This window comes from Leifsonia virtsii, assembly GCF_030433675.1.
GTDB classification, from domain to species: domain Bacteria; phylum Actinomycetota; class Actinomycetes; order Actinomycetales; family Microbacteriaceae; genus Leifsonia; species Leifsonia virtsii.
Map to the genome: position 1 here is coordinate 536993 of NZ_JAROCB010000001.1, position 57671 is coordinate 594663.

Genomic DNA, 57671 nt, shown 5'->3' on the forward strand with positions numbered 1-57671 from the left:
GCCGACTGGCTCGCCGCCTCCGATCGCACGGGCCTCGACCGCGTCTTCCTCGCCGCCCCGAGCTCGACCGACGCACGCCTGAAGCAGGCCGTCGACGCGAGCCGCGGCTTCGTCTACGCCGTGTCGACGATGGGCATCACCGGCGCCCGGAGCGACGTGGATGCCGCAGCCCGCACACTCGTCGGCCGCCTCCGCGAGGCGGGCGCGACCAGCACCTGCGTCGGCCTCGGCATCTCCTCGGCCGCGCAGGTCGCCGAGGTGCTGGAGTACGCCGACGGCGCCATCGTCGGCTCCGCGCTCGTGAAGGCGCTCGGCGACGGCGGCGTGGCCGAGGCCGGCCGTGTGGCCGCCGAACTCGCCGGCGGCACCGCGGCCTGACCGCGCAGCTTAGAATATGCAGGCCGAGCGCGCTCCCGCGCGGCGGTCGTCCCACGAAGAACGAAAGGTAGTCATCGGGTGTTCGCGACGATGAGCGGCTGGATGACCAGCATCCCCAGCCCCAGCCCCGAGTGGGCGCAGATCCCGCTGCCCTTCTGGCCGTACCGCATCCAGACCTACGCGCTCGTCATCCTGGTGGGCATCATCATCGCCGCGATGTGGACGTCCCGACGGCTGACCAAGCGCGGCGCGGAGCCGGGCGTCGTCCTCGATATCCTGCTGTGCGCCGTCCCGCTCGGCATCGTCGGAGCACGGCTCTACCACGTGGTCACGCACCCGCAGGACTTCTTCTACCCGGGCGCCAACATCTGGAACCCGTTCCAGCCCGGCAGCATCTGGGCGATCTGGGAGGGCGGTGGCGCCATCTTCGGCGCGATGATCGGCGGTGCGTTCGGCGTCTGGCTGGGCTGCCGCTGGACCGGCCTGCGCTTCTGGACCTTCGCCGACGCCGTCGCGCCCGCACTGCTGCTCGCGCAGGCCATCGGTCGCTTCGGCAACTACTTCAACCAGGAGCTGTTCGGCCTGCCGACCAACCTCCCGTGGGGCCTGCAGATCGACCCGGGCAACAAAGCCATCCCCGTGGGGCTCCCGGACGACACGCTGTTCCAGCCGCTGTTCCTCTACGAGATGATCTGGAACGTCATCGGCGTGATCGTCATTGTCTTCCTGCAGCGCAAGTTCACGCTGCAGTGGGGCAAGGTGCTCGCCGTGTACCTCATCTGGTACGGCCTCGGCCGCTCCTACCTGGAGTCGATCCGCATCGACCCGAGCGAGTTCAGCTTCCTCGGCATCCCGAGCAACGTGTGGGCCGCCTTCGGCGCCGTCGTGCTCGGTCTGATCATCTTCCTGGTGCAGTCGCGCCGGCACCCCGGACTCGAGCCGAGCCCGTACCAGCCGGGTCGTGAATGGGTTCGCCCGGATGCTGAGGTAGACTCGGACGACACGGACCTGGAGGACGAGGACACCGCCGACGCTGACGGTGTGCCTGCCGGGTCCGCTTCGGCCAAGGCCACAAGCCCCACGAACGGATGATCCCGACGGCTCGAAGTAAGCAACTCGTCGAGGCGATCCCACGCACCTGACCCTCCCGACCGGGCCGCACACAGCCCAGCCGCAGACGGCAGAACCTCCCCGCATCGGGCCGATGGCGTCCCCGCACCCAACATCCCCACATCCACGACACTGTGAGGACGGTCGACAGATGGCGCTTACGCCTCCCCATTACCGCTTCGGGACCGTGCCAGGCCCCCAGGGCCTGTACGACCCTGCCCACGAGAAGGACGCCTGCGGCCTGGCCATGGTCGCCACCCTTCGCGGCACGGCCGGGCACGACATCATCGACGCCGCGCTCGAGGCGCTCCGGCACCTGGAGCACCGCGGCGCGGTCGGCTCCGACGCCGGCACCGGCGACGGCGCGGGCATCATCACGCAGGTGCCCGACACGTTCCTGCGCGCCGTCGCGGGCTTCGAGCTGCCGGCCGCTGGCCGCTACGCCGTCGGCAACGCGTTCCTGCCGAACGACGAGTCCGAGCGCGCCGAGATCAAGGCTGCGCTCGAGGCGATCGCGGTCGAGCATGAGCTGACCGTGCTCGGCTGGCGTGCCGTGCCGGTGCGGCCGGAGGAGCTGGGCACGCTCGCACGCCAGGCGATGCCCGTCATCGAGCAGCTGTACGTCACCTCGACCCGCCTCGACGAGAAGGGCGAGCCGGTCGCCGGCATCGCGCTCGACCGTCTGACGTTCTTCCTGCGCAAGCGCGCGGAGCGGGAGCTCGACCTCTACTTCTCGTCCCTGTCCAGCCGCACGCTGGTCTACAAGGGCATGGTCACCACGCTGCAGCTGGAGCCGTTCTACCCCGACCTCTCCGACGAGCGCTTCGCCTCGAAGCTCGCCCTGGTGCACTCGCGCTACTCGACGAACACGTTCCCGTCGTGGCCGCTCGCCCAGCCGTTCCGGATGATCGCCCACAACGGCGAGATCAACACCGTGCAGGGCAATCGCAACTGGATGCGCGCGCGCCAGTCGCAGCTGGAGAGCGAGCTGCTCGGCGACCTCCGCCCGATCTTCCCGGTCGTGACGCCCGGTGCCTCCGACTCCGCCTCGTTCGACGAGGTCGTGGAGCTCATCTCGCTGAGCGGCCGCCCGCTGCCGCACGCGGTGATGATGATGGTGCCGGAGGCCTGGGAGAACCAGACCGAGATCGACCCGGTCCGCCGTGCCTTCTACGAGTACCACTCGATGCTCATGGAGCCGTGGGATGGCCCGGCCGCCATCGTCTTCACCGACGGCTCGCTGGTCGGCGCGACCCTCGACCGCAACGGCCTGCGTCCCGGGCGCTACGTCGTCACGAACGACGGCCTGGTGGTGCTCGCCTCCGAGATCGGCGTGCTCGACATCGAGCCGAGCCGGATCGTGCGCAAGGGCCGACTGCGCCCGGGCCGCATGTTCCTGGTCGACACGGTCGCCGGCCGCCTGATCGAGGACGAGGAGATCAAGTCCGATCTCGCCGCGGGCGCCCCCTACGGGGAGTGGCTCGACGAGGGCCGGATCAACCTCAAGGACCTGCCGGAGCGCGAGCACATCGTCCACACCCCTGCGTCGATCGTGCGCAGGCAGCGGACGTTCGGCTACACCGAGGAGGAGGTCCGCATCCTCCTGAAGCCGATGGCGACGACCGGCGCGGAGCCGCTCGGCGCGATGGGCTCCGACACGCCCGTGGCGGTGCTCTCCGAGCGCCCGCGACTGCTGTTCGACTACTTCACGCAGCAGTTCGCGCAGGTCACCAACCCGCCGCTCGACTCCATCCGCGAGGAGGTCGTCACCTCGCTGAAGCTGGGCCTCGGCCCCGAGCGCAACCTGCTCACCGCGGGACCGGAGCACGCCAAGCAGGTCGTGCTCGACTTCCCGGTGATCGACAACGACGAGCTGGCGAAGATCCAGCACATCGACCCGCGCCCCGGCAGCACGCTCACGACCACCGTGCGCGGCCTGTACCGCTCCGACGCGGGCCCCGACGCCCTGGAGCGGCGCCTGGCCGAGATGTGCGACGAGGTGGACGAGGCGATCGCGCAGGGCGCGCAGTTCATCGTGCTCAGCGACCGCGACTCCACCAAGGACCTCGCGCCCATCCCGTCGCTGCTCATGCTCGCGGCCGTGCACCACCACCTCATCCGCTCCGAGACCCGCATGAAGGCGGGCCTCATCGTGGAGGCGGGCGACGTGCGCGAGGTGCACCACGTCGCGCTGCTCATCGGCTACGGCGCCTCGGCGATCAACCCGTACCTGGCGATGGAGACCTGCGAGGAGCTGGTCCGCAGCGGCATGATCACCGGCGTCACCCCGGAGAAGGCCGTCAAGAACGTGATCAAGGCGCTCGGCAAGGGCGTGCTCAAGATCATGTCGAAGATGGGCATCTCGACCGTGTCGTCGTACGCCGGCGCGCAGGCGTTCGAGGCCGTCGGCCTCAGCCAGGAGTTCGTCGACCAGTACTTCACCGGCACCACGAGCAAGCTCGGCGGCGTCGGGATCGACGTCATCGCGGCCGAGAACCTGGCCCGTCACGAGAGCGCCTACCCGTCGGAGGGCGCCGCCCTCGCGCACGAGCGGCTGGCGACCGGCGGCGAGTACCAGTGGCGCCGCGACGGCTCGCCGCACCTCTTCAACCCGGAGACGGTGTTCCGCCTGCAGCACTCGACGCGCACGCGCCGCTACGACGTGTTCCGCGAGTACACGGAGCTGGTCGACGACCAGTCGGCGTCGCTGATGACCCTGCGCGGGATGTTCTCCCTCAAGGAGGGCGAGCGCCCGCCGGTGCCGCTGGAGGAGGTCGAGCCCGTCTCGTCCATCGTCAAGCGGTTCTCCACCGGTGCGATGAGCTACGGCTCCATCTCGAAGGAGGCGCACGAGACGCTCGCGATCGCCATGAACCGGCTCGGCGCCAAGTCGAACACCGGTGAAGGCGGCGAGGACCTCGACCGCCTGCTCGACCCGGAGCGCCGCAGCGCGATCAAGCAGGTCGCGTCGGGCCGCTTCGGCGTCACGTCGATGTACCTGACGCACGCCGACGACATCCAGATCAAGCTCGCCCAGGGCGCGAAGCCCGGTGAGGGCGGCCAGCTGCCGCCGACCAAGGTGTACCCGTGGGTCGCGCGCACGCGGCATGCGACCGCCGGCGTCGGCCTCATCTCGCCGCCGCCGCACCACGACATCTACTCGATCGAAGACCTCAAGCAGCTGATCTTCGACCTGAAGCGCGCGAACCCGGGCGCCCGCATCCACGTCAAGCTCGTCTCCGAGTCGGGCATCGGCGCGGTCGCGGCGGGAACGGCGAAGGCGCTGGCCGACGTCATCCTGGTCTCCGGCCACGACGGCGGCACCGGCGCGTCGCCGGTCAACTCGCTCAAGCATGCGGGCACGCCGTGGGAGCTGGGCCTGGCCGAGACGCAGCAGACCCTGATGCTGAACGGGATGCGCGAGCGCGTGGTCGTACAGGTGGACGGTCAGCTGAAGACCGGCCGCGACGTCATCGTCGGCGCCCTGCTCGGCGCGGAGGAGTTCGGCTTCGCGACCGCCCCGCTCGTGGTCTCCGGCTGCGTGATGATGCGCGTCTGCCACCTGGACACCTGCCCGGTCGGCGTCGCCACCCAGAACCCGGAGCTCCGTGCCCGGTTCTCCGGCAAGCCGGAGTTCGTGGTCAACTTCTTCGAGTTCATCGCGGAGGAGGTGCGCGAGTACCTCGCGGCGCTCGGCTTCCGCACGCTCGACGAGGCGATCGGCCACGCCGAGCTCCTGGACGTCGACCGCGCGATCGAGCACTGGAAGGCCTCCGGCCTCGACCTGACGCCGATCCTGCGCGGCCCCGCCTTCGGGCCGGAGGCGCCGCGCAAGAACGGCCGTGCGCAGGACCACGAGCTGGACCAGCACTTCGACGTGCAGCTGATCGAGGCTGCCGAGGACGTTCTGGCGAACGGTGGACGGATCGAGCTGAACCTCCCCATCCGCAACACCGAGCGCGCCGTCGGCACGATGCTCGGCCACGAGGTGACCGTCCGCCATGGCGAGAACGGGCTGCCGGCCGGGTCGATCGACATCACCCTCACCGGCTCCGCCGGCCAGTCGTTCGGCGCCTTCCTGCCCGCGGGCATCACGCTGCGGCTCGTCGGCGACTCGAACGACTACGTCGGCAAGGGCCTCTCCGGCGGCCAGATCGTCGTGCGCCCGCCGCAGGGAACCGTCTTCGCGGCCGAGCGGAACGTGATCGCCGGCAACGTGATCGGCTACGGCGCGACGCAGGGCAGCATGTTCATCCGCGGCATCGTGGGCGAGCGGTTCCTGGTGCGCAACTCCGGGGCGACCGCGGTGGTCGAGGGCGTGGGCGACCACGCGCTCGAGTACATGACCGGCGGCCTCGCCGTGATCCTCGGCGGCACCGGCCGGAACCTCGGCGCGGGCATGTCGGGCGGTACGGCCTACGTGTACGACCTGAAGCGCGAACGCGTGAACCGGGACTCGCTGGCGAGCGGGGAGCTGGAGCTCCTTCCGCTCGGCAGCGCCGACATCGAGATCGTGCGTGACCTGCTGGAGCGGCACGCGGCCGAGACCGGCTCGACGCTCGCCACCCGGATGCTGGAGGACTTCGACGAGACCGTCGCGAAGTTCGTCAAGGTGCTGCCGCGGGACTACGCCGCGGTGCTGCAGATGCGCCAGGAGGCCGTCGACGAGGGTCTCGACCCCGACGGCGACGTCGTTTGGAACCGAATCTTGGAGGTGACCGGTGGCTGATCCCAAAGGCTTTCTGAAGACGACCGAGCGGGAGCTGCCGAAGCGCCGCCCCGTCTCGGTGCGACTCATGGACTGGAAAGAGGTCTACGAGGCGCAGGACCCGGCGCAGCTGCGCCGGCAGGCCGGCCGCTGCATGGACTGCGGCGTCCCGTTCTGCCACTCCGGCTGCCCGCTGGGCAACCTGATCCCCGAGTGGAACGACCTGATGTGGCGCGGGGAGGGCCGCCAGGCGATCGACCGCCTGCACGCGACCAACAACTTCCCGGAGTTCACCGGACGCCTGTGCCCGGCCCCGTGCGAGTCGTCGTGCGTGCTCGGCATCAACCAGCCCGCCGTGACGATCAAGCAGGTCGAGGTCTCGATCATCGACCAGGCCTGGCAGAACGGCTGGGTGCAGCCGCACCCGCCGGAGCGTCTGACCGGCAAGACCGTCGCGGTCGTCGGCTCCGGCCCCGCCGGCCTCGCCGCCGCGCAGCAGCTGACCCGCGCCGGCCACACCGTCGCGGTGTACGAGCGCGACGACCGGATCGGCGGCCTGCTGCGGTACGGCATCCCGGACTTCAAGATGGAGAAGAAGCACCTGGAGGCGCGCCTCAACCAGATGATGGCCGAGGGCACCCGCTTCCGTGCGGGCGTCAACATCGGCGTGGACATCACCTGGGACGACCTGCGCGCCCGCTACGACGCCGTCGTGGTGGCGACCGGGGCGATGGTCCCGCGCGACCTGCCCATCCCGGGCCGTGAGCTCTCCGGCGTGCACTTCGCCATGGAGTACCTGGTGCAGCAGAACAAGGCGGGCGCCGGCGACCAGATCGCCGACCAGATCACCGCGGACGGCAAGCACGTCGTCGTCCTCGGCGGCGGCGACACCGGCGCGGACTGCATCGGCACCGCGCACCGCCAGGGTGCGGCGAGCGTCACCAACCTGGCGATCGGCAAGCAGCCGCCCGCGGAGCGCCCCGAGCACCAGCCGTGGCCGATGACCCCGACCCTGTTCGAGGTCCAGTCGGCGCACGAGGAGGGCGGACGGCGCGAGTACCTCGCGTCGACCGTCGAGTTCCTGGCGAACGAGTTCGGCGAGGTGCGTGCACTGCGCGTTGCCGAGACCGAGTTCCTCGACGGACGCCGCGTGCCGAAGGCCGGCACGGAGCGCGAGATCCCCGCAGACCTGGTGCTGCTGGCCCTCGGATTCACCGGCCCGGAGCAGCAGGACCTCTCCTCGCAGCTGGGCCTGCCTTTCGACGGGCGCGGCAACGTCGCGCGCGACGGCGAGTACCAGACCGAGCAGGAGGGCGTGTTCGTGGCGGGCGACGCCGGCCGCGGACAGTCGCTCATCGTGTGGGCGATCGCCGAGGGCCGTGCAGCGGCCGCCGCCGTCGACCGGTATCTTGAAGGGGAGACGCAGTTGCCGTCTCCGATCCGTCCCACCGACCGCGGCATCCTCGTCTGAGCGAGGAGATGCCCGAAAGACCGGGCGTCAGCTTGAAATCCAGCGCCCACGGCGCAGAAAAACGGAGCGAACAAGAAGCATGAGAAGGGCCAAAATCGTCGCGACCCTCGGGCCGGCGACCTCCAGCTACGACAACATCCGCGCGATCATCGACGCGGGCGTGGACGTGGCGCGCATGAACCTCAGCCACGGGAGCTACGAGGTGCACGAGGGGGTCTACGCGAACGTGCGGAAGGCCGCCGAGGACGCCGGGAAGCCGGTCGCCGTGCTCGTCGACCTGCAGGGCCCGAAGATCCGTCTCGGCAAGTTCGAGGCCGGCCCCTACGAGCTCGCCGAGGGCGACATCTTCAAGATCACCACCGAGGACATCATCGGTACCAAGGAGATCTCGTCGACGACGTTCAAGGGCCTCCCGCACGACGTCAAGCCGGGCGACTACCTGCTCATCGACGACGGCAAGGTGCGCGTGCGCGTCGTCTCCGTCGACGGCCAGGTCGTCACGACCGAGGTCGTCGTCGCGGGCCCGGTGTCGAACAACAAGGGCATCAATCTCCCGGGCGTCGCGGTCAACGTGCCGGCGCTCTCCGAGAAGGACGAGGCCGACCTGCGCTGGGGCCTCAAGCTCGGCGCCGACCTGATCGCGCTGTCGTTCGTGCGCAACGCCATCGACATCCGCCGCGTGCACGAGATCATGGCGGAGGAGGGCCGCAAGGTCCCGGTCGTCGCGAAGATCGAGAAGCCGCAGGCCGTCGAGGCGCTGGAGGAGATCATCGAGGCGTTCGACGCCATCATGGTCGCCCGCGGCGACCTGGGCGTGGAGCTGCCGCTGGAGGCGGTTCCGATCGTGCAGAAGCGCGCGGTCGAGCTGGCCCGCCGCGCCGCGAAGCCGGTCATCGTCGCCACCCAGATGCTGGAGTCGATGATCTCGAGCCCGGTCCCGACCCGCGCCGAGACCTCCGATGTCGCCAACGCGGTGCTCGACGGTGCGGACGCGGTCATGCTCTCGGGCGAGACCAGCGTCGGCGAGTACCCGGCGATCACGGTACAGACCATGTCCCGGATCGTCACCTCGACCGAGGAGCACGGCCTGGAACGCATCCAGCCGCTCGGCACCCGTCCGCGCACCCAGTCGGGTGCGATCACGCTCGCGGCCGTCGAGGTCGCCGACTTCGTCGAGGCCAAGTTCCTCTGCGTGTTCACGGAGTCGGGCGAGTCGGCCCGCCGCATGGCGCGACTGCGCAACAAGATCCCGATCCTGGCGTTCACGCCGGAGGAGTCGGTGCGCCGCCGCATGTCCCTGTTCTGGGGCGTGGAGTCCTTCGTCGTCGGCCGGGTCACCCACACCGACCAGATGGTCGCGCAGGTGGACGAGGCGCTCAAGTCGACCGGCCGTGCCGTCGACGGCGACAAGGTGATCATCATCTCCGGTTCCCCTCCCGGGATCCCCGGAACCACCAACGACATCCGCGTGCACCGGGTCGGCGACGTCCTGTAGCACCGGTCACGGAGGGCCCCGCTCGACGAGCGGGGCCCTCCGTGCGTCCGGCGGGAGTGCGGTGTCATCCTGGGGGACGACACGGCGTCAGACCGGGGGATGAAGTCCCGGTTTCCCATGCAATCCGCAGGGTCGGATGGGGTGGGGCGCGCGTACCCTGAGGTCATGGAACACCGTTGGATGCGCTGGGCGCCCGCCGTCGTCGTACCGGCCGCGATCGCCGCCGCCGCTATCGTCGCGCCGCTCGCCGCCGGCGCATCGGACCTCCCCGTGAAGTCGCCGGCCGACGTCCTGCGACTGGTCGCCGCGAGCGATACCCGGTCGTTCTCCGGCACCGTCGAGCAGAGCTCCGACCTCGGCCTCCCCGACCTGCCCGTGACCGCGTCGAAAGGCACTGATGGCGGCGCCGCCGACCTGCTCGAGCTCGCTCTCGTCGACCACACCGCCAAGGTGTGGGTGGACGGCCCGAGCAAGGTGCGCGTGCAGGTGCTCGACCGCCTGGCCGAGCGCGACGCGATCCGCAACGGCTCCGATCTCTGGCTCTACCAGTCGAGTGGCGAGAAGGTTGTGCACGCGACGGTCCCCGCTCACAGCGAGAAGACCCCGGCACCGGACGCGACCGCGCTGACCCCGTCGCAGCTCGCGCAGCGCTTCCTCGACGCCGTCGACCCCTCGACCTCGGTCACCCTCGGCTCCGACACCTCGGTGGCCGGCCGTGACGCCTACGACCTCGTGCTGAAGCCCAAGGCGACCGCCACCCTCATCGGCAGCGTGTCGATCGCCGTGGACGGCAAGACTGGCATCCCGCTGAAGGTGGCCGTGACCGCGCGCGGCGCGAGCTCGCCGGCGTTCGAGGCCGGGTTCACCGCGTTCAGCGACCAGCGGCCCGACGCCTCCGTGTTCTCGTTCACGCCGCCGAAGGGCGCCTCTGTCACCGAGCAGGCGCTGCCGAAGGGCGGCGCGGCCGACAAGGGCGCGCACGAGCACCCGAAGCCGACCGTGACGGGCACGGGATGGGCGACCATCGTCGCGCTGCCCGCCGGCTCCGCGCCGTCGTCGGTCGCCGACGATCCGCTGTTCGCGCAGCTCACCCAGCCGGTGGACGGCGGCCGGGCCCTCAGCTCGTCGGTGGTCTCGGTGCTCGTCACCGCGGACGGCCGGGTGCTCGCCGGCTCCGTGCCGGTCTCCGCACTGCAGGCCGCGGCCGCCCAGCCCGCCACGCAGGCCCCGGCCAAGTGACCGACGCGGCGATCGCGACCAGCGGGCTCACCAAGCGCTTCCGGTCGCGTGCCGTCGTCGACGGCCTCGACCTGAACGTGCCGCGCGGGTCGGTGTTCGGCTTCCTCGGCCCCAACGGATCGGGCAAGACGACCACGATCCGGATGCTGCTGGGCCTCGTCTCGCCGTCGGCCGGCTCCATCCGGCTGCTGGGCGAGGCGATGCCCGACCGCGGCTCCCGGGTGCTGCCGCGGGTCGGCGCGCTGGTCGAGGGCCCGGCCTTCGCGCCGTACCTCTCGGGCACGGCGAACCTGCTCCGGCGGGACACCGCCGACCGCTACGCGCCGGGGTCCACCCGCACGGCGCGGGTCTCGGCGGCGCTCGACCGGGTCGGCCTGTCCCACGCGGCGGGCAAGCACGTGCGCGCGTACTCGCTCGGGATGAAGCAGCGGCTGGGCATCGCCGGCGCGCTCCTCACCGACCGCGACCTGCTGGTGCTCGACGAGCCCACCAACGGTCTGGACCCGCAGGGGACGCGCGAGGTGCGCGCCCTGGTCCGCTCGCTCGCCGACGAGGGCACCACCGTGTTCGTCTCCAGTCACCTGCTGGCCGAGATCGAGCAGGTGTGCACGCACGCCGCGATCATGCGCGCGGGCCGCCTGGTCGCGCAGGGGTCGCTCGACGAGCTGCGGAGCGCGTCCGGGCCGCGGGTGGCGGTCGAGTCGCCGGACACCGCCCTGGCCGTCGCCACTCTCCGCCGCTTCGGGCTGGAGCCCGTCGCCACCGGCTCCGGGGTGGAGGCCGCGCTCGGCGACTCCGCGCCGGCCGCCGAGGAGCTCTCCGCCGCACTCGTCGGCGACGGCGTGCGCCTGCGCGGCTTCGCCGTGCGGTCGTCGAGCCTGGAGGAGCGGTTCGTCGAGCTCACCGGGGAGGGCTTCGATGTCGAGCAGTGAGCTGACGGCGGTACCGGATGGGGAGGCGCCGAGCGCGTCGAGCGAGACCGGTACGACCTCCGCCGCCCGGCGCGAGCGTCCCGCCGTCGGCTGGGCGCTGCTCGGGTCGGAGCTGTCGGTGATGTTCCGCCGCTGGCGCACCTGGGCGATGCTGGCGGCCCTTGCGGCCATCCCGCTGCTCATCGCGGTCGCCGTCCGGATCACCGGCGGCAGCTCACGCGGTCCGGCGTTCCTCGGCGACATCACCTCGAACGGCGTCTTCGTGGCGTTCACCGCGCTCGTGGTGTGCGTCCCGCTGTTCCTGCCGCTGACCATCGGCGTGGTCGCGGGCGACACGATCGCGGGGGAGGCGAGCCACGGCACGCTCCGCTACCTCGTGATCGCGCCGGCCGGGCGCCTCCGGCTGCTCGCCGTGAAGTACGTCGGCAGCGCCGTGTTCTCCCTGGCTGCGGCCCTGGCGGTCGCGGTGGCGGGTGCGCTGATCGGGATGCTGCTGTTCCCGATCGGACCGGTCACGCTGCTCTCCGGCGTGCAGGTGAGCCTGGGGGAGGCGTACATCCGGCTGCTGCTGATCTCGCTGTACATCGTCGTGTCGCTGCTGGGGCTGTGCGCGATCGGGCTGTTCCTCTCGACGCTCACCGACGTCCCCGTCGGGGCGATGGCGGCGACCGCGGTGCTGGCGGTGGTCTCGCAGGTGCTCGACCAGCTCCCGCAGCTGGACGCCCTGCACCCCTGGCTGTTCAGCCACTACTGGCTGGGCTTTGGCGACCTCCTGCGCGACCCGATCTCGTGGGACTCGTTCGGCTCCAACGCTCTGCTGCAGCTCGGCTACATCGCCGTCTTCGGCGCCCTGGCCGTCGGCCGCTTCACCACCAAGGACATCCTCAGCTGATCGAGTTGCACGTCGTGGCGGCTATTCGGCACCAATAGCCGCCACAACGTGCAACTCGGCCGGGGTCAGGGGATGGATTCGGCCGTCTGCTCCAGCTCGGAGCGCGGCTGCTCCCGCTGCGTCGCGATGGTGATGCCCGCCGCGGCGCAGACGATCAGGATGCCGACCAGCTGCACGAGCGAGAACCGCTCGTGCAGCACGATGACTCCGAACACGGTCGCGACGACCGGCCCGAAGCTCGTGATGACGGCGTACAGCCGCGGGGTGATCCGACGCAGGATGAACGTGTCCAGGCTGTACGGCACCGCCGACGACAGCACCCCGAGCGCGAGCAGCAGCAGGAGCACCTGCGCGTCCAGCCGGCTGTAGTCGATCACGATGAGGGCGAGCGGAACGGTCAGCACGGTGGAGACGACGCTCGCGACGCTCAGGCCCTCGAGCCCCGGGAGCCGTGTCGCGACCTGCCGCGTGAGCAGGATGTACGCCGCCCAGGACGCCGCGGCGGTGAGGGCGAGCACGACCCCGAGCGGGTCGACGCTGCCCTCGGTCGCGGTCAGGAGCAGGACGCCCGCGGCCGCGGCCACCGCGCATCCCGCGTCCAGCCAGCGCCGGGATCCGGCCAGGGCGAGCGCGAACGGCCCGAGGAACTCGATCGTCGCCGCCATCCCGAGCCCGAGCCGGCCGACCGACTCGTAGAAGCTGAGGTTCATCGCCGCGAGCACGACACCGAGCGCGAGCGCCGGCCACAGCCGCCGCCAGGTCAGTTCGGCGCGGCGCGGCCGGTAGAACGGGAGCACCACGACAGCGGTGACCACCTGGCGCGCGGCGACGACGACGAGCGATCCGACCACGGGGATGAGGAGGCCCGCGAGCGACGAGCCGTAGTTGATGCTGATCTCGGTCGCGACCTGGGTGCCCGCGCCGACGAGACGGTCACGACGGCTGGAGCTCACCCGATCGAGCTTACCGGCGCGGCCGACCGCGAAGAGTCAGAGCGCGAGCCGCATGATCGCCCTGGTCGCGCTCGGCCGGCGGACCACCTCGAACCCGCCGTCGCGGAACAGAGACACCGTGCCGTGGTACCGCTCGGCGCTCGAGAGCGACGGCCTCGCCTCCGTGTCGACCGGATAGCCTTCGACGAGCTCGGCGCCCTGGTTCCTCGCGTGCTCCACCGCGCCGTCCAGCAGGGCACGGGCGAGGCCCTGCCGCCGGAAGTCGAGGCGCACGACGAAGCACGTCACCGCCCACGGGTCGGCCGGGTCGCCCTCCACCCGCTTCGTGATCGGCGAGCGCGCGAGGTTCGGGTAGGCCGAGTACTGCTCGACCGCAGCCCAGCCCGCCGGTTCGCCGTCGACCCACGCCAGCACGCCCGGCGATCCGCTGCGCACCTGGTCGTGCAGCCGCTCGCGACGGTCGCCCACCGAAAGCTCGTCGCGTTGCGTGCCAGGCACCTTGAACCACTGGCACCAGCATCCCGACGGGTCGCCGCGGGTGCCGAACACCGTCTCCAGGTCGCCCCACACGTCGTCGTCGACCGGCCGGACCACTGTGTCGCTCATGCCTCGACGCTAGCGCCCACCGCCGACAGCGGCCAGGGGCCGCCACGCCGTGGCCCACCTGACGCGGTCACCCGGGCCGCGTAGGATGCGCGTGAACCGGCCAGCGACCAGGGGAGCCCCGATGAGCGACACGACCACCGCGTCTACGCAGCACGACCTCTCCGAGCAGACGCTCGACGCCCTCGACGCCTGGTGGCGCGCGGCGAACTACCTCTCCGTCGGGCAGATCTACCTGCTCGACAACCCGCTGCTGCGGCGGCCGCTCAGCCGCGACGACATCAAGCCGCGGCTGCTCGGGCACTGGGGAACGACGCCGGGGCTGAACTTCGTCTACGCGCACCTGAACCGCGCGATCCGGGAGCGCGACCTGGACACCCTGTTCGTCGCGGGGCCGGGCCACGGCGGTCCCGGTGTCGTCGCCAGCGCCTACCTCGACGGCACGTACAGCGAGCTGTACAGCGCCATCGACCGGAGTGAGGACGGCCTGCGCCGGCTGTTCCGGCAGTTCTCGTTCCCGGGCGGCATCCCGAGTCACGCGGCGCCGCAGACACCGGGCTCCATCCACGAGGGCGGCGAGCTCGGCTACGCGCTGTCGCACGCGTACGGCGCGGCGTTCGACAACCCTGACCTGCTGGTCGCGGCGGTCGTCGGCGACGGCGAGGCCGAGACCGGCCCGCTGGCGACGGCCTGGCACTCCAACAAGTTCTTGAACCCGGCGCAGGACGGGGTGGTGCTGCCGATCCTGCACCTCAACGGCTACAAGATCGCCAACCCGACGGTGCTCGCCCGCATCCCGGAGTCGGAGCTCCTGGACCTGATGCGCGGCTACGGCTACGCGCCCTACGTCGTCTCCGGAGGCTTCGACGGGGAGGACCCGCGCGAGGTGCACAAGCGGATGGCCGCGACGCTCGACGAGATCCTCGACCGCATCGCGGAGATCAAGCGCGCGGCGGCCGACGGCTCCCTCGACGGACGGCCCGCCTGGCCGATGCTCATCCTGCGCACCCCGAAGGGCTGGACCTGCCCGCCCGAGATCGACGGGCACCCGACCGAGAACAACTGGCGCTCCCACCAGGTGCCGCTCGCGAACGCGCGCGACACCGAAGAGCACACCCGCCTGCTCGAGAGCTGGTTGAAGTCGTACCGCCCGGAGGAGCTGTTCGACGACGAGGGCCGCCCGGTCGAGCTGGTCACCTCGCTGGCGCCTGCGGGTGACCGGCGGATGAGCGCCAACCCGGTCGCGAACGGCGGTCTGCTGCGGCGCGATCTGCGGCTGCCCGACTTCCGCGACTACGCCGTCGACGTGCCGAGCCCGGGGGAGACCGTGGCGGAGGCGACGCGCGTGCTCGGCGAGTGGTTCCGGGATGTGATGGCCGGCAACCCGCACGACTTCCGCCTGTTCGCGCCCGACGAGCTGGCGTCCAACCGGCTGCAGGCGGTGTACGACACGACCAGCAAGCAGTGGGACGCGGAGTACCTCCCCATCGACGACGACAACCACCTCGCGCCGGCCGGCCGGGCGATGGAGGTGCTCAGCGAGCACCAGTGCCAGGGCTGGCTGGAGGGGTACCTGCTCACCGGGCGGCACGGCGTCTTCACCTCGTACGAGGCGTTCATCCACATCGTCGACTCGATGTTCAACCAGCACGCGAAGTGGCTGAAGTCGGCCGGCGAGGTCGCCTGGCGGCGCCCGGTCGCCTCCCTCAACTACCTGCTGAGCTCGCACGTCTGGCGGCAGGACCACAACGGCGCCTCGCACCAGGACCCCGGCTTCATCGACCACGTCGTCAACAAGAAGGCCGACGTGGTCCGGGTCTACCTGCCCTTCGACGCGAACACCCTGCTCTCCACCTACGACCACTGCCTGCGCTCGGTCGACTACGTCAACGTGGTCGTCGCGGGCAAGCAGCCGTCGCCGCAGTGGCTGACCATGGACGAGGCGATCGCGCACTGCACGCGCGGCATCGGCATCTTCCCCTGGGCCGGCAGCGAGGTGGAGGGCGAGGAGCCGGATGTGGTGCTCGGCTGCGCCGGCGACATCCCGACCCTGGAGACGCTGGCCGCGGCGAGCATCCTGCGCGACCGGCTGCCCGACCTGAAGGTTCGCGTGGTCAATGTCGTCGACCTGATGCGGCTGCAGGACGAACGCGAGCACCCGCACGGCCTCTCGGACCGCGAGTACGACGCCCTGTTCACCACCGACAAGCCGGTGATCTTCGCCTACCACGGCTACCCGTGGCTGATCCACCGCCTCACCTACCGCCGTCGCGGCCACGACAACCTTCACGTGCGCGGCTACAAGGAGGAGGGCACGACGACCACGCCGTTCGACATGGTGATGCTCAACGACCTCGACCGCTACCACCTGGTCATCGACGTGATCGACCGCGTGCCCGGGCTTGCCGCGCGCGAGGCCGAGCTGCGCCAGGAGATGCAGGACGCCCGCCTGCGCGCGCGGCAGTACACGCGCGAGCACGGCGAGGACATCCCCGAGGTGGCCGAGTGGACGTGGGCGGGCGGCCAGCGCACCACCCGCATCGACACCACGGGCGGCGACAACGACTGAGGCGTCCCGGCGCGGCCTCGCGCGACTGCGGTGCTGCGGAACGTCTGCGGCTGCGCGACCGGCCGCAGACGTTCCGAACGGTCGCAGTCGCGCGCGCGTCGCCGGTCAGAGCGGGCGGAGGGTCTCCGGGTCGACCACGGTCAGCTCGGCGATCTTCGCCGCGCGGCCGTCGCCGGAGGAGCGGCCTGTGAGCCGGCGCCCGATCCACGGCAGCACGTGACGGCGGTAGTAATCGGCCGTGCGGCGGGTGCGCTCGCCCGGGGGCGCCGCCGCGACCTCCTCGACACCCCACTCGACGGGCACCGGGACTCCGAACGCGGTGAGCACGTTGCTCGCGACCCTGGCGTGGCCGAGCGGACCGAGGTGGAGGCGGTCCTCCGACCAGTAGCGGATGTCCTCCAGCCCCTCGTCGGCCCAGTTGTCGACGAAGGTGATCCCGTCGCGCGGCAGCATCTCCCGCACCGCCACCGCGAGTTCTTCGCCACGGCGGCGGATGACGCCGCCGAGGGGTAGGTGCCGGCTCGGGTTCGCGCCGCTCAGGAGCAGCATGTGGCTGCCGGACGCGACCACCCGGTCCGCTGCCTCCACCAGCGTCTTCGCGACGCCCTCGATGGAGACGCGCGGGCGCATGATGTCGTTGCCGCCGCCGTTCAGGCTCACCAGGTCGGGGTGCTGGGCGATCGCCGGCTCGACCTGCTCGGCGACGATCGGCCCGAGCTTCCGGCCGCGCACCGCGAGGTTCGCGTACCGGAACGGCGCCGGGGAGGCAGCCGCCATCCCGAGCGCCACGAAGTCGGCCCAACCGCGCACGCGGCCGTCGGGCAGCTCGTCGCCGACGCCCTCCGTGAAGCTGTCCCCGATGGCGATATAGCTGCTGAATGCGGTGCCGGTCACAGGGCAACGCTACTCCGCCCCGCGGGCCGCCCGGGTCGCTACCATGGGCGCCAGGCGACGACGCCGGAGGGGGGCACCATGCAGAAGGTCACGACGTTCCTGTGGTTCGAGAGCGGGGTGGAGGAGGCGGTGCAGCGGTACACCTCGCTGCTGCCGGACTCCGAGGTGCTGGAGGTGCAGCGGTTCGGCGGCGAGATGCCGGGCGGCCTGGTGGTGGTGCGGTTCCGGCTCGCCGGCGTCGAGTACCAGGCGATGAACAGCAACACCGTCGCCGGTTTCACCGAGGCGTTCTCGCTGTCCGTGCTGTGCGACGATCAGGCCGAGGTCGACCGGCTGTGGGAGGCGCTCACGGCCGACGGGGGCGAGGAGAGCATGTGCGGCTGGCTGCGCGACCGTTGGGGCGTCAGCTGGCAGATCGTGCCGCGCCGCCTGCTCGAGCTCCAGTCCGACCCGGACCGGGAGCGCGCGGCGCGCGCGAACCAGGCGATGCTGTCCATGCGCAAGCTCGACATCGCCGCGCTGGAGGCCGCCGCCGACGGTCGCTGACCCCGCGAGGCGCCCGGTCAGCGGGCGAGGAGGTCCTGCCAGGAGAGCAGGTGCTCGACGGTGACGCCGCCGTAGCCGCGGATCGACGAGAGCGCGGTGCGCACCTTGGCCGTCTCCGACTCCAGCAGCGCGGCCGAGTCGTCGCCGAACGTCGCACCGGGGCCGCCGGCGACCTCCGGGGTGTCGGTCTCCACGCCGATGGTGAACGGGATGCGCTTCGCGGCGGCCGCGGTGGCCGCGGGCTTCGCGAAGGCGACGATCCCGTCGGAGCCTGCGGCGTGGTCGCTGAAGGCCACGATCGCGACCGAGCGCAGGTGGGGGAGCAGGGCGTCGAACGCGGTGCCTCCGGTCGGCTGCGGCTTCGCGGCAAGCCACCACGGCAGGTCGGCGCCGATCGGGACGCTGCCCGCGACGGCCTTCGCGCGGTCGTACATGGTCTGGAGCTTCGCGACGACCGCCGGGAGCTCGGAGTCGGAGGAGACGACCCACGGCTCGACGTCGAACTGGATGGCGTCGAACGGCGCTGCGCGGAGCGCGGCCGAGGTCCAGGTCGCGGCCAGGTCGGGGTCGTCGGCCCAGCCGCCGTCGCCGCCGAGCGCGGCCACGGTCGTGACGCCGGCTCCGTGCAGGGCGCTCACGGCCTCCGTCAGCCACGCCGAGAAGGGGCCTTCGTCGGCGGCCCACGGCACCGAGAGGTAGACCGTGCGCAGGCGGTGCGCGGCGGCGAAGGAGGCGAGCGCCTGCGGCTCGAACTGGGGCATCCCCTGCCCGCGCGCGTCCACCGCCGGGTCGATCGGGTTGCCCCACGCCCACATGGAGGTGATCGCGGACGCCGGCGAGGTCCCGTCGGTCCGGGTGCTCACGGCCGCCGCCGGCGAGGTTGCGGCGAGGGTGGCTCCGGAGAGGGCGACCGTGAGGACGGACGCGGCGATCGCGGCCTTGAGACGTCGAACCCGCATGGCACACCCTTCCTGGACAGGACACTTTCGGCACTGCGGTTTCGGGTGTGCAGTACGTCCATCATGTCAGGATCCACGGCGGAGTCTATGCCGCATTCGGGGTACACGAAACGGGGCACAGGTGTGCCCCACTTCGTTGTCCCCTCGACCAGGTGCTAGTGGCGCCAGCCGAGCGCGGGGGCGATCTGGGTGACGATCGTCTCCAGCAGGTGGGCGTTGTAGTCGACGCCCAGCTGGTTCGGGACGGTGACGAGCAGCGTGTCGGCGTCGGCCACCGCGGCGTCCTCCCGCAGCTCCTCGACGATCCGCTCGGGCTCGCCGACGTAGCTCTTGCCGAACCGCGCGAGACCCCCGTCGAGGTGCCCGACCTGGTCGTGCCGGTCGGCGAGCGCCGAGGCGCCGAAGTACCGGCGGTCGAGGTCGGTCGTGATCGGCAGGATGCTGCGGCTGACCGACACGCGCGGCTCCCGCTCCCAGCCGGCGGCCTTCCAGGCGTCCCGGTACTGCTGCAGCTGCTCGGCGTGGAGGTCGGAGAACGGCACGCCGGTGTCCTCGGTGAGGAGGGTCGAGCTCATGAGATTCATGCCCTGCTCGGCCGCCCAGGCCGCGGTCGCTCGTGTACCGGCGCCCCACCAGATCCGGTCGCCGAGGCTGGGGGACTGCGGCTCGATCGCGAGCGCGCCGCGCTGGCCGCCGGTCATGGACGGGTTCGCCTCCGCCACGCCTGCCCCGGCGATCGCCGCGCGGAACAGCTCGGTGTGCCGGCGGGCCATGTCCGCATCCGTCTCGCCCTCGGCGGGCACGTAGCCGAACGACTCCGACCCGCGCAGCGCCGTCTCGGGTGATCCGCGGCTGACGCCGAGCTGGAGCCGGCCGCCGCTGATCAGGTCGGCCGCCGCCGCGTCCTCGGCCATGTAGAGCGGGTTCTCGTAGCGCATGTCGATCACGGCCGTCCCGATCTCGATGCTCGAGGTGCGCGCGCCGATCGCGGCGAGCAGGGGGAAGGGCGACGCCAGCTGCGGCGCGAAGTGGTGGACGCGGACGAACGCGCCGTCCGCTCCGAGTTCCTCGGCCGCGACGGCCAGCTCGATGGTCTGCGTGAGGGCGTCGGCCGCGGTGCGCGACACGGAGCCCGGGATGGGCTGGTAGTGCCCGAAGCTGAGGAACCCGATGCGTTTCACATCCACTCCAATCGGTCCTGCGTGCAGCGTATTCCGTCGGACCCCTCTCCGGGGCGGCGGCACCGCGGCTAGGCTCGCGGACATGGCGGAGTGGCTGTGCGCGACCTGCGCGGTGGAGACGACCCCGATCGTGGACGAGACGGGCGAGCGTCCGCCCGCGGCCTGCCCGATCTGCGAGGACGAGCGGCAGTACGTGCCGCCCACCGGTCAGGAGTGGACGACGCTGCAACGCCTCCAGCGCGACGGCGAGCGCGTGGTGGTCACCGAGCTCGAGCCCGACCTGTACGGCCTGCGCAGTGAGCCGCGGGTCGGCATCGGGCAGCAGAGCATCCTGCTGCGCACCCCGGAGGGGAACCTGCTGTGGGACCCCACCGGCTACGTCGACGAGGCCGCAGCCGCCGCCGTGCAGGACCTCGGCGGCGCCGCCGTGATCGCGACCAGCCACCCGCACATGTTCGGCGCGCAGGTGAGCTGGTCGCGCATGCTGGGCGACCCTCCCGTGCTCGTCAACGCGGCCGATCGGCACTGGGTGCAGCGGGAGGACGCGGCCATCCGGTCGTGGACGGGCGAGATCGAGGTGCTGCCCGGCGTCACCCTGCGCACGGTCGGCGGGCACTTCCCCGGGAGCGCGGTGGTGCACTGGGATCGCGGCGTCGTGCTCAGCGGGGACACCGTGTTTCCCGGGCCGTCGCAGAAGTGGGTGACGTTCCAGCGCAGCTACCCGAACGACATCCCGCTGTCGGCCGCCGTGGTGCGACGGGTGGCCGACACCGTGTGCGATCGGCCCTTCGACCGGATGTACGGCAACCTGGGCAACGTCGTCCCGCAGGACGCGCGCGAGGCCGTGCTGCGCTCCGCCGAGCGCTACATCGGCTGGGTGAGCGGCGCGTTCGACCACCTCACGTGAGCTGCGGCCGGGCGCGTCCCGGTCAGAGGAACGCGGCGAGCTCCAGCTCCATGGCGGGCTTCGGCTTGGCGCCGATGATCGTCTTGACGACCTCCCCGTCCTGGAACACCTGCATCACCGGCAGGGCGAGCGCCTTGTAGGCGACCGTCGTCTCCATGTTCTCGTCGGCGTTGATCTTGACGATGCGGATGCGGTCGGCGTGCTCCTCCTGCAGCTGCTGCAGGATGGGCGACAGCGCGCGGCACGGACCGCACCACTCCGCCCAGAACTCTACGACCGTGGTGCCGGGGGCCGCGAGCACCTCATCTCGGAAGCTGGCGTCCGTGACGCTCTCGATCGTGGTCATGCGGCCACGTTAAGGTCTGACCCCGGGGGCAGAGTCAAGCGGTGCCGCGCGGAACCTGTGCGAGCATGGACGTGGAGGTGCGCATGGAGATCCTGAGCCCGCAGCAGATCCGCGAGTCGTTCGTCAACTGCTCCCGCAGCGAAGCCGAGGAGCTGCCCCTGCCGCCGGGGCTGCACGAGGTGGACTGGGCCCGGCGCGAGTACCTCGGCTGGCGCGACCCGAAGCTCCCGCAGCGTGGCTACGTCGTCATCCCGACGACCGACGGCCCGGTGGGGATCGTGCTGCGCGCCTCGGAGGCGAGCATGCGGTCGCACGCGCCGTCGATGTGCGGCTGGTGCCAGGACGTGCACCTCACCAACGACGTCTGGTTCTGGTCCGCGCGCCGAGCGGGCCAGTCCGGCCGCAACGGGCACACGGTCGGGACGCTGGTGTGCGGCGCGTTCGAGTGCAGCGCCAACGTGCGCAGGACTCCGCCGCCGTCGTACGTCGGGTTCGACGCCGACCGGGTGGTGGAGGAGAGGATCACCGGCCTCGCCGAGCGGGCCAGGCGCTTCGCCGCGACGGTGGTCGGAGCCCGCATCTAGTCGTGCCGCTGGTGGGACTCGAACCCACACGCCCTTTCGGACAAAGCATTTTGAGTGCTCCGCGTCTGCCATTCCGCCACAGCGGCGCACAACATCACCTGAACAATACCGTAGGCTTTTCCTCGTGACTGACCAGGAAACGACTCCCACCGCACCCCGCCGCGTCGTCGTGGCGGAGGACGAATCGCTCATCCGCCTCGACATCGTCGAGATCCTGCGCGACAACGGTTTCGAGGTCGTCGGGGAGGCCGGCGACGGCGAGACGGCCGTCGCGCTGGCGACCGAACTGCGGCCCGACCTGGTGATCATGGACGTCAAGATGCCCCAGCTCGACGGCATCTCGGCGGCCGAGCGCCTCTCGAAGGACCACATCGCGCCCGTCGTGCTGCTGACCGCGTTCAGCCAGAAGGAGCTCGTGGAGCGCGCGACCGAGGCCGGTGCCCTGGCCTACGTCGTGAAGCCGTTCACGCCGAACGACCTGCTGCCCGCGATCGAGATCGCGCTCGCCCGCTACCAGCAGATCATCGCGCTCGAGGCCGAGGTCTCCGACATGGTGCAGCGGTTCGAGACCCGCAAGCTGGTCGACCGCGCGAAGGGCCTGCTCAACGAGAAGATGGGCCTCAGCGAGCCGGAGGCGTTCCGCTGGATCCAGAAGGCCTCCATGGACCGTCGACTCACCATGCACGACGTCGCCCAGGCGATCATCGACCAGCTCGCCCCCAAGAAGTAAGGGCCTCCCAAGCCGACAGCTCCTGAGTTCTTCGAGCGGATCGCGGCGATCCGCTCGAAGAAGTCAGGAGCTGTTCGCGTGTCAGAGCTCCTTGATCAGGTTCGTGATGCGGATCGTGGAGCAGCGGCGGCCCTGGTCGTCCGTGACGGCGATCTCGTGCGTGGTCAGCGTCCGGCCCAGGTGGATGGGCGTGCACACCCCGGTGACGTAGCCGGTCGTCGCCGAGCGCGTGTGCGACGCGTTGATCTCGATCCCGACCGCGAGGCGGCCCTCGCCGGCGTAGAGGTTGGCCGACATCGAGCCGAGCGACTCGCCCAGCACGACGTAGGCGCCGCCGTGGAGCAGGTCGGCGGGCTGCGTGTTGCCCTCGACCGGCATGCGCGCCACAGCGCGCTCCACGGTGAACTCGAGCATCTCGATGCCCATCTTCTCGGCCAGTGCGCCGAGCCCTCTCTGCTGCACGTACGCGAGCGCGTCCTCGGTCATCCTCGGCCTCTCCTGACGGTCGTCTGGACTGTCACCGGCCCCTTGTAGGCTGGCCTGGTGTCAGACTCCGAAAAGCCTACCCTCCTCGTCATAGACGGCCATTCGCTCGCGTTCCGGGCCTTCTACGCACTCCCGGTGGACAGCTTCGTGAACCGCGAGGGTCAGCACACGAACGCGATCCACGGCTTCATCGCGATGTTCATCAACCTGCTGCAGCAGCAGAAGCCGACCCACCTCGCGGTCGCGTTCGACATCTCCCGCTACTCGTTCCGCACGCGCGAGTACCCGGAGTACAAGGGCACCCGCGGCGAGACGCCGTCGGAGTTCGCCGGACAGGTCCCGCTGCTCGAAGAAGCCCTGCACGCGATGAACGTGACGACCATCGCGAAGGAGGACTACGAGGCCGACGACATCCTCGCCACCCTCGCGCGACAGGGCGTCGAGCAGGGCTTCCGGGTGCTGCTGGTGTCGGGCGACCGCGACACCATCCAGCTCGTCAACGACGACGTGACGCTGTTGTACCCGAACGTCCGGGGCGTCTCCGAGCTCAAGATCTACGACCCGGCGGCGGTGCGCGAGAAGTACGGCATCGATCCGCACCAGTATCCCGAGATCGCGGCCCTCGTCGGCGAGACCAGCGACAACCTGATCGGCATCGACAAGGTCGGCGAGAAGACCGCCGTCAAGTGGGTGCAGCAGTACGGCACGGTCGAGAACATCGTCGCGCACGCCGACGAGATCAAGGGAGTGGTCGGCCAGAACCTGCGCGACCAGAAGGAGAACGCGCTGCGCAACCGCCGGCTGAACCAGCTGCGCGACGACGTGGAGCTGCCGATCGGCCCGGCCGACCTGGAGCGGAAGCCGCTCAACGAGAGCGCGGTGCGCGACATCTTCGCGCGGCTGCAGTTCAAGACGCTGCTCGAGCGACTGATGAAGACGGCGGCAGAAGAGGGCATGCTCGACGGCGCGGCGGGTGCCCTCGAGGTCGGCGACGCGGGTGCGGTGAGCGCGCCCGCGGTGCGCACGATGATCGACGAGGAGCTCGCGAACTGGCTGGCCAAAGCCTCGGCAGACGGCAACGCGGTCGCCGTGCAGCTGGAGACCGGCCCCGCAGGGCTGGGTGGTCCGAGATTGGCGGGCTTCGGCCTCGCCACCGCCGACGACTCCGTCTACGTGCCGTGGGTCGCCGGCCGGCCCGACTACACCGCGCTGGAGGAGTGGCTCGCGAGCAGCGCTCCGAAGTACTTCTTCCACGCCAAGCCGCAGTTCAAGGCTCTGAGCCGCGCCGGCTTCGTCGTCGACGGGCTCGCCTTCGATACGCGCATCGCCTCCTGGCTCGTGAAGCCGGGCGCCGCCGCGCAGTCCCTCGCCGAGCAGGTCTACGAGGTGCTCGGCGAGACGCTGCCCGTCTCCGACCCGAACCAGCTCGTCCCGATCAACGATGCGGTCAGCCCGGCCACCGAGGCGTGGTTCATCCGCCGTGTCGCCGAGGGGCAGATGATCGCGCTCGACGAGGGCACCCGCGGGGTGCTCGACGACATCGAGCTGCCGCTGGTCGCCGTGCTCGCCGAGATGGAGCTGAACGGCGTCACCATCGACAGCGCCGTGCTCGCCCGGCTGCGCGGCCAGCTCACCGACAAGGCCAACGACTTCGCGGCGCAGGCGTACGCGCAGATCGGGCACGAGATCAACCTCGGCTCGCCGAAGCAGCTCCAGCAGGTCCTCTTCGAGGAGCTCGGGATGCCGAAGACGCGCGCCACGAAGACCGGCTACTCGACCGACGCCGGATCGCTGGCCGACCTGCAGGAGAAGAACCCGCATCCGTTCCTCGGCCTGCTGCTGCAGCACCGCGACGCGACCAAGCTCAAGCAGATCGTCGAGACCCTCGAGCGGTCGGTCGAGGGCGACGGCCGCATCCACACCACCTACGACCAGACCGGCACGAGCACGGGCCGCATCTCGTCGAACGACCCGAACCTGCAGAACATCCCGATCCGCACGGAGGAGGGGCGGGAGATCCGCGCCGCGTTCCGGCACGGCGAGGGCTTCGAGACGCTCCTGACCGCCGATTACTCGCAGATCGAGATGCGGATCATGGCGCACCTCTCCGAAGACCCGGGCCTCATCGAGGCGTTCAACGCGGGGGAGGACCTGCACCGGTTCGTCGGCTCCCGCGTCTTCGGGGTCTCGCCGGCCGAGGTCACCCCTGCCATGCGCACCAAGGTCAAGGCGATGTCGTACGGCCTCGCCTACGGCCTGAGCGCGTTCGGCCTCTCGAAGCAGCTGCGCATCGAGACCTCCGAGGCGCGCCAGCTGATGAGCGACTACTTCGAGAGGTTCGGCTCGGTGCGCGACTACCTGCGCAACGTGGTCGAGCAGGCGCGCGTCGACGGCTTCACCGAGACGATCTTCGGCCGCCGCCGGCCGTTCGCCGACCTCACCTCGACCAACCGCGTCCTGCGCGAGAACGCCGAACGCCAGGCGCTGAACGCGCCCATCCAGGGCTCGGCCGCCGACATCATGAAGGTCGCGATGCTCGGCATCGCGGGCGACATGATCGACCAGCGCCTGGAATCCCGGATGCTGCTGCAGGTGCACGACGAGCTCATCTTCGAGGTGGCGACGGGCGAGTGGGACGCGCTGGAGTCGATCGTGCGCACCCGCATGGCGGGCGCCGCCGACCTCCGGGTTCCGCTCGAGGTGCAGGTCGGCCGCGGCGCGAACTGGGACGCCGCCGCGCACTGAGCCGGGGCCGGGTCGTCGTCCACAGGGCGGAGCGTCCGACGACTTGTCCACACCTTCGGCCTTTCCGTGCCGCCGGGACGCGGTCGTCGGTAGTGTCGAAGCATGACCAACGATCAGAAGCGCGAACCCACCCCGGTCGACACGATCGCCGAGGAGTGGGTCGACACCCAGCTCGAGCTGTACCCGGAGTACCACGTCTGGCTCGGCCGTCCCGGCCGTGAGGGCGAGTACGCGGACTACTCGCCGGCCGGCGCGGAGCACGCCACGGCCAAGGTGAAGGAGGCGCTCGCGCGCATCCAGGCGGCGGAGCCGGTCGACGAGATCGACCGCATCACCAAGATGGACCTCGCTCGCGAGCTGCAGCTCACCGTCGAGAAGCACGAGGCCGGCTTCGGCCAGCGCGACCTCAACGTCATCGCCTCGCCCGCGCAGGAGCTGCGCGAGGTCTTCGACCTGGTCCCGACCGACACGGAGGACGACTGGGCCAACGTCGCCAAGCGGCTGCACAACCTCCCCGCGGCCATGCAGGGCTACATCGAGACGCTGCGCAGCGGCATCGCGGCGGGCAACGTCCCGGCGGTGCGGCAGGTGCGCGAGGTGCTCGCCCAGGCCCGCAAGCAGGTCGCCGACACCGGGTTCTTCTTCGAGTTCACGGCGGCGGCCCGTCCTCTGAACGGTGTGCTGCCCGAGTCGCTGAAGGCCGACCTGGCGGCGGGTGCGGGCGAGTCGGCACAGGCGTACGCCGCGCTGGTTGACTTCCTGGAGAACGAGCTCGCGCCGCACGCCCCGGAGAAGGACGCGGTCGGCCGCGAGCACTACGCCCTCGCCTCTCGCGGCTTCCTCGGGGCGACGGTCGACCTCGACGAGACCTACGAGTGGGGCATCGAAGAGCTCGCCCGCATGCGCGCCGAGCAGGAGTCGATCGCGAACGAGATCAAGCCGGGCGCGAGCGTGCTCGAGGCGATCGCGTTCCTCGACGGCGACGCCAGCCGGAAGCTGCACGGCACCGACGCGCTGCAGCGCTGGATGCAGGAGACCAGCGATCGCGCGATCGAGGAGCTCGGCAAGTCCCACTTCGACATCCCGGCCGAGATCCGCCGTCTGGAGTGCATGATCGCGCCGACGCAGGAAGGCGGCATCTACTACACCGGGCCGAGCGACGACTTCGCGCGCGCCGGCCGGATGTGGTGGAGCGTGCCCGAGGGCGTGACCGAGTTCGACACCTGGCGTGAGCTCACCACGGTCTACCACGAGGGCGTTCCGGGTCACCACCTGCAGATCGCCCAGGCCACCTACAACAAGGCGCAGCTCAACTCGTGGCGGCGCATCGCAGGTACCTCCGGCCACGCCGAGGGCTGGGCGCTGTACGCGGAGCGTCTCATGGAGCAGCTGGGCTACCTCGACGACCCGGCCGACCGCCTGGGCATGCTCGACGGGCAGCGCATGCGCGCGGCGCGTGTCGTGCTCGACATCGGCGTGCACCTCGAGAAGCCGCTGCCCGACGGATCGCGGGCGTGGACCGGGGAGGACGCCTTCCCGTTCCTCCGCGAGAACGTCAACATGAACGACGGGTTCGTGCGGTTCGAGGTGAACCGCTACCTCGGCTGGCCGGGGCAGGCGCCGTCGTACAAGATCGGGCAGCGCATCTGGGAGCAGCTGCGCGACGAGTACGCCCGCCGCGAGGGCGACGCGTTCGACATCAAGGCCTTCCACAAGAAGGCGCTCGACATCGGCGGCGTCGGCCTCGACACGCTGAAGGCGGCGCTGCTCGACTGAGCGGCGGCCTGCGCATCGTCCCTCCGGTGGCCTCTCCCTACCGCGCCGTGCTCGGGCCGGCGTTCGCTGAGCTGCATCCGCGGCTGCAGACGTACTTCGACGCCATCCCGGCCGGCTCGGTGGGGCGGGGCTCCGGAGAGTTCGACACCGTGGGAACCCCGCGGCACTGGCTGTGGCCGGTGCTCGCGCTGTTCGCGCCGGCGCATGTGCTGTTCCCGGTCTGGGAGCGGCGTGTCCCGTTCACCGTAGAGAACCGGCCTGTCGTGGGTGGCAAGGGCTCACCGGCCGTGGCGGCCGAGCGGATGTTCGCCCTGCGCGGCCGCACGGTCACGATGATCGACGAGATCGGGGTGGAGGATGGTGCTCTGGTCGACCGGCTCGGAAGCCCGGTGCGCACGGTCGCCCGGTTCGCCGCGTCCGTCCGCGACGGAGGGCTCCGGCTCCGGTCGACCGCGGTCTGGATCGTCGTCGCCGGGCGGAAGGTGCGCATCCCGCGGCCGCTCGCCCCGGTCGTGGTGCTGACCGAGCGGTGGGACGACGAGGCGGAGCGCCAGCGGGTGTCGATCACCGTCACGGCGCCGGTGATCGGGCGGATGTACCAGTACGGCGGCCGGTTCCACTACGGCGTCGAGGCAGCAGGCAATCAGAGCAACGAAGAGAAGGGGGAGCGGTCGCCGTGAGCGAACGCATCGTGATCGCCGGAGCGTCCGGTTTCGTCGGACGCTATCTGGAGCAGCACTACCGGAGCGCGGGAGCGGAGGTCGTCCTGGTCGGGCGCGCGGGTCCCGACGTCCGATGGGACGATTCCGACGGGCTGCGTGCGGCCGTCACGGGCGCGTCCGCGGTGATCAATCTCGCCGGGAAGAGCGTCAACTGCCGCTACAACGACGCCAACCGGGCCGAGATCTTCCGGTCGCGGCTGGAGACCACGCGCGCCGTGGGCGACGCGATCGCCGCGAGCGACGCGCCCCCGCCGAACTGGTTCAACGCCTCGACCGCGACGATCTACCGGCACGCCGAGGACCGGCCGATGACCGAATCGACGGGCGAGCTCGGCACCGGCTTCTCGGTCGAGGTCGCGAAAGCCTGGGAGCGCGAGCTGTTCGCCGGCGACCTGCCCGCCACACGCCGGATCGCACTGCGCATGGCGATCGTCCTCGGCGACGGCAGTGCCCTGACACCGCTGGTGAACCTGGTGCGCGCGGGCCTCGGCGGGCCGCAGGTCGACGGGCCCTGGTTCGCCACGCCGGCGCGGCGGAGCGCCGGCACGTTCCACGAGTTCCGGGCGCGCGGGGGAGCGCAGCGGTTCAGCTGGGTGCACATCGCCGACGTCCTCGGCGTCATCGAGTTCCTCCCCGACAGGCCCGACCTGAGCGGCGCGGTGAACGTGTCGTCGCCGAACCCGACCGACGACCGCACGCTCATGGCCACGCTGCGCCGCCTGCTCGGCCGGCGGATCGGCCTTCCGGCGTACCGCTGGATGCTCGAGATCGGCTCCGCGGCGATCCGCACCGAGACCGAACTCGTGCTGAAGAGCCGGTGGGTGGTGCCCGAGCGACTGCTCGACGCCGGCTACTCGTTCGCCTACCCCGAACTGGAGCCGGCGCTGCGCGACATCCTCACCGACCGCGGCTTGCTGCACGGTGTCGGAGCCCGGTAGACTAGAACGTCACTTGTGTGACATCCCTATCCGCCTGCCCTTCGCGGAACACAACGAAAACCATCGCGATCGGCCTGATTCCTGTCCATTACGGAGCACCCACTACATGACAACCGCAACGACCGACAAGGCACCCAAGCAGGTCGCCGTCAACGACATCGGATCTGCTGAGGACTTTCTTGCCGCGGTCGAAAAGACGCTGAAGTTCTTCAACGACGGAGACCTGATCGAGGGCACTGTCGTCAAGATCGACCGCGACGAGGTCCTCCTCGACGTCGGTTACAAGACGGAGGGCGTCATCCCCTCCCGCGAACTTTCCATCAAGCACGACGTCGACCCCAGCGAGGTCGTCGAGGTCGGCGACACCGTCGAGGCTCTCGTTCTCCAGAAGGAGGACAAGGAGGGTCGCCTCATCCTGTCCAAGAAGCGTGCGCAGTACGAGCGCGCCTGGGGCGATGTGGAGAAGATCAAGGAGGCCGACGGCGTCGTCACCGGTACGGTGATCGAGGTCGTCAAGGGCGGCCTGATCGTCGACATCGGCCTGCGCGGCTTCCTGCCGGCGTCGCTCATCGAGCTGCGCCGCGTCCGCGACCTGACGCCGTACCTGGGCCAGGAGATCGAGGCCAAGATCCTCGAGCTCGACAAGAACCGCAACAACGTGGTGCTCTCGCGCCGCGCGCTGCTGGAGCAGACCCAGTCGGAGTCCCGCACGACCTTCCTCAACAACCTGCACAAGGGCCAGGTCCGCAAGGGCGTCGTCTCGTCGATCGTCAACTTCGGTGCGTTCGTCGACCTCGGCGGCGTCGACGGCCTCGTCCACGTGTCGGAGCTCTCCTGGAAGCACATCGAGCACGCCTCCGAGGTCGTCGAGGTGGGCCAGGAGGTCACCGTCGAGATCCTCGAGGTCGACCTCGACCGCGAGCGCGTCTCGCTGTCGCTCAAGGCGACGCAGGAGGACCCGTGGCAGGTCTTCGCCCGCACCCACGCGATCGGTCAGGTCGCACCGGGCAAGGTCACCAAGCTGGTCCCGTTCGGTGCGTTCGTCCGCGTCGCCGACGGCATCGAGGGCCTCGTGCACATCTCGGAGCTGTCCGGCAAGCACGTCGAGCTGGCCGAGCAGGTCGTCTCGGTGGGCGACGAGGTGTTCGTCAAGGTCATCGACATCGACCTGGAGCGCCGCCGCATCTCGCTGTCGCTCAAGCAGGCGAACGAGGGCGTCGACCCGGAGGGCACGGAGTTCGACCCGGCGCTCTACGGCATGGTCACCGAGTACGACGAGCAGGGCAACTACAAGTACCCGGAGGGCTTCGACCCGGAGACCAACGAGTGGAAGGAAGGCTTCGAGGCGCAGCGCGACGAGTGGGAGCAGCAGTACGCTGCGGCCCAGGCGCGCTGGGAGGCGCACAAGCGCCAGGTCGCCAAGGGCCTCGAGGAGGCGGCTGCCGACAGCGGCACCTCGTCCTACTCCTCCGAGACGGGTTCGGGCGGAACGCTCGCCGACGACGAGTCCCTCGCGGCTCTGCGCGAGAAGCTCAGCTCCAACAACTGAGCATCCTCTCCCGGGAGCGGCCGGTCCTTCGGGGCCGGCCGCTTCGTCGTTCCCCGGACACGCGACTGCGGTGGTTCGGAACATCTGCGGCGGGGCGCGCGGGCGCAGACGTTCCAAACCACCGCAGTCGGAGAGGCGCGGCTAGGCTGGACCGGTGCAGCTGATCGGACTCACCGGCGGGATCGCCTCCGGAAAATCGACCATCGCGTCCCGGCTGGCCGAGCACGGCGCGGTCGTGGTGGACGCGGACCGCATCGCCCGCGAGGTCGTGGAGCCCGGCACCGCGGCGCTCGCCCGGATCGCCGAGCGCTTCGGCGACGGCGTGATCGCGCCGGACGGCAGTCTCGACCGGCCGGCTCTCGGCGCGATCGTCTTCGGCGACCCCGTGGCGCTGAAGGACCTGAACGGGATCACGCACCCGGCCGTGCTCGCCGCGTCGACGGCCCGCTTCGAGGCGGCCGCGGCGGCGGATCCGGACGCGATCGTCGTCTACGACGTCCCGCTGCTGGTCGAGTCGGCCAACGAGTACCCGTTCGACCGCATCGTCGTGGCGCACGCCGACGAGGCGACCCGCATCCACCGCCTGGTGGAGCTGCGCGGGATGGACGCCGCCGAGGCCGAGCGCCGCATCCGCTCCCAGGCCTCCGACGAGGAGCGGCTGGCCGTCGCCGACGTCGTCATCGACACCGGCGGCACGCTGCAGCACACCCGCGACCAGGTGGATGCGCTCTGGAGCGAGCTGCGCTCCGGCGCCTGACCGCGCGACAGGGCGGCGGCGTTCCGCTCTGAGCGAGGGCAGGCCCCAGTGTCGGTGGTCCTTCCTAGACTGGAGGCATGCTTCCCACGCGCTCCGTCCGTCCCTTCGAGGTCGTCAGCGAGTACAGCCCGAGCGGCGACCAGCCGCAGGCGATCGCCGAGCTCGCCGGGCGCATCAACGCGGGCGAGACCGACGTGGTGCTGCTGGGCGCGACCGGTACGGGCAAGTCCGCGACGACCGCGTGGCTGATCGAGCAGGTGCAGCGGCCGACGCTGGTGCTCGCGCACAACAAGACGCTCGCGGCGCAGCTCGCCAACGAGTTCCGCGAGCTGCTGCCCAACAACGCCGTCGAGTACTTCGTCTCGTACTACGACTACTACCAGCCTGAGGCGTACGTCCCGCAGACCGACACCTTCATCGAGAAGGACTCGTCGATCAACGCCGAGGTGGAGCGGCTGCGGCACTCGACCACCAACTCGCTGCTCAGCCGGCGCGACGTGGTCGTCGTGTCCACCGTGTCCTGCATCTACGGCCTGGGCGCGGCGGAGGAGTACCTGGAGGCGATGGTCGCGCTGCAGGTGGGGCAGAACGTCGGTCGCGACGCGCTCATCCACCGCTTCGTCAACATGCAGTACGAGCGCAATGACGTCGACTTCTCGCGCGGCAAGTTCCGCGTCCGCGGCGACACCATCGAGATCATCCCGGTGTACGAGGAGCACGCGATCCGCATCGAGCTGTTCGGCGACGAGATCGAGGCGCTGTACTCGCTGCACCCGCTGACCGGCGAGGTGATCCAGAAGATGGACGCCGTGTCGGTCTTCCCGGCGACGCACTACGCCGCGAGCCCGGCGACGATGCAGCGCGCGATCGGCACCATCCAGGAGGAGCTGGGGGAGCGGCTGCAGGAGCTGGAGCGCGAGGGCAAGCTGCTGGAGGCCCAGCGGCTGCGTATGCGCACGCAGTTCGACCTGGAGATGATGGAGCAGATCGGCTTCTGCTCCGGCATCGAGAACTACTCGCGGCACATCGACGGCCGGCTGCCGGGCGAGGCGCCGCACTGCCTGCTCGACTACTTCCCGGACGACTTCCTCGTGGTCATCGACGAGTCGCACGTCACCGTGCCGCAGATCGGCGCCATGTACGAGGGCGACGCGTCGCGCAAGCGCACGCTGGTGGAGCACGGTTTCCGTCTCCCGAGCGCGCTCGACAACCGGCCGCTCAAATGGAACGAGTTCAAGGACAGGGTCGGCCAGACCGTGTACCTGTCGGCCACGCCGGGCAAGTACGAGATGGGCATCGCCGACGGCGTCGTGGAGCAGATCATCCGCCCGACCGGCCTCGTCGATCCCGAGATCGTGGTGAAGCCCACGAAGGGCCAGATCGACGACCTGCTCGAGGAGATCCGCGTCCGCGTGGAGCGGGACGAGCGCGTGCTCGTCACCACGCTGACGAAGAAGATGGCCGAGGAGCTCACCGACTTCCTCGCCGAGGCCGGGGTGAAGGTGCGCTACCTGCACTCCGACGTCGACACGCTGCGCCGCGTCGAGCTGCTGACCGAGTTGCGGGCGGGTGTGTACGACGTGCTCGTCGGCATCAACCTGCTGCGCGAGGGACTAGACCTGCCGGAGGTGTCGCTGGTCGCGATCCTCGACGCCGACAAGGAGGGCTTCCTGCGGTCGTCGACCTCGCTCATCCAGACGATCGGCCGCGCGGCGCGTAACGTCTCGGGCTCGGTGCACATGTACGCGGACGTCCTGACCGACTCCATGAAGAGCGCGATCGAGGAGACCGAGCGCCGCCGCGAGAAGCAGATCGAGTACAACCGGGTGAACGGGATCGACCCGCAGCCGCTCCGGAAGCGCATCGCCGACATCACGGACGTGCTCGCGCGCGAGGAGGCCGACACCGCCCGCATGCTCGCCGGGCGAGAGCAGAAGCGCAAGAGCCCGACGCCGAACCTGCGCAACGGCGGCATCGCCGCACAGGGCGCGGCCGAGTTGGAGTCGCTGATCGCCGACCTCAACCAGCAGATGCTGGCGGCGGCGGGCGAGCTCAAGTTCGAGCTGGCGGCGCGGCTGCGCGACGAGCTCTCCGACCTCAAGCGCGACCTCCGGCAGATGGAGAAGGCGGGCCACCTGGGCTGACCATTGCCCGCCGACTGCCGCCGCGGGTTACGGTGGCAGGGTGGCAGTGAGGACGACGGGACGCCGGTGGACGCTCGCGGCCTGCGTCGTGCTGGTCGGGGTCGCCGTGGTCGCGGTCGCGTTCCAGGGCGTACCCGAGTTCAGCGGGCCACGGGTGTTCCTCCCTCAGGGGCCGGTGCGCACCGGCGCCCCCGACCAGGGGATGACCGGCACGCCGCAGCCGCACGAGACCACCCATCCGCTCCGCCTGGATCTCACCTGGCTCCTGGTCGCGCTCATCATTCTCGCGGTCATCGTCGTCTTGGCGATCCTCTGGCGCCGCCGTCGGCGGCCGCAGGCGCCCCCGACCCTGCCCGAGCTCGCCGACCTGTCCGACAGCGAGCTCTCCGACGCGCCGCGCGAAGAGGAGCCTGAGCCGGAACCCGAGCAGGTGCGCCGCGGCCTCGATCGCGCCGCCGAGGAGCTCGCCGCGCGACGCGAACCCCGCGACGCCATCGAACGCGCCTGGGTGGGGCTGGAGGAGGGGGCGGCCGACTCGGGCGTGCGCCGGCTCCCCGCGGAGACGCCCGCCGAGTTCGCCGCCCGGGTCGTCGCCCGGGTGGACGCCGACCGCGAGGCCGCCGCAGGCCTCCTCTCCGTCTACCAGCGCGCCCGTTTCGGCTCCGGACCCGTCACGGTAGAGGACGTGGACACCGCCCGCGCCGCGGTGGAGGCCCTCCGCGCCTCCTGGGGCCGCCACCCCGCCGCCGGACGAGGGACGGCCTCGTGACCCGCTCGCGCCGCCTGCCGCCGCGCGTGCTGCGACGGCTGATCCTGTCCGTCCTCCTCGGCGTCGCCGTCGGGGCCGCGGCCTGGTCCCTCGGGATGGACGTGGCGCACGCCGTCGGACTGGGGGCGGCGGCCGCGGCGTTCGTCGCCTGCCTCTCGGCGCTGGGGGAGGCGGCCGACCTGACCTGGGCCGTTCCCGCGCCGGAGCCGCGCCCCGGCGCCCGGCGCGACATCGTCCAGCTCGGCTGGTCGCTCGGCTCCCGCGGCGGCCGCGTCTCGCCGGAGGGGCTGCGGCGCCTGCGGCTGGTCGCCGAGCGCGCCCTCGCCGTCCACGGTCTCGACCTGCACGACAGCACGGCCGACCCCGAGCTCGAGGGCCTGCTCGGCGCCGACGTGCTGGCCGTGCTCCGCCGAGGCTCCACCGCGGCACCGCCCCGGACGGCGTTCGTCGGCGTCGTGCTGCAACGACTCGAGGCACTCGACGACGCCGCGCCCATCCGTCCCACCGCCCACCCCGCCCCCGAGGAGCCGCACCGTGCACGATGACTCTCGCCCCACCGATCCGGAGCCGCTCGCCGTCCCCGAGGTCGCCCGGCTCGGCGCCGACGTGCTCGACCGGGTCGGCACCGTGGTCGTCGGGATGAGCGACCCGCTCCGCATCGCCTTCGCGACCCTCCTCGCCGGCGGCCACGTGCTGTTCGAGGATGTGCCGGGGCTGGGCAAGACCCTGGCCGCGCGCAGCATCGCCGCCGCCGTCGGCCTCGACTTCCGCCGGCTGCAGTGCACACCCGACCTGCTGCCGTCCGACATCACCGGCTCCTTCGTCTACGTGCCGGGCTCGGCCGAGTTCGAGTTCCGGCCCGGACCGGTCTTCACCGGGCTGTTCCTGGCCGACGAGATCAACCGCACGTCGCCCAAGACGCAGTCCGCGCTGCTCGAGGCGATGGCCGAGGGGCAGGTGTCGGTGGAGGGCCGCAGCTTCCCGCTCCCGACGCCGTTCCACGTCGTGGCCACCGCCAACCCGATCGAGTCGGAGGGCACGTACGCGCTGCCCGAGGCGCAGCTCGACCGGTTCATGGTGCGGCTGAGCGTCGGCTACCCGGACGAGGAGGGCGAGTCGCGCGTGCTGCTCGCCCGGGTGGCCCGACGGCACGAGGTCGCGCAGGTCGAGCCGGTGATCGACGCGGCGACACTGGCCGCGATGCAGGCCGGCGTGGAGGCGGTGGATGTGGACCCGGACATCGCCGCGTACTGCGTCCGCCTGGCCGCCGCGACGCGCGCACACCGCTCCGTCGAGGTCGGGGCGTCGCCGCGCGGCTCGCAGGGACTGCTGCTGGTGGCCCGTGCCCTGGCCGTGCTCGACGGCCGGGATTTCGTCCTCCCGGACGACGTCAAGGCGGTCGCCGTGCCCGTGCTCGCCCACCGCCTCACGCTGACCGTGCAGGCCTGGACCGGTGGGGTGAGCGCCGAGCAGGTGGTCCGGGAGGTCGTCGCCACGGTCGCCGGTCCGCCCGCCGTCGGCGTCGGCCGGCGCGGACACGCGGACGGACGTGACTGACAGCGGGCGGCCGCCCGTCGATGGCGGCTGGATGGTGAGCCCGGCACTCGCAGGGGCGGTGATCGTCGGTCTGGTGGGGCTGGTCGCGGCATTCGTCATGTCGCGGCCGGAACCCGCGTTCGTCGGCGCCCCGCTTCTGCTGGCGGCGGCGCTCGCATGGGATCGCCGTCCGCCCAGGGAGGCGAGCGTCGAGGGAGGCACGCAGCCCCGCAAGACCGTCGAGGTGGAGGAGGCCGCCTCCGCCCCGTCCGCCACCCCGACGGTCGCCGTGCGCATCGCGGCGTCCGCGGTACGGCATCCCGACGCCGTGCAGGTGCGGCTCGAGCTCGGGGGAGAGGCGCCGGTCGACGTCCTCCTCACCCCGCGGGCCGCCGAGCGCATCGCCGGGGAGATCCCTCTCGTGCACTCCGGGCAGCAGCGGCTCGCCGCCGCCCAGGCGCGGGAGCTCGGGGCCGACGCGTCGTGGGCCTCCGAGCCGGGGGAGCAGGCGGAGCTCGACCGGGTGGTCCGCCCGCGGCGTCGCCCGGTCCGGGCGCTGCCCCTGCCTGCGCGGCTGCTCGGGCTCACCGGCCAGCACATCTCGACGCGGCCCGGCGACGGCGGAGAGTTCCGCGATGTCGACCTGTTCCATCCCGGGGATCGGCTGCGGCGCATCGACTGGCGCGCGACCGCCCGGGCCGCCCGGGTCGGCGAACTCTACGTGCGGCGGACGACGGCGACCTCGGATGCCGCGGTGCACCTGGTCGTGGACGCGCGCGACGACGTGAGCGGCGTGGTGGCGGACTGGTCGCGGGCGTACCCGCGCCCGGCGCTCTCATCGCTCGATGTCGCGCGGGAGGCCGCCGCGTCCCTCACGGCCGCGTACACGGCGGCAGGCGACAGGGTCGGCTTCGACGACCTGGGCGGAGCGCAGCGGGTACTGCCGCCCCGCGCCGGGGCGCGGCACCGCGAGCGCGTGCTGCGCGCTGTCGACCTGACGACGGCGACCGGCACCCTGTACCAGCGGGTGCGGTCACCCCGCCTCTCGCCGGGCGCGCTGGTCTTCGTGCTCTCGACGTTCCTCGACGACCAGCCGGTCACGCTCGCGCTCACCTGGCGGGCGGCCGGGCACCGGGTGATCGCGGTGGATGTGCTTCCCGCGCGCGACGCCCGAGACCTGAGCGCGCGCGAGCGCCTCGCGCTGCGGACGATCGAGCTGGAGCGCCGGCTGCGGCTCCAGCAGCTGCAGTCGGGCGGTGTCGAAGTGATGCCCTGGGCCGACGTCCCCGCCCGCGAGGCGGCCCTGCGCGCCCTGACCGGCGGAGGGCGCAGGCGATGAGCCAGGACCGCACGGCAGACCGCGCCGCCGCCCTCGGCGTCCGAACCCTCCCCGGTTGGGCTGTGCGCGTCCTGTTCGCCGCCGTCGCCCTCTCGCTGCTGCTTGTCGGGGTGCCGGAGGGCCCGTGGACCGCCATCGGCGCCCTCCTGGTCGGCGTCTCGGTGTGGCGCCCGCGGTGGATGACGGCGTGGGTGCTCGCCGGCGTCCTGCTGCTCTCGTCGCTGGTGGAGCCAGGGACCCTGACCCTGCGCGTCCTCGCGCTGGTGGCCGGGGTGCACGCGCTGCACGTCCTCGGCTCGTGGATGCTCGCGGTCCCGTCGGCGGCGCGGCTGCAACCGGCCGTGCTGCTCCCGTCGCTGCGCCGGTACGTGCTCGTCCAGGTCCCGGTGCAGGTGGCGACGGTCGCCCTGCTCGTCACCGGGCAGCGGGCGTCGGTCCCAGTCCTGGCCGCGGTCACCGGGGCCGCCCTGGTGGCGCTGGCGGCGATGCTGCTGCCACCGCTGCTCCGCCGGCCACCGCGCTGAGCGGGTCCGATCGCATCCCGCCGGTTCCAATGTCGGTGGTCGCGCCTAGACTCACGCGTGCGTGGGGTCGCCCTGCCCGAGAGGGTAGAATCGAACGGATGTTCGACGGTGGTGTGCGGTGCGCGGTGGGCGAACACCGGCCGGCGGCTTCGACAGATGGCGGAGAATAAGAGCGAGTGAGTGACGGGCGAGTGAGCAGCGGGCGAGTGAGCAGCGGGCGAGTGGACGACGAGCGAGTGGGTGGCGAGACAGGGAGCATCGGCTCCGGGGCCTTCGGCGGCAACATCAGCCGCGTGACGGGGTCGCACCTGAGCGTGCGCGGAGCACGGGTGCACAACCTGCACAACGTCGACCTCGAGATCCCGCGCGACTCGATGGTCGTCTTCACCGGTCTGTCCGGATCGGGCAAGTCGTCGCTCGCGTTCGACACGATCTTCGCCGAGGGCCAGCGCCGCTACGTCGAGTCGCTGTCGGCGTACGCCCGCCAGTTCCTCGGGCAGGTCGACCGCCCCGACGTCGACTTCATCGAGGGGCTGAGCCCTGCGGTCTCGATCGACCAGAAGTCGACCAACCGCAACCCGCGGTCGACCGTCGGCACGATCACCGAGATCTACGACTACATGCGCCTGCTCTGGGCCCGCATCGGCGTGCCGCACTGCCCGATCTGCGGTGAGCGCATCCAGCGTCAGACGGTGCAGCAGATCGCCGACCAGCTGATGGAGCTGGAGGCCGGAACCCGGTACATGGTCGTGAGCCCCGTCGTCTCGCAGAAGAAGGGCGAGTTCGTCGACCTGTTCAAGGAGCTCGCGGCGAGCGGTTACTCGCGAGCGCTGGTCGACGGCGAGCAGGTGCAGCTATCCGACCCGCCGACGCTGAAGAAGCAGTACAAGCACGACATCTCCGTGGTGATCGACCGCCTGGTCGCCGGCCCCGACATCCTCGGCCGCCTCACCGACTCGCTCGAGACCGCGCTCCGGCTGACCGACGGGCTCGTGCAGGTCAACTACGTCGACCGCGAGGGCCCCGCCGCCTGGCAGAACTTCAGCGAGAAGCTGTCGTGCCCGAACGGCCACCCCATCCAGCTCACCGAGATCGAGCCCCGCACGTTCTCGTTCAACGCGCCGTTCGGCGCCTGCCCCGAGTGCTCCGGCCTCGGCACGCGCATGTCGGTGGACGAGGAGCTGCTGCTCGGCGACGACAACCTCAGCATCGCCGAGGGCGTCATCGTGCCCTGGACCACCCAGGGCAAGGGCCTCTTCAACTACTACGAGAAGCTGCTCGACGGCCTCGCGCGCGACCTCAAGTTCTCGCTCAAGACCCCGTGGGCCAAGCTCCCGAAGGATGTGAAGGACGCCGTGCTGCACGGCGACAACTTCGAGGTCAAGGTCAAGTGGAAGAACCGCTACGGCCGTGAGATGTCCTACACCTCCGGGTTCGAGGGCGTTGTGCCGTACATCGAGCGCCAGTACCTGCAGGCTGAGACCGACACGCAGCGCGCCCGCTGGGCGGAGTACCTGCGCGAGGTGCCGTGCCCGGTCTGCGGCGGCAAGCGGCTGAAGCCCGAGGTGCTCGCGGTGCTCGTGCACGGCAAGAGCATCGCCGACGCCTCGCTGCTCAGCCTGAGCGACGCCCGCGCCTTCATGGAGAAGCTCCACCTCACCGAGCGCGAGCAGAAGATCGGTGCGCAGGTGCTGCGCGAGATCAAGATCCGCCTCGACTTCCTCATCCAGGTCGGCCTCAGCTACCTCGACCTGGCCCGTGCTGCTGGCACGCTCTCGGGCGGCGAGGCACAGCGCATCCGGCTGGCGACGCAGATCGGCTCCGGCCTCACCGGCGTGCTGTACGTGCTCGACGAGCCGAGCATCGGCCTGCACCAGCGCGACAACCGCCGGCTGATCGACACGCTGGTCGCGCTGCGCGACCTCGGGAACACGCTCATCGTCGTCGAGCACGACGAGGACACCATCCGCACCGCCGACTGGGTCGTCGACATCGGCCCGGGCGCCGGCGTGAACGGCGGTCACGTCGTCCACTCGGGCTCCTACGACGAGCTGCTGAAGAACACCGAGTCGCTCACGGGCGACTACCTCGCCGGCCGTCGCGAGATCGCCATCCCGGAGAAGCGGCGCAAGGTTGACAAGAAGCGCATGATCCGGGTGGTGGACGCGGAGGCCAACAACCTGAAGAAGGTGACGGTCGACTTCCCGCTCGGCACCTTCGTGGCCGTCACCGGCGTCTCCGGTTCCGGCAAGTCGTCGCTGGTCAACGACATCCTGTACCGGGTGCTGGCGAACAAGCTCAACGGCGCCCGCAAGGTGCCCGGCAAGCACCGCACGGTCACCGGACTCGAGAACCTCGACAAGGTCGTGCACGTCGACCAGGCGCCGATCGGCCGCACCCCGCGGTCCAACCCGGCGACCTACACCGGCGTCTTCGACCGCATCCGGACGCTGTTCGCCGAGACACCGGAGGCGAAGGCCCGCGGCTACCTGCCCGGCCGGTTCAGCTTCAACGTCAAGGGCGGCCGCTGCGAGGCGTGCTCGGGCGACGGCACGATCAAGATCGAGATGAACTTCCTGCCCGACGTCTACGTCGCGTGCGAGGTGTGCGGGGGAGCGCGGTACAACCGCGACACCCTGTCGGTGCACTACAAGGGCAAGAACATCGCCGAGGTGCTCGACATGCCGATCAGCGAGGCGGCGGAGTTCTTCAAGCCGATCTCGGCCATCCACCGCTACCTGCAGACCCTGGTCGACGTCGGTCTCGGCTACGTGCGTCTCGGCCAGTCGGCGACGACGCTCTCCGGCGGCGAGGCGCAGCGCGTCAAGCTCGCGACCGAGCTCCAGCGCCGCTCCAACGGCCGCAGCGTCTACGTGCTCGACGAGCCGACCACCGGACTCCACTTCGAGGACGTGCGGAAGCTGCTGCTGGTGCTGAACGGCCTGCTCGACAAGGGCAACACCGTGATCGTCATCGAGCACAACCTCGACGTCATCAAGTCGGCCGACTGGATCATCGACATGGGTCCGGAGGGCGGCGCCGGCGGCGGCGAGGTCATCGCGACGGGCACCCCGGAGCGGGTGGCCGAGACCCCGGGCAGCCACACCGGGTTCTTCCTGAAGGAGATCCTGCAGGGAGAGTCCGCCCGGGGCGCGGCGTAGGGGATGGCCGACACTGTCAGCTACCGGCCGAAGGCCGGCGAGATCCCGACCCAGCCGGGGGTGTACCGCTTCCGCGACAAGAACCGCCGAGTGCTGTACGTCGGCAAGGCCAAGAACCTCCGGTCGCGGCTGAGTAACTACTTCCAGCCGCTGCGCAGCCTGCACGAGCGCACCCGGCGCATGGTGACCACCGCGTCCAGTGTCGAGTGGACGGTGGTGGGCACCGAGTACGAGGCGCTGCAGCTCGAGTACACCTGGATCAAGGAGTTCAACCCGCCGTTCAACGTCAAGTTCCGGGACGACAAGACCTACCCGTACCTCGCGGTCACCCTGGGCGACCGCATCCCGCGGGTGATGATCACGCGCAACCGGAACATGAAGGACGCGCGCTACTTCGGCCCGTACACGAAGGTCTGGGCGATCCGCGAGACGGTCGACCTGATGCTGAAGGCGTTCCCGGTGCGGTCGTGCTCCGACGGCGTGTACCGTCGCGCCGAGCTGACCGGGCGGCCCTGTCTGCTCGGCGACATCGGCAAGTGCGCGGCTCCCTGCGTGGGCCGGATCACGCCGGAGGACCACAAGGCGCTCGCCATCGACTTCGCGTCGTTCATGGCCGGCAACGACAGCGGCTACCTGCGCGATCTGACCGAGAAGATGAAGCAGGCCGCGAGCACGATGGACTACGAGGCCGCCGCGCGTCACCGCGACGCCATCCAGGCGCTGGAGGGCGTGCTCGGCAAGAGCGCGGTCGTGCTGCCCGAGACCATCGACGCCGACGTCTTCGGCATCGCCCATGACGAGCTCGCGGCCGCGGTGCAGCAGTTCATCGTGCGCGGCGGCCGGGTGCGCGGTGTGCGCAGCTGGGTCGTCGACAAGGAGCTCGACATGGACCTCGGCGAGCTCGTCGAGACCGTCGTGCAGAACGCCTACGACGGTCCGGACGCTCCGCCGCGCGAGATCCTCGTGCCCGAGCTGCCGGACGACACCGCCGAGCTCGAGCAGTGGCTCACCCAGCGTCGCCGCGAGACACCCGACCCGTCGGCGCCGCGTGGCCGGCACACCGGGCGCGTCGAGCTGCGCACCGCGCAGCGCGGCGACAAGGCGGCCCTGGCGCAGACCGTCTCGATGAACGCGAAGAACGCTCTGGTGCTCTACAAGACGCGCCGCAGCTCCGACTTCGTCGCGCGCTCCAAGGCGCTGAACGACATCCAGGACGCCCTCGGCATGGTCGACGCGCCGCTGCGGATGGAGTGCTACGACGTCTCGCACCTGAGCGGCACCAACATCGTCGCGTCGATGGTCGTGTTCGAGGACGGACTGCCGCGCAAGGACCAGTACCGCCGGTTCAGCATCCCGGAGTCCACCGACGACACGGAGTCGATCTACCAGGTCATCTCGCGGCGGCTGGCGTACCTCAAGGAGACGCCGGCGACGGTGACCGGCTCCGATGAGACGGCGCTCGACGCCGACGCGGAGGCCGCGCTCGACTCCGAGGGCGCCGCGGGCGCCGACGAGGTCGTGGAGGCCGCGGCCGAACGCCGCCGCCGCAAGTTCTCCTACCCGCCGAACCTGCTCATCGTCGACGGCGGCCAGCCGCAGGTCGCGGCCGCCAAGCGCGCGCTCGACGAGTCCGGAGTGACCGGAATCCAGCTTGCCGGTATCGCGAAGCGGCTGGAGGAGATCTGGCTGCCCGACTCCGACTTCCCGGTCATCCTGCCGCGCAACAGCGACGCGCTGTTCCTCATCCAGCGGCTGCGCGACGAGGCCCACCGGTTCGCGATCACCTACCAGCGGGCGCGCCGCAAGCGCGACATCGGCACCGTCCTCGGCGAGATCCCCGGCCTCGGCCCGTCGCGGGTGAAGGAGCTGCTGAAGCACTTCGGCTCCGTCGCCCAGCTGCGCAAGGCGTCGCCGGAGCAGATCGCGGAGGTCCGCGGCGTCGGCCCGACCCTCGCAGCGGCGATCTTCGAACGCCTGGCGGAGGGCGGCCGCGGAGACACCGCGGATGCGCAGCAGGAAGAGGGGCGGGCGACGGGCGCCAGAAGCTAGGCTTGGGGGCACATCCAGTGAGCGGAGGAGACCGGTCGATGGCCACCGACGGCGACACACCAGCAAGCGCAGAGCAGCAGGAAGTGCTCATCGTCACGGGGATGTCGGGCGCCGGCCGCTCGACGGTCGCCAACGCGCTGGAGGACCTCGACTGGTACGTCGTCGACAACCTCCCGCCGCAGATGCTCCGGCCGCTGCTCGAGCTGGCCAACCGGGCCGAGTCCGGCCTGCCGCGCATCGCCGCGGTCGTCGACGTGCGCGGCCGCACCTACTTCTCCGACCTGCGCGAGATGATCCAGAGCCTGCGCGAGGGCACCAAGGTGCGCGTGCTGTTCCTGGAGGCGTCGGACGCGGTCCTGGTGCGCCGGTTCGAGCAGGTGCGCCGGCCGCACCCGCTGCAGGGCGACGGCACGCTCCTCGACGGCATCTCGGCCGAGCGGACGCGGCTGCGCGAGATCCGGGAGGCGAGCGACATCATCGTCGACACCTCCGACCTCAACATCCACCAGCTCGCCACCAACATCACCGACACCTTCGCCGCGGAGGACGCGGCCGACGTGCAGGTGACCGTGATGAGCTTCGGCTTCAAGTACGGGCTGCCCGCCGACGCCGACATGGTCGCCGACGCCCGCTTCCTGCCGAACCCGTTCTGGAACCCCGAACTGCGGCCGCACACCGGCCTCGAGGAGGTCGTGCGCGACTACGTGCTGGAGCAGGACGGCGCCGAGGACTTCATCCAGGGCTACGTGTCGGCCCTGCGCCCGATCATGGCGGGCTACCAGCGCGAGAACAAACGTCACGCGCTGATCGCGATAGGCTGCACTGGCGGAAAGCACCGGTCCGTCGCGATTGCGGAAGAGCTCGCGGCACGGTTGCGCACCTTCCCCGGTCTGTCGGTCAACACCAAGCACCGAGACCTCGGCCGCGAATGATCGCGGCTCACCCATACATGGCACCATCCCTGCCTTGAGACAGTAAGGAATCCGATTGGCTCTCACCGCCGACGTCAAGGACGAGCTCACGAAGGTCGAGGTCAGCAAGACCACGGTCCGGGCAGCAGAACTGGCCACCATCCTCCGGTTCTCGGGCGGTCTGCACCTGATCGGCGGCCGGATCGCGGTCGAGAGCGAGCTCGACACGCCTGAGCTCGCGCGCCGGGTCCGGAAGGACCTGGCCGAGCTGTACGGCGTCCGCAGCGACGTCTCCGTGACGCCGGCCTCCGGCATCCGCCGTTCCAGCCAGTACCTCGTCCGCGTCCTCGACGGCGGGGAGACCCTTGCCCGCCAGACCGGCCTGCTCGACGCGCGCCGCCGCCCGATCCGCGGCCTCCCGAACCGCCTCACCACCGGCTCCCGCGACGAGCTCGCCGCCGTCTGGCGCGGCGCGTTCCTCGCGAACGGTTCGCTGACCGACCCGGGCCGCTCCGCGGCGCTGGAGGTCACCTGCCCGGGCAACGAGGCCGCCATGGCCCTGGTCGGCGCGGCCGGCCGGCTCGGGATCTCCGCGAAAGCCCGCGAGGTCCGCGGCGTCCACCGGGTGGTCATCCGCGACGGCGAGGCGATCAGCGCCATGCTCGTCGCGATGGGCGCCGCCCAGACCGTGGCGAACTGGGAGGAGCTCCGCCAGCGCCGCGAGGTGCGCGCCAACGCCAACCGCCTGGTGAACTTCGACGACGCCAACCTGCGCCGCTCCGCGCAGGCCGCGGTCGCCGCCTGCGCCCGCGTGGAGCGCGCGCTCGAGATCCTCGGCCCGGAGGTCCCGAAGCACCTCCGCTACGCGGGCGAGCTGCGCCTCGCGCACCGCGACGCCAGCCTCGACGAGCTCGGCCATCACGCCGACCCGCCGATGACCAAGGATGCGGTCGCCGGCCGCATCCGCCGCCTCCTGGCGATGGCCGACAAGCGCGCGAGCGACCTCGGCATCCCCGGCACCGAGGCCAGCCTCCCCGCCGATCTCGACGAGGTGTAGCTTTCCCGGTGTACGTTTCGGAGGGGGACCCGCGTCGGCGGAAGCATCCGCCGGCCGCCCGGGTTGCACCCGATGACTCGACGAGTCGCTCGAATCACAACAACAGTGGAGATGAGTAATGGCTGACTACACGCTGCCTGACCTTCCGTACGACTACTCGGCCCTGGAGCCGAACATCAGCGGCCGGATCATGGAGCTGCACCACGACAAGCACCACAAGACGTACGTGGACGGCGCCAACACCGCGCTGGCGAAGCTCGCGGAGGCCCGCGACGCCGACGACCTGACCTACGTCAACAAGCTCGAGAAGGACCTGGCGTTCAACCTCGCCGGCCACGTCAACCACACCGTGTTCTGGAACAACCTCTCCCCGGACGGCGGCGACAAGCCGGTCGGCGAGCTGGCCGCGGCGATCGACGAGTTCTTCGGCTCGTACGACAAGTTCCGCGCCCACTTCACGGCGTCGGCGCTCGGCATCCAGGGCTCCGGCTGGTCGATCCTCGCCTGGGACTCGCTCGGTCAGAAGCTCATCATCGAGCAGCTGTACGACCACCAGGGCAACCTGGCCGCGGCGACCGTGCCGCTCCTCATGCTCGACATGTGGGAGCACGCCTTCTACCTCGACTACGTCAACGTGAAGGCCGACTATGTCAAGGCGTTCTGGAACATCACCAACTGGGCCGATGTGAACGACCGCTTCGTCCGGGCGCGCGAGAAGACCGCGGGTCTGCTGCTACTGTCGTAGGCAGGATGGCGTCCCGGGAGGGTGCCTCCCGGGACGCCGACGTCCGCAACAACCACCCACCAAAGTGCGCCGTGCGGCGCCCATCGAGTAACTGGAGACATCTGTGTCCGTAAAGATCGGAATCAACGGGTTCGGTCGCATTGGTCGTAACTACCTGCGCGCCGCCCTCGCGAAGGGCAGCGACCTCGAGATCGTCGCGGTGAACGACCTCACCGACAACAAGACGCTCGCGCACCTGCTCAAGTACGACTCCATCACGGGCCGTCTCGACGCGACGGTGGAGCTGGACGGCGACAACATCGTCGTGAACGGCAAGCCGATCAAGGTGCTCGCGGAGCGCGACCCTGCCAACCTCGGCTGGGGCGACCTGGGCGTCGACATCGTCATCGAGTCGACCGGTCGCTTCACCAAGGCCGACGACGCGCGCAAGCACCTCGAGGCGGGCGCCAAGAAGGTCATCATCTCGGCTCCGGCCACCGGTGAGGACGCCACCTTCGTGATGGGTGTCAACGAGCACCTGTACAACCCGGAGACCGACAACATCATCTCCAACGCGTCCTGCACCACGAACTGCCTCGCGCCGCTCGCCAAGGTGTTCAACGACGAGTTCGGCATCGAGCGCGGTCTGATGACCACGGTCCACGCCTACACCGCCGACCAGAACCTGCAGGACGGCCCGCACTCCGACCTCCGTCGTGCCCGTGCCGCCGCGATCAACATCGTCCCGACCTCGACCGGCGCCGCCAAGGCGATCGGCCTGGTCCTCCCGGAGCTGAAGGGCAAGCTCGACGGCTTCGCGCTCCGCGTCCCGGTGCCCACCGGCTCGATCACCGACCTCACCGTGACCGCCTCGCGCCCGGTGACCGTCGACGAGATCAAGGCCGCCTACAAGAAGGCCGCCGAGGGTCCGCTCAAGGGCATCCTGAAGTACACGGAGGACGAGATCGTCTCCTCCGACATCGTCTCCGACCCGCACTCGTCGATCTTCGATTCCGGCCTGCTGCGCGTCATCGGCGACCAGGTGAAGCTCTCGAGCTGGTACGACAACGAGTGGGGCTACTCCAACCGTCTCGTCGACCTGACCGAGTACGTCGCCGAGCGCCTCTAACCCCAGGCGACCGACGTGACGCTCCGTACCCTCGACTCACTCGGTTCGCTCGCCGGCAAGCGCGTCGTCGTCCGTTGCGATCTCAACGTGCCCCTGGAGGGCTCGAAGATCACGGACGACGGCCGCGTGCGGGCGTCGATCCCCACCCTCAACGCCCTGATCAACCAGGGTGCGCGGGTGGTCGTCATCTCCCACCTGGGCCGTCCTGACGGCGCGCCCGACGCCAAGTACAGCCTGGCGCCGGTCGCCCAGCGGCTCTCCGAGCTGCTCGGCAAGCCGGTGACCTTCGCCCGCGACACCGTCGGCGGAGGCGCTCAGGATGCCGTCGCCGGGCTTGCGGACGGCGACGTCGCCCTGCTGGAGAACCTCCGGTTCAACCCGGGGGAGACCGCGAAGGACGAGGCGGAGCGCACGAGCTTCGCCGAGAAGCTCGCCGCGTTCGGCGACGCCTTCGTCTCCGACGGCTTCGGCGTGGTCCACCGCAAGCAGGCCAGCGTGTACGAGCTCGCGAAGCTCCTTCCGAGCGCCGCGGGCACGCTCATCCAGGCCGAGCTCGAGGTGCTCGACCGGCTGACCGAGACCCCGGAGCGCCCGTACGCGGTCGTCCTCGGCGGGTCGAAGGTCTCCGACAAGCTCGGCGTCATCGGCCACCTCCTGCCGAAGGTGAACTCGCTGCTCATCGGCGGCGGGATGCTGTTCACGTTCCTCGCGGCCCAGGGGCACAAGGTCGGCTCGAGCCTGCTCGAGGCCGACCAGATCGACACCGTGAAGGGTTACCTGGGGAAGGCCGAGGAGCTCGGCGTCGAGATCGTGCTCCCGCGCGACGTGGTGGTGGCCTCGAAGTTCGGCGCCGACGCGGAGCAGGCGGTGCGCCCGATCGACGCGATCGAGGACACCGAGTGGGGCGACAAGGGCCTCGGGCTCGACATCGGGCCGGAGACGGCCGAGCTGTTCTCGGAGTACATCCGGGGCGCGAAGACGGTGTTCTGGAACGGCCCGATGGGCGTGTTCGAGCTCGCTCCGTTCGCCGCGGGCACCAAGGCGGTCGCCCAGGCGCTCACCGAGGTCGACGGCCTGAGCGTCGTCGGCGGCGGAGACTCCGCGGCGGCCGTGCGTGCGCTCGGCTTCCGCGACGACCAGTTCGGTCACATCTCGACGGGCGGGGGCGCGAGCCTCGAGTTCCTCGAAGGCAAGCGACTCCCCGGACTGGAGGTCCTCGGATGGCAGCAGTGAGCCCCACGGTGCGGCGCGTCCCGCTCATCGCCGGCAACTGGAAGATGAACCTGGACCACCTCCAGGCGATCGCCTTCGTGCAGAAGCTGGCGTGGACGTTGAAGGACGCGAGCCACGACTTCTCGGCCGTCGAGGTCGCGGTCTTCCCGCCGTTCACCGACCTGCGCAGCGTGCAGACGCTGGTCGCGGCCGACAAGCTGCCGATCGCGTTCGGCGGTCAGGACGTCTCCGAGCACGAGTCCGGTGCGTACACCGGCGAGATCTCGGCCGCGTTCCTCGAGGCGCTGGAGAGCCGCTACGTCATCATCGGCCACTCCGAGCGGCGGACGCTGCACGGCGAGACCGACGAGCAGGTGGCCGCAAAGGTGACCGCTGCGCTCAAGCACAACATCGCGCCGATCATCTGCGTCGGCGAGACCGCGGAAGACCTGGAGACCCACGGCGCCAGCGCCGTCCCGGTCGCCCAGCTCCGTGCGGCCCTCGCCGGTGTCGACTCGGCCGCGGACGTCGTGGTCGCCTATGAGCCCGTGTGGGCCATCGGCTCCGGTCAGGCGGCGACGCCCGAGCAGGCGGAGCAGGTCTGCGCCGCGCTGCGCGGCGTGGTCGCCGAGGTGCTGGGCGACGACGTGGCGGCCAAGACGCGCATCCTCTACGGCGGATCGGTGAAGTCGGGCAACATCGCCGGCTTCATGCGCGAGCCCAACGTCGACGGCGCGCTCGTCGGCGGGGCGAGCCTCGACGTCAACGAGTTCGCGGCCATCGTCCGGTATCAGAAGCACGTCGGGATCTGAGAGCGCCCGCGAGTTATACTGGCAGTTGGTTTTCCCCGGGGTTTCGCTCCGGGTCGCTTCCCGAAAGGTTCTCCGTGCTGATTCTCCAGGTCGTCCTGCAGGTCCTGCTGGGCATCACCAGCCTCCTGCTGACCTTGCTCATCCTTCTGCACAAGGGCCGCGGTGGCGGTCTGTCCGACATGTTCGGCGGCGGTGTCACCTCCAACCTCGGCGCGTCCGGGGTCGCGGAGCGCAACCTCAACCGGATCACGGTCATCCTCGGGCTGATCTGGATCACGTGCATCGTGGTCCTCGGCCTGATCACCAAGTTCAGCGCGTAAGCGCGCCCCACCGGAGAAGGAGAAGAGCATGGCTTCCGGAGGCAGTGCCATCCGCGGCTCGCGCGTCGGCGCGGGTCCCATGGGCGAGCAGGACCGCGGCTTCCACGCGGAGCGTATCGCCGTGTCCTACTGGGACGCGCTCGGCAACGAGACCGTCCGCTATTTCGCCGCGAACCTCCCCGAGGAGGAGATCCCCGACGTCATCGACTCGCCGTCGACCGGCCTTCCCGCCGGCCGCGACAAGGAGAACCCGCCGTCGGTGGCGAAGACGGAGCCGTACAAGACGCACCTCGCGTACGTGAAGGAGCGCCGCAGCGAGGAGGAGGCGGAGCAGCTGCTCGAGGACGCCCTCAACCAGCTCCGCGCCCGCCGCGGTCGCCCCACCACCAACTAGCACCACGCGCACGAAGGCCGTCCACCTCGCGGTGGGCGGCCTTCGTCGTCCCCGCCTGCGATTCGTCACGAATCGCGCCCGTTCGTCACGAATCGCGCCCGTTCGTGACGAGTGGTCGGGGCTACACTGCATCCCACGGGAGGTGCGGGATGCGCGGATCGCCGGAGGAGCAGGCGGGAGCGTCGCGCGCCCTCGCCGACGAGGTGGGGAGCACCAGCCTCGCGGCGCTGCTCGATGCGGCCGTCGACCGCGCGGAGGAGGCCGAGCTCCTGTTGACCCGGTACGAGGACGGCGCGCCGCTCGTCGCCGTGGATGCGCGCCGCAGCCTCCGCCTGCGGGTCGCCTTCGCCGAACTGCAGCGCTGGGTGGACGAGCTCGACCTCGCCGGGCGCGACGCGGAGGTGCGCGACGAGACGTCGCGGCTGCTCGCGTTCTACCTGCACCTGCTGACGCACGCGTTCGAGCGCGGCATCCGAGCCGAGCACGACCGCTTCGCGATCCGCGGCCGCGGACCGCTGACCGGCGCTCCGGCCGCGCGCCTCGCGACCCTGCGCGAGCGTGTCCGCGCCGCCTGACGCGACTGCGGCCTCCCGTCACTACCGCGGGTGCTCGCGCACCCGCACACGTGACACGAGACCGCAGTCACCCGGGAAGGGGACTGCGGTCTCGTGTCGGGTGGAGCTCAGTAGCTCGGAGCGATGAGGTTCTCGGGCACGTCGACGGCGGCATCCTTGTCCACGAAGAACACGGTGCGCTTCCGGCCCTTGGCGCCGGCGACCGGCACCTCGGTGTAGCTCGCGCCCGCGAGCGCGAGGCCCAGGGCGCTCGCCTTGTCGCTGCCGGCGAGCACCAGCCAGATGCGGTCCGACGAGTTGATCACCGGACGCGTGAGGCTCAGGCGCGCCGGCGGCGGCTTGGGGGAGTCGCGCTCGGCGATCACCGACGCCTTGTCCTCGCGGATGCCGGCCCGGTCGGGGAACAGCGACGCGATGTGACCGTCGGGGCCGACGCCGAGGAAGGTGATGTCGAACTTCGGCACCGGCCAGCCCTCGTGCCCGAAGGCCTCGAGCTCCGCCGCATACACGCTCGCGGCCTCGTCGATGTCCGGGATCTCATCCGACGACGGGAACGGGTGGACGTTCTCCGGCGGCACCGCGATGTGATCGAGCAGCGCCTCGCGCGCCTGGAGCTCGTTCCGGTCGGGGTCGTTCCGCGGCACGAACCGCTCGTCGCCCCACCAGAAGTGCACCTTCGACCAGTCGATGGTGTCGCGGGCGGGGGAGGCGCTGACCGCCTCCAGCACCGCGATGCCCATCGTTCCGCCGGTCAGCGCGATGTTCGCGTGACCCTGGTCGTCGAGGATGTCGATCGTCTTGGTGAGGAAGCGCGCGGCCACCGAGGCCGTGAGCGCCTCCTTGTCCGGGTGGACGAGCACCCGCCGTTCGTTCGTCATGCCCTGGCGCCTGCTCCTTCGTCAGAGGTCTCCAGCAGTTCGAGACCCTTGGTGATCACCTCGCCGTAGAGGTCGTCCGGGTCCAGCCTACGCAGTTCCTCGGCCAGGCAGTCGCGGAGACTGCGGCGTGGCAGGGACAGGTCGTGCGTCGGCTGGCCGGGCTGAGACAGGCGGGCGACGTTCGGGACCTCGCGCTCCAGCTCGATGACGCCGGAGGCGCGCTCCATCTTCACCCCGTGGATGCCGCCGGAGCCGATCGCGCGCGAGGCGAGGTCGTAGTGCACCGGAACCTGCAGCTGCAGGCGCAGCCACGCGGCGAGGAGGAGGGTCGAGGGGGAGTCGGCCGCGCCGGCCACGTCGACGCCGGTGATCGGCTCGAACGGCGGCTGATCGAGCACGGCGGCGAGCTGCGCGCGCCACAGGGTGAGCCGGGTCCAGGCGAAGTCGGTGTCGCCGGGGGCGTACGTCTTGCCGAGGTGGAACAGGAACTCCTGCGGGTTCGGCTGCGCCGATGCGTCGGTGATCCGCCGGGTGGCGATGCGGCCGAGAGGAGAGGTGGACGCCTTCTCGGGCGCCACCCCCGGCCACCAGACCACGACCGGGGCGTCGGGGAGCAGGAGGCCGGTGACCAGCCCCTCCTCGTCGCTCGCGGTCTCGCCGTAGGCCCGGAGCACGATGACCTCGCTCGCGCCGGCGTCGCCGCCGACACGGATCTGCGCGTCGAGACGGGCCTCGCCCTTGCTGCGCTCGCGGTCCTCCTCGGTGGACACCACGATGACGCGCATCGGGTGCTCGCGGGAGGCGTCGTTGGCGGCCTCGATGGCCTCCTCCTCCTGACCGAGGTGGGTCGCGATGACCAGCGTGAGCACGCGACCGAGGGCGACGGCGCCGCCCTCCTCGCGGATCTTCACGAGGGCCTTCGAGATGTTGCTGACGCTCGTCGCGGGAAGGTCGACGATCATGGACGCCTCCAAACGCGGCCGTCGCGCTCCAAGAGCTCGTCGGCCGACTTCGGGCCCCAGGTTCCGGGGCGGTACTGCTCTGGCTGGCCCTGCGTGGCCCAGAAGTCCTCGATCGGGTCGAGGATCTTCCAGGAGAGCTCGACCTCCTCGTGGCGCGGGAACAGGGGCGGGTCGCCGAGCAGCACATCCAGGATGAGCCGCTCGTAGGCCTCGGGGCTCGCCTCGGTGAAGGCGTGGCCGTAGCCGAAGTCCATGCTCACGTCGCGCACCTGCATGCCGGCGCCGGGGACCTTCGAGCCGAAGCGGATGGTCACACCCTCGTCGGGCTGCACGCGGATGACGAGCGCGTTCTGGCCGAGCGCGCTGGTCTGCGACTCCGCGAAGAGCTGCTGAGGGGCGCGCTTGAACACGACCGCGATCTCGGTGACGCGGCGGCCGAGGCGCTTGCCCGCGCGCAGGTAGAACGGGACGCCCGCCCAGCGGCGGGTGCCGATCTCCAGCTTGATGGCCGCGTAGGTCTCCGTCGTGGACTGGGGGTTCATCCCGTCCTCCTCGAGGAAGCCGACGACCTTCTCGCCGCCCTGCCATCCCGGGCCGTACTGGCCGCGCGCGGTCGACTTCGCCAGGTCCTTCGGCAGCCGCACGGCGGCGAGCACCTTCTCCTTCTCAGCGCGCAGGTCTGCGGCGTTGAACGAGATGGGCTCCTCCATGGCTGTGAGGGCGAGGAGCTGCAGCAGGTGGTTCTGGATGACGTCGCGCGCCGCGCCGATGCCGTCGTAGTACCCCGCACGACCGCCCACGCCGATGTCCTCGGCCATGGTGATCTGCACGTGGTCGACGTAGTTGGCGTTCCAGATCGGCTCGTACAGCTCGTTCGCGAAGCGCAGCGCCAGGATGTTCTGGACCGTCTCCTTGCCGAGGTAGTGGTCGATGCGGAACACCGAGTCCGGCGGGAACACGGTCTCGACGACCGCGTTGAGCTCCCGCGCCGACTGCAGGTCGTGCCCGAACGGCTTCTCGATGACGACGCGTCGCCAGCCGTCGCCGGACTGGTCGGCGAGGCCGGAGCGCTTGAGCTGCTCCGTCACGATCGGGAACGCCTTCGGCGGGATGGACAGGTAGAACGCGTGGTTGCCCATCGTCCCGCGCTCCGCGTCCAGCTGCTCGACGGTCTCCTTGAGGCGCTGGAACGCCTCGTCGTCGTCGAACTCGCCGGGCACGAAGCGGATGCCCTGTGCCAGCTGCTTCCACACGTCGTCGTCGAACGGCGTGCGCGCGTACTGCTTGACCGCCTCGTACACGACCTTCTCGAAGTCCTGGTCCTCCCAGTCGCGCCGGGCGAACCCGACGAGGGAGAACCCGGGCGGCAGCAGGCCGCGGTTCGCGAGGTCGTACACCGCGGGCATCAGCTTCTTGCGCGACAGGTCGCCCGTCACGCCGAAGATGATGAGGCTGCTGGGCCCCGCGATGCGATTGAGGCGGCGGTCGGAGGGCAACCGCAGCGGGTTGAACTCCGGGGTGATCTCCACCGGTGACAAGTGTCGGTCTCCTTTATCGGGACTTCAGTTGACGGCCTCGAACAGCGAGACGACATCCGCCTCGGGGTTCGTGAGCGTGAGGGTCAGCACCGGACGGCCGTGCTCGCCGAGGACGCTGGCGTCGCCGGCGGCCTGGGCCTGGATGAGCTGGCCGAACGTGAACGGTCGGCCGGGGATCTCGAGGTCCTCCGGCGCCGTCGCGGTGATCTGCAGGAACACGCCGACGGCGGGGCCGCCCTTGTGGAACTGTCCGGTCGAGTGCAGGAAGCGCGGGCCCCACCCGAAGGTGACGGGACGGTTCGCCTTGGCCGCCAGCAGGTCGCGGATCCCCGCGAGCTGGGGGAGGGCGAGGCGGTCCACGTAGGCCTGCACCGCGACGTAGCCGTCCGGGCCGAGCTGCGCGAGCAGCGCGTCCACCGCGGCGTCGAGCGTCGTGGCGTCGCCCAGGAACGAGCCGGTGGTGCGCACCTCGATGCCGCCCGCGGTGAACGCGGGGGCGACGGGCTCGGGCCGGTTGTCGAGCAGCGAGCGGGCGGCGGCCTTCGCGGCCTCCACGTCGGGCTGGTCGAACGGGTTGATGCCGAGCAGGCGTCCCGCGACCGCGACCGCGTACTCCCAGACGATCAGCTGCGCGCCGAGGCTGCCGGAGACGAGGATCTCGCCCTCGTGGCGGTCCGCCGGGAACAGGTGGTGGGCCTCCGCGTTGGCCACGAGGCGCACGATCTGCAGGTCGGCCGGCTTCGACTCGAGCTCGGGGGCGAGCTTGTCGAGCACGACGGGGAGAAGCCCCGTGCCCTCCTTGCCGGTGGACTCGGCGATCAGCTGCTCCGCCCAGTCGGCGAAGCCGACGATGTGGGTGCCGTCCGCCACGATGCCCAGCTTATCCTTCAGCGGGCTGGTGCCAGCGATGGCCGCGCCGAGCACCAGGCCCGGGTTCTCCTCGTTGTCGACGGCGAGCTCGATCTGCGTCGCGTCGGCCTCGTCGAGGAGCTCGGCGATGTCGACGCCGGCGAGGCCGGAGGGCACCAGGCCGAACGCGGTGAGCGCCGAGTAGCGGCCGCCCACGTTCGGGTCGGCGTTGAACACGCGGTAGCCGGCCTCGCGCGCCGACTGGTCGAGCGGCGAGCCCGGGTCGGTGACGATGACGATCCGCTCGAGCGGGTCGATCCCGGCGTCCTGGAACCACTTCTCGTAGACGCGCTTCTGGCTGTCGGTCTCGAGCGTCGAGCCGGACTTCGAGGAGATGACCACCGCGGTGGCCTCGAGCCGGTCGCGCAGCGCGGAGAGCACCTGGCCGGGGTCGGTCGAGTCGAGCACGGTGAGCTCGGCCTCGGCCGTCCGGGTGATGACCTCGGGCGCGAGCGACGAGCCGCCCATGCCGCCGAGGACGATGTGGTGCACGCCCTTGGCGCGGAGCTCGTCGCGCAGGGCGACGATCTCCGGCACGAGCGGCCGCGAGATGGCGACGGCCTCGGTCCAGCCGAGACGCTTGCTCGCCTCCGGCTCGGCCGCGGGGCCCCAGAGGGCCGGGTCCTGAGCCGCGATGCCCGACGCGACCTTGTCGGCGACGAGCTGGGGGACGACGGTCTTGACGGCCTCGGCGGCAGGCCCGGTGACGTGGATGCGGAACGTCACTTGGCGGCTCCCTCGAGCGCGTTCTTCACGGTCTCGACGAGCTCGCCCCAGGAGACGACGAACTTGTCCACGCCCTCGCGCTCGAGCAGCTCGGTGACCTCGTCGTACGAGATGCCGAGGTCGGCGAGCTTGTTGAGCACGTCGTTCGACTCGGCGTAGCTGCCGGTGACGGTGTCGCCGGTGATGCGGCCGTGGTCGAAGGTCGCGTCGAGCGTCTTCTCCGGCATGGTGTTGACGGTGTTCGGGGCGACGAGCTCCTCGACGTACAGCGTGTCGGGCAGGCTCGGGTCCTTGACGCCGGTGGAGGCCCACAGCGGGCGCTGCTCGTTGGCGCCGGCCGCGACGAGCTGCTTGGCGCGCTCGGTGGCGAACTCCTGCTCGTAGACCTCGTAGGCGAGGCGGGCGTTGGCGATGCCGGCCTTGCTCTTGAGGGCGAGGGCCTCGTCGGTGCCGATGGCGCTCAGGCGCTTGTCCACCTCGGTGTCGACGCGCGACACGAAGAACGACGCGACCGAGTGGATGCCGGACAGGTCGATGCCCGCCTCCTTGGCCTTCTCGAGGCCGGTGAGGTACGCGTCGATGACCTGGCGGTAGCGCTCCAGGCTGAAGATCAGGGTCACGTTGACGCTGATGCCGGCCGCGATGGTCTCGGTGATGGCCTCGAGGCCCTCGACCGTCGCCGGGATCTTGATCATCACGTTCTGCTTCTGGATCTTGTCCGAGAGCTTCTTGGCGGCGAAGATCGTCGCCTGCGTGTCGTGGGCGAGGCCGGGGGCGACCTCGATGGACACGCGGCCGTCGACGCCGTTGGAGCGCTCGTAGACCTCGTGGAAGATGTCGCTCGCGTTGGCGACGTCGTCGGTGGTGATCTCGAAGATCGCGTCGTCGACGGACACGCCGGCGGCGGCGAGCTGGCGGACCTGCTCGTCGTACGCCTCGCCCTTGGAGAGCGCGGCGGCGAAGATCGTCGGGTTCGTGGTCACGCCGACCACGTTCTTCTCGGCGATCAGCTTCTGCAGGCCGCCGGAATTGATGCGCTCACGCGAGAGGTCGTCCAGCCAGATGCTGACGCCCGCGGCCGACAGGGCGGCGGTGGGGGTCTCGGTGGTGGAGGTGGTGTCGGTCATTTGTCTTTATCTCCTCAGTGCCCGCGCTCAGAGCGACGCGAGCGATTCCTTCGCGGCGGACACGGCGTGCTCGGTGGTCATGCCGAACTCGCGGAACAGGGTCTTGTAGTCGGCCGAGGCACCGAAGTGCTCGATCGACACGCTGCGGCCGTGGTCGCCGACGATCTTGTCCCAGGCGAGCGCCAGGCCGGCCTCGATCGAGACACGGGCCTTGACGGCCGCCGGGAGCACCTTCTCGCGGTACTCGGCGGGCTGCTCGTCGAACCACTCCAGGCTCGGGGCGGAGACGACGCGGGCGTTAATGCCCTCGCCCTTCAGCACCTCGCGGGCCTCGAGCGCGATCTGGACCTCGGAGCCGGTCGCGATGAAGATCACGTCCGGCGTGCCGCCCGGCGCCTCGGCCAAGATGTAGGCGCCCTTCGCGACGTTCTTGGCCGACGCGAGGGTGTCGCCCTCGGCGTCGCCCTCTCCGCGCTCGAACACGGGGATGTTCTGGCGGGTCAGCGCGATGCCGGCCGGGCCCTGGCGGCGCTCCAGCATGGTCTTCCACGCCCACGCGACCTCGTTCGCGTCGCCCGGGCGGACGACCGTGAAGTTCGGGATCGCGCGCAGCGTCGACAGCTGCTCGATCGGCTGGTGCGTCGGTCCGTCCTCGCCGAGGGCGACCGAGTCGTGCGTCCAGACGAAGATCGACGGGATGTTCATCAGGGCCGACAGGCGCAGCGACGGGCGCTGGTAGTCGCTGAAGATGAGGAACGTTCCGCCGAACGGACGCGTCGGGCCGTGCAGCACGATGCCGTTGATGATCGCGGCCATCGCGTGCTCGCGGATGCCGAAGTGCAGGACGCGGCCGTAGGGGTTGCCGGTCCACTCGTGGGTCGAGCGCTCGCTCGGCACGAACGACGGCGCGCCCTCGATGGTGGTGTTGTTGGACTCGGCCAGGTCGGCCGAGCCGCCCCACAGCTCCGGCATGGCCGGCGCAAGGGCGTTGAGCACCTTGCCGGACGCGGCGCGGGTGGAGACGTCCTTGCCCGGCTCGAACACGGGGAGCACGCTCTCCAAGTCGGGCGCCTCGCCGCGGAGGAGGCGGTCGAGCAGCTCCTTGCGCTCGGGGTTGGCCTCGGCCCAGGCGTCGAAGCCCTTCTGCCACTCGGCACGCTGCTCGGCGCCGCGCTCGACGGCCTTGCGCGTGTGCTCGATGACCTCTTCGGCGACCTCGAAGGTCTGCTCCGGGTCGAAGCCGAGCACCTCCTTGACGGCGCGCAGCTCGTCGGCGCCCAGGGCGGAGCCGTGGATCTTGCCGGTGTTCTGCTTCTTCGGCGACGGCCAGCCGATGATCGTCTTCAGGATGATCAGCGACGGCTTGTCGGTGACCGCCTTCGCGTTCTCGATCGCCTGGAAGAGC

Annotated in this window: 49 protein-coding genes and 1 tRNA gene (2 of these 50 running past the window's edge); 36 read left to right on the forward strand and 14 right to left on the reverse strand. The window is 70.7% G+C overall.

Going from position 1 to position 57671, the window contains the following annotated elements; all coding sequences use genetic code 11:
• The 8 genes from trpA to P5G59_RS02660 all read left to right on the forward strand — a co-directional run.
• Window positions 1-378, forward strand: the 3' end of a protein-coding gene (gene trpA, locus P5G59_RS02625; protein ID WP_301215672.1) for a tryptophan synthase subunit alpha. Its footprint begins 420 nt before the window's first position; only the last 378 of its 798 coding nucleotides appear in the window; the start codon falls outside the window, past its left edge; it ends in the stop codon at window positions 376-378.
• Between the two features lie 90 nt (window positions 379-468).
• Window positions 469-1470, forward strand: a complete 1002-nt coding sequence (gene lgt / locus P5G59_RS02630) for a prolipoprotein diacylglyceryl transferase (protein WP_301216977.1) — start codon at window positions 469-471, stop codon at window positions 1468-1470.
• Between the two features lie 169 nt (window positions 1471-1639).
• On the forward strand, window positions 1640-6217 hold the full coding sequence (gene gltB, locus P5G59_RS02635) for a glutamate synthase large subunit (RefSeq protein WP_301215674.1): 4578 nt from the start codon (window positions 1640-1642) through the stop codon (window positions 6215-6217).
• Complete coding sequence (locus P5G59_RS02640) at window positions 6210-7667, forward strand: glutamate synthase subunit beta (protein ID WP_301215676.1); 1458 nt, start codon at window positions 6210-6212, stop codon at window positions 7665-7667. The genes gltB and P5G59_RS02640 overlap by 8 nt, the downstream gene beginning before the upstream one ends.
• A 79-nt stretch (window positions 7668-7746) precedes the next feature.
• Entirely contained in the window at window positions 7747-9162 is a 1416-nt protein-coding gene (gene pyk / locus P5G59_RS02645) for a pyruvate kinase (protein WP_301215678.1), read from the forward strand.
• 165 nt (window positions 9163-9327) lie between these two features.
• Window positions 9328-10401 (forward strand): LolA family protein, encoded by a 1074-nt coding sequence (locus P5G59_RS02650; protein WP_435871232.1) that lies wholly within the window; start codon window positions 9328-9330, stop codon window positions 10399-10401.
• The gene (locus tag P5G59_RS02655) at window positions 10398-11333 is read left to right on the forward strand and encodes an ABC transporter ATP-binding protein (protein ID WP_301215681.1); all 936 of its coding nucleotides are present in this window, start codon (window positions 10398-10400) and stop codon (window positions 11331-11333) included. Before P5G59_RS02650 ends, P5G59_RS02655 begins: the two co-directional genes overlap by 4 nt.
• The gene (locus P5G59_RS02660; protein ID WP_301215683.1) at window positions 11320-12225 is read left to right on the forward strand and encodes an ABC transporter permease; all 906 of its coding nucleotides are present in this window, start codon (window positions 11320-11322) and stop codon (window positions 12223-12225) included. The genes P5G59_RS02655 and P5G59_RS02660 overlap by 14 nt, the downstream gene beginning before the upstream one ends.
• A gap of 65 nt (window positions 12226-12290) precedes the next feature.
• Here P5G59_RS02660 and P5G59_RS02665 read toward each other — a convergent pair whose 3' ends face one another.
• The gene (locus P5G59_RS02665) at window positions 12291-13178 is read right to left on the reverse strand and encodes an EamA family transporter (RefSeq protein ID WP_301215685.1); all 888 of its coding nucleotides are present in this window, start codon (window positions 13176-13178) and stop codon (window positions 12291-12293) included.
• A 36-nt stretch (window positions 13179-13214) separates the two neighbouring features.
• The gene (locus P5G59_RS02670; protein WP_301215687.1) at window positions 13215-13784 is read right to left on the reverse strand and encodes a GNAT family N-acetyltransferase; all 570 of its coding nucleotides are present in this window, start codon (window positions 13782-13784) and stop codon (window positions 13215-13217) included.
• A 121-nt stretch (window positions 13785-13905) separates the two neighbouring features.
• Between P5G59_RS02670 and P5G59_RS02675 the strand changes: the two genes are divergently transcribed.
• Window positions 13906-16350, forward strand: a complete 2445-nt coding sequence (locus P5G59_RS02675; protein ID WP_301215689.1) for a phosphoketolase family protein — start codon at window positions 13906-13908, stop codon at window positions 16348-16350.
• Window positions 16351-16455: 105 nt separating this feature from the next.
• On the opposite strand, the gene P5G59_RS02680 is transcribed toward P5G59_RS02675, so the two are convergent.
• Window positions 16456-17244, reverse strand: coding sequence for an SGNH/GDSL hydrolase family protein (locus P5G59_RS02680; RefSeq protein WP_301215690.1), 789 nt, complete (start codon window positions 17242-17244; stop codon window positions 16456-16458).
• A 78-nt stretch (window positions 17245-17322) separates the two neighbouring features.
• On the opposite strand from P5G59_RS02680, the gene P5G59_RS02685 reads away from it, so the two are divergent.
• Window positions 17323-17790 carry a VOC family protein gene (locus P5G59_RS02685; protein WP_301215692.1) on the forward strand — a complete coding sequence of 156 codons (468 nt, stop codon included), beginning with the start codon at window positions 17323-17325 and terminating at the stop codon, window positions 17788-17790.
• Window positions 17791-17807: 17 nt separating this feature from the next.
• Here the strand turns inward: P5G59_RS02685 and P5G59_RS02690 are convergent, their stop codons facing one another.
• Both P5G59_RS02690 and P5G59_RS02695 read right to left on the reverse strand, forming a co-directional pair.
• On the reverse strand, window positions 17808-18749 hold the full coding sequence (locus P5G59_RS02690) for a hypothetical protein (protein ID WP_301215694.1): 942 nt from the start codon (window positions 18747-18749) through the stop codon (window positions 17808-17810).
• A gap of 155 nt (window positions 18750-18904) precedes the next feature.
• Window positions 18905-19936 carry an LLM class flavin-dependent oxidoreductase gene (locus P5G59_RS02695; RefSeq protein ID WP_301215696.1) on the reverse strand — a complete coding sequence of 344 codons (1032 nt, stop codon included), beginning with the start codon at window positions 19934-19936 and terminating at the stop codon, window positions 18905-18907.
• Window positions 19937-20012: 76 nt separating this feature from the next.
• On the opposite strand from P5G59_RS02695, the gene P5G59_RS02700 reads away from it, so the two are divergent.
• Window positions 20013-20837 (forward strand): MBL fold metallo-hydrolase, encoded by an 825-nt coding sequence (locus P5G59_RS02700; RefSeq protein WP_435871233.1) that lies wholly within the window; start codon window positions 20013-20015, stop codon window positions 20835-20837.
• A gap of 22 nt (window positions 20838-20859) precedes the next feature.
• On the opposite strand, the gene P5G59_RS02705 is transcribed toward P5G59_RS02700, so the two are convergent.
• Window positions 20860-21183 (reverse strand): thioredoxin family protein, encoded by a 324-nt coding sequence (locus P5G59_RS02705; RefSeq protein WP_301215698.1) that lies wholly within the window; start codon window positions 21181-21183, stop codon window positions 20860-20862.
• Window positions 21184-21266: 83 nt separating this feature from the next.
• On the opposite strand from P5G59_RS02705, the gene P5G59_RS02710 reads away from it, so the two are divergent.
• Window positions 21267-21767: an FBP domain-containing protein gene (locus P5G59_RS02710; RefSeq protein WP_301215700.1), complete on the forward strand. Its 501-nt coding sequence runs from the start codon at window positions 21267-21269 to the stop codon at window positions 21765-21767.
• A 3-nt stretch (window positions 21768-21770) separates the two neighbouring features.
• Here P5G59_RS02710 and P5G59_RS02715 read toward each other — a convergent pair.
• Window positions 21771-21853, reverse strand: a tRNA-Leu gene (locus tag P5G59_RS02715).
• 38 nt (window positions 21854-21891) lie between these two features.
• Here P5G59_RS02715 and P5G59_RS02720 point away from each other — a divergent pair.
• On the forward strand, window positions 21892-22497 hold the full coding sequence (locus P5G59_RS02720; protein ID WP_115696764.1) for an ANTAR domain-containing response regulator: 606 nt from the start codon (window positions 21892-21894) through the stop codon (window positions 22495-22497).
• A gap of 81 nt (window positions 22498-22578) precedes the next feature.
• Here P5G59_RS02720 and P5G59_RS02725 read toward each other — a convergent pair whose 3' ends face one another.
• Complete coding sequence (locus P5G59_RS02725; protein ID WP_301215704.1) at window positions 22579-22983, reverse strand: hotdog fold thioesterase; 405 nt, start codon at window positions 22981-22983, stop codon at window positions 22579-22581.
• A gap of 57 nt (window positions 22984-23040) precedes the next feature.
• On the opposite strand from P5G59_RS02725, the gene polA reads away from it, so the two are divergent.
• From polA to P5G59_RS02840, 23 genes are all read left to right on the forward strand, one after another.
• Complete coding sequence (polA, locus tag P5G59_RS02730) at window positions 23041-25728, forward strand: DNA polymerase I (protein WP_301215706.1); 2688 nt, start codon at window positions 23041-23043, stop codon at window positions 25726-25728.
• A 102-nt stretch (window positions 25729-25830) separates the two neighbouring features.
• Entirely contained in the window at window positions 25831-27504 is a 1674-nt protein-coding gene (locus P5G59_RS02735) for a DUF885 domain-containing protein (RefSeq protein WP_301215708.1), read from the forward strand.
• 26 nt (window positions 27505-27530) lie between these two features.
• Window positions 27531-28184 carry a DUF4166 domain-containing protein gene (locus P5G59_RS02740; protein WP_301215709.1) on the forward strand — a complete coding sequence of 218 codons (654 nt, stop codon included), beginning with the start codon at window positions 27531-27533 and terminating at the stop codon, window positions 28182-28184.
• Window positions 28181-29164 (forward strand): epimerase, encoded by a 984-nt coding sequence (locus P5G59_RS02745; protein WP_301215711.1) that lies wholly within the window; start codon window positions 28181-28183, stop codon window positions 29162-29164. The genes P5G59_RS02740 and P5G59_RS02745 overlap by 4 nt, the downstream gene beginning before the upstream one ends.
• A gap of 106 nt (window positions 29165-29270) precedes the next feature.
• A complete protein-coding gene (gene rpsA, locus P5G59_RS02750; RefSeq protein ID WP_301215713.1) occupies window positions 29271-30713 on the forward strand; it encodes a 30S ribosomal protein S1 in 1443 nt (480 codons plus the stop codon).
• 154 nt (window positions 30714-30867) lie between these two features.
• Window positions 30868-31470, forward strand: a complete 603-nt coding sequence (gene coaE / locus P5G59_RS02755; protein ID WP_301215715.1) for a dephospho-CoA kinase — start codon at window positions 30868-30870, stop codon at window positions 31468-31470.
• Window positions 31471-31547: 77 nt separating this feature from the next.
• Window positions 31548-33614, forward strand: coding sequence for an excinuclease ABC subunit UvrB (gene uvrB, locus P5G59_RS02760; RefSeq protein ID WP_301215717.1), 2067 nt, complete (start codon window positions 31548-31550; stop codon window positions 33612-33614).
• Window positions 33615-33654: 40 nt separating this feature from the next.
• A complete protein-coding gene (locus P5G59_RS02765; protein ID WP_301215719.1) occupies window positions 33655-34383 on the forward strand; it encodes a DUF4129 domain-containing protein in 729 nt (242 codons plus the stop codon).
• Window positions 34380-34928 carry a hypothetical protein gene (locus tag P5G59_RS02770; RefSeq protein WP_301215721.1) on the forward strand — a complete coding sequence of 183 codons (549 nt, stop codon included), beginning with the start codon at window positions 34380-34382 and terminating at the stop codon, window positions 34926-34928. The genes P5G59_RS02765 and P5G59_RS02770 overlap by 4 nt, the downstream gene beginning before the upstream one ends.
• The gene (locus tag P5G59_RS02775; protein WP_301215723.1) at window positions 34918-35940 is read left to right on the forward strand and encodes an AAA family ATPase; all 1023 of its coding nucleotides are present in this window, start codon (window positions 34918-34920) and stop codon (window positions 35938-35940) included. Before P5G59_RS02770 ends, P5G59_RS02775 begins: the two co-directional genes overlap by 11 nt.
• Complete coding sequence (locus P5G59_RS02780; RefSeq protein ID WP_301215725.1) at window positions 35933-37258, forward strand: DUF58 domain-containing protein; 1326 nt, start codon at window positions 35933-35935, stop codon at window positions 37256-37258. The genes P5G59_RS02775 and P5G59_RS02780 overlap by 8 nt, the downstream gene beginning before the upstream one ends.
• Complete coding sequence (locus tag P5G59_RS02785) at window positions 37255-37782, forward strand: hypothetical protein (RefSeq protein ID WP_301215727.1); 528 nt, start codon at window positions 37255-37257, stop codon at window positions 37780-37782. Before P5G59_RS02780 ends, P5G59_RS02785 begins: the two co-directional genes overlap by 4 nt.
• A 257-nt stretch (window positions 37783-38039) precedes the next feature.
• Entirely contained in the window at window positions 38040-40943 is a 2904-nt protein-coding gene (gene uvrA, locus P5G59_RS02790; protein ID WP_301216984.1) for an excinuclease ABC subunit UvrA, read from the forward strand.
• A 3-nt stretch (window positions 40944-40946) separates the two neighbouring features.
• Window positions 40947-42992, forward strand: coding sequence for an excinuclease ABC subunit UvrC (gene uvrC, locus P5G59_RS02795; RefSeq protein WP_301215729.1), 2046 nt, complete (start codon window positions 40947-40949; stop codon window positions 42990-42992).
• 38 nt (window positions 42993-43030) lie between these two features.
• Window positions 43031-43924: an RNase adapter RapZ gene (gene rapZ, locus P5G59_RS02800; RefSeq protein ID WP_301215731.1), complete on the forward strand. Its 894-nt coding sequence runs from the start codon at window positions 43031-43033 to the stop codon at window positions 43922-43924.
• 55 nt (window positions 43925-43979) lie between these two features.
• Window positions 43980-44960 (forward strand): DNA-binding protein WhiA, encoded by a 981-nt coding sequence (gene whiA, locus P5G59_RS02805; protein WP_301215733.1) that lies wholly within the window; start codon window positions 43980-43982, stop codon window positions 44958-44960.
• Window positions 44961-45078: 118 nt separating this feature from the next.
• On the forward strand, window positions 45079-45705 hold the full coding sequence (locus P5G59_RS02810; RefSeq protein ID WP_175336208.1) for a superoxide dismutase: 627 nt from the start codon (window positions 45079-45081) through the stop codon (window positions 45703-45705).
• A 103-nt stretch (window positions 45706-45808) separates the two neighbouring features.
• Window positions 45809-46813: a type I glyceraldehyde-3-phosphate dehydrogenase gene (gene gap / locus P5G59_RS02815; RefSeq protein ID WP_301215735.1), complete on the forward strand. Its 1005-nt coding sequence runs from the start codon at window positions 45809-45811 to the stop codon at window positions 46811-46813.
• Between the two features lie 15 nt (window positions 46814-46828).
• Window positions 46829-48046: a phosphoglycerate kinase gene (locus tag P5G59_RS02820; protein WP_301215737.1), complete on the forward strand. Its 1218-nt coding sequence runs from the start codon at window positions 46829-46831 to the stop codon at window positions 48044-48046.
• Window positions 48034-48837, forward strand: coding sequence for a triose-phosphate isomerase (tpiA, locus tag P5G59_RS02825; protein WP_301215739.1), 804 nt, complete (start codon window positions 48034-48036; stop codon window positions 48835-48837). The genes P5G59_RS02820 and tpiA overlap by 13 nt, the downstream gene beginning before the upstream one ends.
• Before the next feature lie 74 nt (window positions 48838-48911).
• Window positions 48912-49157, forward strand: a complete 246-nt coding sequence (secG, locus tag P5G59_RS02830) for a preprotein translocase subunit SecG (RefSeq protein WP_018191139.1) — start codon at window positions 48912-48914, stop codon at window positions 49155-49157.
• Window positions 49158-49185: 28 nt separating this feature from the next.
• Window positions 49186-49551 (forward strand): RNA polymerase-binding protein RbpA, encoded by a 366-nt coding sequence (locus P5G59_RS02835; RefSeq protein ID WP_175336204.1) that lies wholly within the window; start codon window positions 49186-49188, stop codon window positions 49549-49551.
• Window positions 49552-49700: 149 nt separating this feature from the next.
• Entirely contained in the window at window positions 49701-50126 is a 426-nt protein-coding gene (locus P5G59_RS02840) for a hypothetical protein (protein WP_301215744.1), read from the forward strand.
• Between the two features lie 107 nt (window positions 50127-50233).
• Here P5G59_RS02840 and pgl read toward each other — a convergent pair whose 3' ends face one another.
• The 6 genes in view from pgl to tkt are tightly spaced (at most 27 nt apart) and all read right to left on the reverse strand, a layout consistent with a single transcriptional unit that may run on beyond the window.
• Window positions 50234-51004, reverse strand: coding sequence for a 6-phosphogluconolactonase (gene pgl, locus P5G59_RS02845; protein ID WP_301215746.1), 771 nt, complete (start codon window positions 51002-51004; stop codon window positions 50234-50236).
• Window positions 51001-51966, reverse strand: a complete 966-nt coding sequence (locus P5G59_RS02850) for a glucose-6-phosphate dehydrogenase assembly protein OpcA (protein ID WP_301215748.1) — start codon at window positions 51964-51966, stop codon at window positions 51001-51003. The genes pgl and P5G59_RS02850 overlap by 4 nt, the downstream gene beginning before the upstream one ends.
• The gene (zwf, locus tag P5G59_RS02855; RefSeq protein WP_301215750.1) at window positions 51963-53504 is read right to left on the reverse strand and encodes a glucose-6-phosphate dehydrogenase; all 1542 of its coding nucleotides are present in this window, start codon (window positions 53502-53504) and stop codon (window positions 51963-51965) included. Before zwf ends, P5G59_RS02850 begins: the two co-directional genes overlap by 4 nt.
• Before the next feature lie 24 nt (window positions 53505-53528).
• Entirely contained in the window at window positions 53529-55139 is a 1611-nt protein-coding gene (locus P5G59_RS02860) for a glucose-6-phosphate isomerase (protein ID WP_301215752.1), read from the reverse strand.
• Window positions 55136-56266 carry a transaldolase gene (gene tal, locus P5G59_RS02865; protein WP_301215754.1) on the reverse strand — a complete coding sequence of 377 codons (1131 nt, stop codon included), beginning with the start codon at window positions 56264-56266 and terminating at the stop codon, window positions 55136-55138. The genes P5G59_RS02860 and tal overlap by 4 nt, the downstream gene beginning before the upstream one ends.
• 27 nt (window positions 56267-56293) lie before the next feature.
• On the reverse strand, window positions 56294-57671 hold the 3' portion of the coding sequence (gene tkt, locus P5G59_RS02870) for a transketolase (protein WP_301215757.1). It continues 713 nt past the right edge of the window; only the last 1378 of its 2091 coding nucleotides appear in the window; the start codon falls outside the window, past its right edge; it ends in the stop codon at window positions 56294-56296.

Excerpts from the sequence above, each read along its gene's own strand:
- lgt (WP_301216977.1), top strand. The coding sequence starts at position 469 with ATGAGCGGCTGGATGACCAGCATCCCCAGCCCCAGCCCCGAGTGGGCG.
- gltB (WP_301215674.1), top strand. The coding sequence starts at position 1,640 with ATGGCGCTTACGCCTCCCCATTACCGCTTCGGGACCGTGCCAGGCCCC.
- pyk (WP_301215678.1), top strand. The coding sequence starts at position 7,747 with ATGAGAAGGGCCAAAATCGTCGCGACCCTCGGGCCGGCGACCTCCAGC.
- P5G59_RS02650 (WP_435871232.1), top strand. The coding sequence starts at position 9,328 with ATGGAACACCGTTGGATGCGCTGGGCGCCCGCCGTCGTCGTACCGGCC.
- P5G59_RS02660 (WP_301215683.1), top strand. The coding sequence starts at position 11,320 with ATGTCGAGCAGTGAGCTGACGGCGGTACCGGATGGGGAGGCGCCGAGC.
- P5G59_RS02670 (WP_301215687.1), bottom strand. The coding sequence starts at position 13,784 with ATGAGCGACACAGTGGTCCGGCCGGTCGACGACGACGTGTGGGGCGAC.
- P5G59_RS02675 (WP_301215689.1), top strand. The coding sequence starts at position 13,906 with ATGAGCGACACGACCACCGCGTCTACGCAGCACGACCTCTCCGAGCAG.
- P5G59_RS02685 (WP_301215692.1), top strand. The coding sequence starts at position 17,323 with ATGCAGAAGGTCACGACGTTCCTGTGGTTCGAGAGCGGGGTGGAGGAG.
- P5G59_RS02690 (WP_301215694.1), bottom strand. The coding sequence starts at position 18,749 with ATGCGGGTTCGACGTCTCAAGGCCGCGATCGCCGCGTCCGTCCTCACG.
- P5G59_RS02700 (WP_435871233.1), top strand. The coding sequence starts at position 20,013 with ATGGCGGAGTGGCTGTGCGCGACCTGCGCGGTGGAGACGACCCCGATC.
- P5G59_RS02705 (WP_301215698.1), bottom strand. The coding sequence starts at position 21,183 with ATGACCACGATCGAGAGCGTCACGGACGCCAGCTTCCGAGATGAGGTG.
- P5G59_RS02710 (WP_301215700.1), top strand. The coding sequence starts at position 21,267 with ATGGAGATCCTGAGCCCGCAGCAGATCCGCGAGTCGTTCGTCAACTGC.
- P5G59_RS02725 (WP_301215704.1), bottom strand. The coding sequence starts at position 22,983 with ATGACCGAGGACGCGCTCGCGTACGTGCAGCAGAGAGGGCTCGGCGCA.
- P5G59_RS02735 (WP_301215708.1), top strand. The coding sequence starts at position 25,831 with ATGACCAACGATCAGAAGCGCGAACCCACCCCGGTCGACACGATCGCC.
- rpsA (WP_301215713.1), top strand. The coding sequence starts at position 29,271 with ATGACAACCGCAACGACCGACAAGGCACCCAAGCAGGTCGCCGTCAAC.
- uvrB (WP_301215717.1), top strand. The coding sequence starts at position 31,548 with ATGCTTCCCACGCGCTCCGTCCGTCCCTTCGAGGTCGTCAGCGAGTAC.
- P5G59_RS02785 (WP_301215727.1), top strand. The coding sequence starts at position 37,255 with ATGAGCCAGGACCGCACGGCAGACCGCGCCGCCGCCCTCGGCGTCCGA.
- uvrC (WP_301215729.1), top strand. The coding sequence starts at position 40,947 with ATGGCCGACACTGTCAGCTACCGGCCGAAGGCCGGCGAGATCCCGACC.
- rapZ (WP_301215731.1), top strand. The coding sequence starts at position 43,031 with ATGGCCACCGACGGCGACACACCAGCAAGCGCAGAGCAGCAGGAAGTG.
- P5G59_RS02810 (WP_175336208.1), top strand. The coding sequence starts at position 45,079 with ATGGCTGACTACACGCTGCCTGACCTTCCGTACGACTACTCGGCCCTG.
- tpiA (WP_301215739.1), top strand. The coding sequence starts at position 48,034 with ATGGCAGCAGTGAGCCCCACGGTGCGGCGCGTCCCGCTCATCGCCGGC.
- P5G59_RS02835 (WP_175336204.1), top strand. The coding sequence starts at position 49,186 with ATGGCTTCCGGAGGCAGTGCCATCCGCGGCTCGCGCGTCGGCGCGGGT.
- P5G59_RS02840 (WP_301215744.1), top strand. The coding sequence starts at position 49,701 with ATGCGCGGATCGCCGGAGGAGCAGGCGGGAGCGTCGCGCGCCCTCGCC.
- pgl (WP_301215746.1), bottom strand. The coding sequence starts at position 51,004 with ATGACGAACGAACGGCGGGTGCTCGTCCACCCGGACAAGGAGGCGCTC.
- P5G59_RS02850 (WP_301215748.1), bottom strand. The coding sequence starts at position 51,966 with ATGATCGTCGACCTTCCCGCGACGAGCGTCAGCAACATCTCGAAGGCC.
- tal (WP_301215754.1), bottom strand. The coding sequence starts at position 56,266 with ATGACCGACACCACCTCCACCACCGAGACCCCCACCGCCGCCCTGTCG.